Origin of the sequence: Bacillus sp. L_1B0_5, from assembly GCF_000836715.1 — a bacterium.
In the GTDB taxonomy this organism is placed as follows: Bacteria; Bacillota; Bacilli; order Bacillales; family Bacillaceae_G; genus Bacillus_A; species Bacillus_A thuringiensis_S.
The window spans coordinates 1-57,671 of record NZ_JXIS01000014.1 but is presented as its reverse complement, the minus strand read 5'-3'; the positions used below and the strand labels follow the sequence as shown (position 1 = coordinate 57,671).

Genomic DNA, 57,671 nt, shown 5'->3' with positions numbered 1-57,671 from the left:
AGGAGGATGCTATATGGATGATTCTGAACGCATTATTTTAGACGTGAACGGAAAAGAAATTGAAATGCTAGATACAATCCGCACTCATTTTAAAGAGAAACATGGCGTTGAACTAAGTAATGGTGCATTGCTTCGTGATTTGATGGATATTGAGTATATTCGAATTACAGAAGATCGACATAAGTATGATTAAAAGAAAAACGACTGCAGGCGAATGCCATCAGTCGTTTTCTTTCTTCATTTAAGCTCTTGATGTTTCCCGCCCATACCACCAGGCTCATTGCTATCTTGGTGTACAGTTAGTTTATTTGTTTTCGTATCTTTTAAAACTCTATATGTATATGATTCATTTGGTTCATCTTTAAACTGTACATTCATACCATATGAATCCATTTTGCTATAAAAGGCCGGTTTTATATATAAAATATCACTTTCTTTATATCCTTTATCTTGCAAATGCCACATCGTTGCGATAATCGCTTCCTCTCGCTTTTCTTTTTCACCAACATACATATATTTGTCCAAAAGAAACACTTTAGCATTTGCAATTAAGCTAATTAACAGTACAATGATAAACACTATTTTTTTCATAGACTTCCCCTAAATTGTTATTTTTTACTATGTTGTAACTTAAATGCTAGTAAAAAATAAAGTACGCCAGACTTTACTAGACTGGCGTACTTCCCAACTCAATTCTTAATAACTTCTTTCGTTAACCCCTTCGCCTTCTCCAAAGCGTTTTTGATTTGTTCAAACCCTGTCCCACCAGCACTATTACGACGCTTTACAGCCGCATATGGTGAAAGAACTTCATACAAATCTTCTTCAAATAAAGAGCTCATTTCTTGATATGTTTCAAGCGGGACATCTAATAAATAAATTCCTTTTTGTGTGCAATGTAGCACTAACTTCCCAACAATTTCATGAGCTTGACGGAATGGTAGTCCTTTGTTTGCTAAGTAGTCGGCAATTTCTGTTGCGTTGGAGAAATCTTGCGTCACAGCTTGCCCCATTTTTTCTTTGTTTACAGTCATCGTTTCAAGCATGCCCGCCATAATATGAAGGCATCCTTCTACTGTTTTCACTGTATCAAACATTCCTTCTTTATCTTCTTGTAAGTCTTTATTGTAAGCGAGTGGTAATCCTTTCATTACTGTAAGTAAACTGAATAAATTACCGTATACTCTGCCAGTTTTCCCACGGATTAGTTCCGCCATATCCGGATTTTTCTTTTGCGGCATAATGCTGCTTCCTGTCGCGTATTGATCGCTCATTTCAATAAATTGAAACTCTTGGCTACTCCATAAAATAAGTTCTTCACAAAAACGTGATAAGTGCATCATAAGCATAGATGAATTACTTAAAAACTCTAGTATGAAATCACGATCACTTACTGCATCTAAACTATTTTCATAGATTCCATTAAACCCAAGAAGTTCCGCACTATATTCTCGGTCGATCGGGAATGTCGTCCCAGCTAGCGCTCCTGCTCCTAATGGGGAGATATTAATACGCTTTAATGAATCTTCATAACGATTCACATCACGCTCTAACATCCAAAAGTAAGCAAGAATATGATGAGCAAATGAAATCGGCTGGGCACGCTGCAAGTGCGTATAGCCCGGCATAATGGTTTCAATATTATTTTCTGCTTGTTGAACAAGAACAGTTTGCAATTGTTTTGTAGCTTTTATAATATGTTCTACCTTTTCTTTTAAATACAAATGCATATCTGTCGCCACTTGATCGTTACGACTTCGGCCTGTATGAAGTTTCCCTCCTACTTCACCAATTTTTTCAATTAACATCTTTTCAATATTTAAATGAATATCTTCAGCTTCAACCGAAAAATGTAATTTATTTTGTTTCGCTTCTTCTAATAAATATTGAAGACCTATCTTTATTTTCTCTGCTTCTTCTTTCGTCACGATGCCTTGCTTTGCTAGCATCGTTACGTGTGCAATACTCCCGTTTATATCTTGATTTACTAATTGTTGATCGAAGGAGATGGATGCTCCAAACTCTTCAACCCATGCTTCCGCTTCTTCTGTAAAACGTCCGCCCCAAAGTTTGCTCACGCTTCCACCTTCTTTTGATTCACTTGGCTGTATACTTTCGTCGGTAAACCGAATAATGAAATGAATCCAACTGCTGCATCATGATTAAATTCATCTTGAGCAGTATATGTTGCTAATTTTTCATCGTATAAAGAGTATTCAGATTTACGTCCTTCTACAATCGCATGACCTTTAAATAATTTCACACGCACTGTACCTGTTACATTCTTTTGCGTTTCTTGTAAAAATGCATGAAGTGCTTGTTTTAAAGGCGAGAACCATAAACCATTATAAATAAGTTCTGTTATTTTCTGTTCAATCACTGGTTTAAAATGTGCTACTTCTTTTACGTGTGTTAAATCTTCCAACTCTTTATGCGCAGTGATTAACGTCATTGCTGCTGGACATTCGTATACTTCACGAGATTTAATACCGACAAGACGATTTTCTACGTGATCAATACGTCCAACGCCGTGTTTTCCAGCAAGCGCATTTAACGTTTTAATTAATTCTGCAAGTGAATATGCAGTGCCATTTAAAGTAGTCGGTACTCCTGCTTCAAATCCGATTTCTACAAACTCTGGTTTATTCGGTGTATCTTCTAATGCCAATGTCATCTCATATGCATCTTCTGGCGGCGCTGCCCATGGATCTTCTAAAATTCCACATTCGTTGCTGCGTCCCCATAAGTTTTGATCGATTGAAAACGGGCTATCTAAATTAATCGGAATTGGTACATCGTTTTCTTTTGCATATGCAATTTCTTCTTCACGTGACCATTTCCATTCACGTACAGGCGCAATCACTTCTAAGTAAGGATTTAATGCTTGGATAGAAACTTCAAAACGAACTTGGTCATTTCCTTTCCCTGTACATCCGTGTGCAACTGCAGTTGCGCCTTCTTGTTCTGCGATTTCCACTAATTTCTTCGCAATAAGCGGACGAGATAATGCAGAGACAAGAGGGTATTTCCCTTCGTATAATGTGTGTGCTTGCATCGCCATCAATGCATATTCGTTTGCAAATTCTTCTTGAACATCAATCATATATGATTTAATTGCACCTACTGAAAGTGCCTTTTCTTTTACAAATGCTAAGTCTTTACCTTCCCCTAAGTCTAAACAAAGCGCGATAATATCATAATTCTTCTCTTGTAACCATTTAATTGCAACGGAAGTATCAAGACCTCCGGAATATGCTAATACAACTTTTTTCTTCTCCATTTTGCATCCCCCTAAAGAATAAATATTCATTTTATCTTATAATAATTCACACTTTACCACCTTTCACAAAATGTATCAAGAGTCATTTTCAAATTTTTTCAAACAATTTCGTCGAACTTCTTTCTGTTTTTCTGTACAATATAAGCAGGAAAACGGGGGTGAACTTATGGAAAAGTATTTCTTATACGATGAACATCTAGGAATTGAAATTCCACATTTACAAGAAGACTGGGAAGAAATCCCCGAAAAAATGCAACATGCTATTTTACTAAAATGGGAACAAGTTCGCGGGAAAATTCCTGATCGTATAAAAGAACTTGAGCACTATATTAATACAAAACAACATTATTTAAATAATGAAGAAGACTTCGAAGTTTCTTGTAAACTAAATTCAGAAATTGCCGATCTTGCTTCTATCATTAATGACCTTTGGCTTTGGTATCGACTCACTCAAAATGTATCTGAGGGGAAAGCACACCAATGAAAAAAGCATGCCCCTCAATTACTTTGGGTCATGCTTTTTTGTCGTAACAAGATTTACAATATATCTCTTGTGCTGTTTTCGCCAAACAGACATCAAATGGACCAACTAATATACTTCTTTCTTTCGGCAACTTTACAAAAGCAACAAGCTCTTCTTCATATTGAATTTTTTTCTGACATGAAATGCATATTAATTCTTTTCTTTTGAACATGTCTTTTAGCATCTCTTCACTCTCCCCTTCATCTATCTATATTAATATACTCTCATAATAGTTAAGGATTGTAAAAAAATGACACATTCCGAATCGAATGCTTCATATACTATGTACAAAAGGAGGTCTCAAACCTATGCGCGCTTTCGTTATTATCGCTTTAACTTTTTTAAGTGTGATTAGTTGGGATGCGTTTTTTAAAGATAAAAATGATGAAAAGAATACAACTGAATAAAACCCTTTTTTCTTACTTATTGGACAAACCTTTACAAACTGTCCAATCCTCCAAAATAACTTAGGCTTTTCTACAAAAATATTTAAACATAACATTTTTTGTAGATTCCCTCCGTTTATTGTCGGTTTCCATCCGCATACATTTTTTAAAAGTATGATATAATAGTATAAATCTTGAAGGAAGGGATTTTGATATCATGATCGCTCGAAGGAGCATGTGGCATCGTATTGACGAATCATACACGTAGCGTATTTTTCAGCTCAGATACTTTAGTCTAGCGAAAAAAATACGAGAGTGGGGAAATTATGATTGCCCGAAGGATAATTTGGCAAAAAAAAGACTCTTCTTACACATAGCGTTTTGTTTAGGACTTAATTGTTACTAACTAAACAAAACAAAGAAGAGCAGGATTGCTAAATGACGAATCCTACTCCACGTTTTGTTTAGTCGTTTTAAGACTTAAACTAAAACGAAGGTAGGGAGAATTGATGGACGAGAGGATTATTCGTTATTTCTTCAGCGACATATAGCGTAGTTAGTTTTTTCGTAAACTAACTGAAAGCTACATGTGAGCTCGTAGTTAGTTTACAACACAAAAAGGACTACTAACTACGGAAAGAAGGAATAACGATGAGGAACATCCAAAGTCGGCAAATTATTAAAGAAATTTTTATGGTTTTAATCGGTTCATTTATTTTAGCAGCAGCGCTATATCATATTCACTTTCAAAACCACTTAACAGAAGGTGGATTTGTAGGAATTGCACTATTCATTCAAAACTTTTATGATATTTCACCATCTATTTCAACTGTATTAATGGATATCCCAATTATTTTACTGTGTGCTTCATTTTTAGGTAAAAAAATGGTTGGCTATTCATTCTTAGGTTCAATTTCATTCGGAGTATTTTATTCCTTTATGGAAAATTATTCTCCATTTACGGTAGATTTATCAAATAACTTATTTATAGCTGCAGTAGTTGGCGGTGCGTTAGCTGGTATTGGACTCGGTTTTATATTGCGATTTGGCGGTGCAACCGGTGGAGACGATATTTTAACAATTGTATTAAGTAAACGAACTCGTTTTACAATTGGGCAAATTTTCTTCGTCTTTGACGCGATTGTTCTTGCGCTTTCATTATATTATTTAAATTGGACTGAAATTGCTTTTACTATTCTTTCGATTGCCGTACAGGCAAAAACATTGGATTTAATTTATTATCCAAAAACAGAAAAAACAGCAGAAAAGCAGCCAGTATCTGTTCCAATGTCCAAAAAACATGCAACAAATTAAAAAAGCGAAAGGCTTCGGCCTCTCGCTTTTTTTACGCTCTTTTTTCTTTCTCGACTATATGGCGCACTTGATAAAATCTATTTGCAAATTCAGTAACATTTCTTGTTAAACGATAATTCACTGTAGATCCAATTGCCATTCCAATTACCGGAATACCTTGGAATAATTTACGACGAAGAGCATAAATCGAAAATGTCTTCAAAATTTGTTTTAACACAACTTCAGTAGAAGCTGTTTGTAACACTGCTTCGTCTCCTTCATAAAAGAACGAATCTTCTTGTTCCAACTCTTGCAATAAATTGTACCATGCGTATTGCTGAAGTCTTCCTGGTAGTAATGACGCGTGAAACACCTTTAACGCAAGCATCATTTCATAAGGCTTGTTCACATCATGCCCAAATGATGTTGCAATAAGTTGGACCGCCTTCACATTTAACGCGATCATAACCGGAAAATCCGCCGTTAATAATAATAAACCTCCAGCACCTGTCGCCCCGCCTTGCACAAATGAATATAGACGATGACGTGCTGTTTGCTGCTCTGCTATGTATGTTAACTGATCAATAGACAATGCTTTCAAATCTTCAAGCTGTTCAATCGATTCATCAAATAATCTCGATGTTCCTAAAATCCGATTACGTGCATCTAACTGTGCTTGTGAACTTTGAATAAATGCATGCAAATGAAAGAGCCATCCATCTGCTTTCGTGAAGAATTCTTTTCGCTTTTTCTCAGGTAATTTCGCAACTGTAGTATGTAACCATTTATCAAACACTTTTTGAAAATCGGTCGCTTCTTGCTCAACTAATTGCGCTTCCCATTCTTTTATATTGTCTAAAATGGCTTGTTCTCGCTTCGATCGCATCGTAACAACCACCTCGTTCGATTTTTTTCTATTGTAACATATTTCTGCTTATTCTTTACAAATATGCTTGTATATCTCTTTTCACATACCCTTTATGAGTGACATAAAATAATAGCAAAAAGGATGAGATGCTTCACATGAATCTATCCAATCTAAAACAAAATTATAACGCAGTATTCAGCTTAGGACAAAACTGTTGGCCTGCTTGGGCATTATATCAATTAGAATTATCACCATTTTTTGGCGTTATTGATTTTATGCTAAGTCCTTCATTAACGAAAGTAAATCTATTATTACAAAATCGATTTGACCGTTTTTTAAATTTCGAAAATCTATCCTTCATCTCATTTTGGGATGATGATGCCAAATTAAGATTAAGGGACAACCTTTATGAAATTGACTCCTGTCATGACTTTAAAACAGATGTAAACACACCAACTTCTTGGCCTTCTTATACAGAAATTAAGTTAAACTATGAACATCGAATTAATCGTTTTCTAACTACAATTGAAACGGCAGAATCCATATTGTTTATTCGAACTGGAGGAACATATGAAGAAGCATGTTCCCTAGAACAAATTTTATCTCAAATCGTTACACATACATTCTCTGTCCTATTACTAATTCCTGCCGATATACCAACTATCACCCAAGAAGATTGGGGATTACAACATACTTGCGTTATGAAATGTCCTATTATGGATGTATACCAATACAATGAAGCATTTTGGAAAGAGTTATTTGATGGAATTACAGTTAGACCGCACACTTAAATACACGATACTTTTATCACACCATACATTATAATCGTCCTTATACGAAACAAATAAGGAGTGATTCTATATGTATCCACGTGCAAAGGCTTTCGGTCTTGCTGTACATCAAGATCGCCTTCTCGTACAAGAATATCATACAGAAGGCGAAACATATTATCGTCCTCTTGGCGGTTCCATTGAACTTGGTGAAAAATCAGCACATACTGTTATTCGGGAGTTTAAAGAAGAGCTTCATACGGAGATAGAAATCATCAATTATTTAGGTTGTTTAGAAAATGTCTTTCATCTAGATGGGGGCATTGGTCATGAAATCATTCAACTATATTCTTTGCGTTTATTAGACACATCACTATATGAAATGAAAATATTAAATATACAAGATGAGCAAACAGTAGCGTATGCGAAATGGATTCCTATTACGGCATTCATTCAGAAAGAAAAAATACTATATCCGGATGGAGTTTTAAAATACATCCAAAAGAAAAAAGACGAAATCCTATAGGATCTCGTCTTTCTTTTCATATATTAACCAATATCTCCAAGACGTAATACGTCACGAGCAATCATAACTTCTTCGTCAGTTGGAATTACGATAATTTTTACTGGAGAGTGTGGGAAGCTGATGAATGCTTCTTCACCGAATACGTTATTACGTTTTACATCGAAGTATACGCCCATGTACTCAAGGCCTTCTAATACACGCTCACGAATAATCGCACTGTTCTCACCTACACCAGCTGTAAAGATGATTGCGTCTACACCTTTCATACGAGCTGTGTAAGAACCGATGTATTTGTGGATACGGCTTACGAATACATCAAGTGCCACTTTCGCACGGTGGTCGCCTTCTTCTTCTTTCGCAATGATGTCACGTAGGTCACTAGAGTAACCAGTAAGACCTAACATACCACTCTTCTTGTTTAATACGTTAACTACTTCTTCTACTGTTTGGCCTGTTTTTTCCATGATGTATGGAATTAACGCAGGGTCAAGGTTACCAGAACGTGTACCCATTGTTACACCAGCAAGTGGAGTGAAGCCCATAGAAGTATCGATAGATTTACCGCCTTCTACTGCTGCGATACTTGCACCGTTACCTAAGTGACAAGAAAGTAAGCTTAAGCTTTCAATTGGACGACCTAATAATTCAGCCGCACGCTCAGTTACATATTTATGAGAAGTTCCGTGGAAACCGTATTTACGGATGCCGAATTTTTCATAGTACTCATATGGTAAGCTGTATAGGAATGCAGATTCCGGCATTGTTTGGTGGAATGCTGTATCGAATACTGCTACTGCTGGTACGTTTGGTAATACTTCTTTGAATGCTTTAATACCAACAACGTTTGCTGGGTTATGAAGTGGTGCTAAATCGCTTAATTCTTCGATATCAGCTAATACTTCATCAGTAATTAAAACAGAGTCAGCAAATTTTTCGCCGCCGTGAACAACACGGTGACCGATACCGCCAATCTCATCTAGAGATTTAACGATTCCGTTTTCAGTTAATTTTTTAAGAAGCATATTAACTGCTACTGCGTGATCTGGAATGTTTGTAATTTCTTTTTGTTTTTCGCCATCTACAGTAATAGTGAAGATACTATCTTCTAAACCGATACGTTCTACTAAACCTTTTGTTAATACTGTTTCACTTGGCATTTCAAATAATTGGAATTTTAAGGAAGAGCTTCCTGCGTTAATCGCGATGATTTTTGACATCTAGTCTTTCGCCCCTTTTTCTCTTGGTAGTTGTGTGGATGTTTCCACAAACCGCTCGATTTTATCTAATCAAATTTACTAAATATGAAAACGTTTCATCATTAGCAAATTTTATACTCACGATTTTAATTTAAACATCGTCCGACATATATTTCAAGTGAAAAAATTGTAACACCAAGAAAAAATATATATTACAGATTTCAAAAAAATTCAGTTAAATCTAGTATATATTTAAAAATATGACATATTATATAAAACTGTACTACATAAATCACTAACTCTGTTACATATACCCAGCTTTATTTATGTGTTGCAAACCAAGTATTTAATTGATCCATAATATTCTCCATCGCCTTCATGTTAGAGAATTTAGGCAACTCCACTAATAACGCCTGTTTTGGCATTGTTACATTAGAGCCTTTCTTTTGGAGAACAAATATACTTTTTGCATTTTTCTCGTTTTTAAACATGGAAACAGGAAGCTGTAATAACCCTTGAATAAAGCATGTTTCTTTAATAAATGCATGTAATTTTGGTGCCTGGTCACTTTCAAAAATAAAGTTTGGTACTAAGAAGAATAAGTACCCGCCCTCTTTCGTATGTTTCACACTTTGTTCAATAAATAAGTGATGGGCATACGACATTCCTTCATCTGCTTTTAATTTATATTCACTTGCACCGATTTCGTTTGGATAGTAACCAATCGGTAAGTCTGAAACGACTGCATCAACTGGATCGATATAAAGTGGTGCTAGTCCATCTTGATGGAAGAATTCGATTGCATGCTTTTGTAAATTTGCATTTACTAAAGCAAGTTTAATTAGCACTTCATCCACTTCTACACCAAATCCACTCATTGTTAGTCCTTCTTTGGCGCTATTAAACACTGTAGTCATTAAATTTCCTGTTCCAATTGCAGGATCTAAAACTGTAATTTCGTTTTGACCTTGCATAAATTTATGGAATAAGTAACTCATGAACATCCCAACTGCATCAGGCGTCATTTCATGATTGGCTTGTACGCCTTCTTTCATTCCTTTTAAGATGGCTAACTGAAATGCTTTACGAATTTCTTCACCTTTATATGTTTCTTCATTAAACGTACTATATTCACGATTCAGCCTTTCAATTGCTGATTCGGATAATTCCTCTTGTAAAATCGCTCCCTCAAACAAGTTATCACCTGTTTCTACAAGCGCCTCTAAATATGTCACATCTAATTCTTTACGTAAAACTACCGCAGAAGAATCAAAAATAGAAAATAATGTTTCCACTGTCTGACTCACGTACATTCCTCCTTCTCTCTTTTACACATAACTTATATCATACCACAAAGTGATTTTTTCCAAAAAGAAAAAGCGACCTCCTGTAAAGAGCTCCCTCTCAAGTTATATATGATATAACGTTTTTTCTCATATATCGGCACCGTTACGCAGCGATATATGAGAAAAAACGACCTCTTTATAAGAGGTCATTTCCTTCACATTACTTTGCAGATTTAGCTGCTTCTAATGCTGCTTCATAGTTTGGATGGCTTGTACCTTCGCCTACGTATTCTACGTAAACTACTTTGTCATTGCTATCTACTACGAATACTGCACGAGCAAGTAAACGAAGTTCTTTCATTACTAAGCCGTAAGCTTCACCGAATGAAAGGTCACGGTGGTCAGAAAGTGTTACAACATTTTCTAAACCGTTTGCTGCACACCAGCGTTTTTGAGCGAATGGTAAATCAGCGCTAATTGTTAATACTTTCGCATTTTCAATACCTGCTGCATCTTGGTTAAAACGACGTGTTTGTGCATCACACACACCTGTGTCGATTGAAGGTACAACACTAATTAATTTTACTTCGCCTTTGTATGTTTCTAAACTTACTGGAGATAAGTCGTTTGCTAATACTTGGAAGTTTGGCGCTTGATCGCCAACTTTAACTTCTGTTCCAACTAAAGTCATTGGATTACCTTTAAAAGTTACGTTTGCCACTTGAAAATCCTCCCTTATTTAAACAAAATATGTACAATGTAAATGATAGTTTGTCCCTATCGATAATGCAAATAAAATCGCTTTATTTACAAAAAAATAAAAGAAGCTAACCTATTGATTAGCTTCTTTATTCGTTAAATTTGAAATTCAGGATCATCTTCTTTTCGTTTATCCATCATTTCTTTCACTTTATCAACAGCTTGTGGCGCTAATTCAATTATTTTATCGATGACATGTGTTTGTTTATCTAAGTGCAATACTTTCACACCATCTCCATTTATAACAAGAAAGGCAACAGGATTAATAGAAACTCCTCCTCCACTTCCTCCGCCAAATGGATGACGGCCTGAATGTTCTACTCTACCAAATTCACTTCCACCAGCAGCAAATCCGAAACTTACTTTCGAAACTGTAAGAATTACACTTCCATCTGCCGCTTTAATTGGGTCACCAACAATTGTATTTACATCAGTCATTTGTTTTAAATGCTGCATTGCGGTTGTCATTAAACCTTGAATTGGATGGTCCATTCTATATCCCCCCTATGCTTGAACAGAGTTTTTTTCCATGCCAGATCTTTGCTGCCTCATAAATATGAGTAATTTCACCGCTGTTTTTACAGTACGGAATATACGAAAAGATGCTGTTAACTCACATCTCGATGCAAATCCCTTCCCTTGAAAAACAGGTGTAATTTCAAATTCTGGTACGTCAACAATATGCATATATTGTCCGACAACTCCAGCAGCCATTCCTTTTGTCCCCCATGCATATCCAGTGACAATTCCAGTACTAGCTGCGTCGCCTGCTCCAATTTGTGTATGCCATCTCCAACCATTGATTTTCACTCGTTTGAGAAAATCTTTAACGATAGTATGAACGTCTTGAAGCTTTTTTATCAGTTCACCTATGCTGTCAAGTTGCGCCATAATTTTATTATCTAGTCCGCCGTCCTTTTCAGCTTTTTCGATTTTTTGTCCTGTCTTTTTCTGCTGTTTTTCAATTCTTTCCAACACGTCAAATGTATATCGAATCATCCATATTTTCACTTGAAATAAACATTGCTTTTCCATTTCTGAATATAAAAATGTCACCTTAAGCGATATTTTCGACAATAGTATAAGCAAAATAAAAAGGAGAAGAATTATTATTCCAATTACGAGCCACTTCATACGTATCATCCTTTCACTCCGTACCCATTATCGACAAGTTTATTCATCATTAAACAGAGTTCCATAAGATTGAATATAAAAATTTTTCTAAAAATAAAAAGGTATTTTGACAATTTGTATCGAAATATATTATTTGAACATATCATCAGGGAACGGACTCTAATGATATGTAGCACGAAAAACAGAAAATTTAACTGCAGTGGAGGGATACATAATGGCAGATCGTCGCAATTTATTTTTCTTTTATGGTGATGACAAAGCAACGCTCGTTGAAAAAATGAAACCAATCTATCGTATTTTAGAAGAGAATGGATTTACCATATTAGATCATCCAAAAAATGCAAACGCTATCGTCAGTGTTGGAGATGATGCAACCTTCTTACAAGCCGTTCGTAAAACTGGTTTTAGGGAAGATTGCTTATACGCAGGGATTTCTACGAAAGATGAAACTTCGTTCTACTGCGATTTCCACATTGATCACGTTGATACAGCCCTTCAAGAAATTACAAAAAATGAAATTGAAGTGCGAAAATATCCAACAATTCAGGTAGATGTAGATCATGGTACATCTTTCTATTGTTTAAATGAGTTCTCATTACGTTCTAGCATTATTAAAACATTCGTTGTAGATGTTCACGTTGATGATTTATACTTCGAAACATTTAGAGGGGACGGTTTAGTTGTTTCTACCCCAACAGGAAGTACAGCTTACAATAAATCATTGCATGGTGCAGTTGTTGACCCACTTATTCCATGTTTCCAAGTAAGCGAACTAGCATCTTTAAACAACAACACTTATCGTACGCTCGGTTCACCGTTCATTTTAAATCATAAGCGTACATTAACTTTAAAACTAAGACCAGACGGTAACGATTATCCTGTTATCGGCATGGATAACGAAGCGCTTAGCATTAAACAAGTTGAAAAAGCTGTTGTACGCTTAAGCGATAAACAAATTAAAACAGTTAAATTAAAAAACAATTCGTTCTGGGAAAAAGTACAGAGAACGTTTTTATAGGATTAAAATAACCGCAGAATTATGGGATCCCATAATTCTGCGGTTATTTATTTCTCTAACTATTAGTTGCTATTTTTGTCAGTAAGTCGATATATTTCAATAATTGCTCATATATTTTCACATACCTTTTCTATAGACAACTTGGCCATCTATTACGGTCATTTCTGCTTGTACTTCTTTTATTTCTTCTGCCTCAATTTCAAAAATATTGCGGTCTAATATTGTAAAGTCTGCTTCATATCCTTTTGTAATTTGCCCTCGCTTCTCTTCTTTTCCGATTGCATAGGCACTTCCTGTTGTAAATAAAGAAACAGCCTCATATACCGTTAATCTTTCCTCAGGTATATAGCATACACCGTCAATAAAACTTCTACGTGTAACAGCGCTATATATGCCTAAAAACGGATTTACTTGTTCAATAGGAGCATCTGAGCCACCATTACAATGTAGTCCTGCTTCCAGTAATGTCTTCCAAGCATACGCATAACGAAGACGGTGTTCTCCCAGTTTTTCAATGACTGACGGAAAATCTGATGAAAGAAAGACTGGCTGTATATCAATAATGGCTTGCAAGTTTTTCATTCTTTCAATCAACTCTTCACGAGCAAGCTGACAATGAATAATGCGGTCACGTAACCCTTCTGCTGGTGGATATAATTCGAGTGCATCAATGACATATTCAAGCGATAAGTCACCGATAGTATGAATCGCAACTGGCATATGTAAGTCTCGTGCTTTCTTCACTAATTCTGCAAGTTCTTCACGTGAGAAAATTGCAACCCCATTCGTTTCCTTCGCATCTTCATACGGTTCACTTAATAATGCTGTTCTTCCGCCAAAAGAGCCGTCAGAAAAGATTTTCATTGCCCCAAATTCAATATAATGTTCATTTTCATATTCTTTTCGTTCATGTGCTACTTCATGATGAACGAGCAAATGGGCTTTAAATGGCATTTCTTTTATAACATGAGAAAACGCATTATGCGTTTTTCTAAAACCACCATAGTAATTTAAATCTTCCGTATGCCCGCCAATGAGGCCGTATTGCCAACAATCTTTAATCGCTGTTTGCAAAGCTCTTTGTAAATACGCTTCATCAATTTCAGGCTGAACATGTTTAATTAATTCTTGTCCTTGTTCATATAAAAGTCCTGTTAACTTATTTGAGGAATCCCTGCCGATTTTCCCGCCTTTTGGATTTTGCATCGCTTCTGTTATGTTCGCTTCTTGCAGTATGTATGAATTCACCCATGTAACGTGACGACAAACTCGCTTTAATAAAATGGGATGTTCCTTCGAAATTTCATCTAAATCACGCGCATGAACATTTTTCGTATCTGTAAAGTTATTTTCATTCCATCCTTCTCCAATAATCCAAGATCCCTTTGGAGCTTCTTCCACTCGCTTCTGGACAAGAGTAAGCACTTCTTTGTAAGATGTACAATTTGATAAATCTAGACGGAGTAACCTCTCTCCATGACCAATAAGATGCATATGACTATCAACGAGACCTGGGATCATTGTTTTGCCTTCTAAATCATACAATTTCCCCACCGAATATTGGGCTTCTAGCTCTTCTTTACTCCCAATATCAACGATTATGCCGTTTTCAACGTAAATCGCATCCGCTGTTTCAGTTTCTTCCTTCATCGTGTAAATAGTGCCGCCGTACCAAATTTCTCCCATATATTTCATCTCCTCTACTTTATTGTATAGAAAAAAGCACCATTTCAAAACATGGTGCTTTTCCAAAAATTAATTTTGTTCAGTAGGGTTCGTTGTAATTTGCCATTCAATATTAAATTTATCTTTTACTTGTCCGTATGCTGGGCTCCAGAATGTTTCTTGGAGTGGCATGATAACCTCTCCACCTTCTTGTAACTTATCGAATACTTCTTTTGCTTTTTCTGCATTACTAATTTGAATTGCGATTGTTACTTGAGATCCGATTGCATGCCCTTGACCTGGGAATGTATCAGAAATCATAAGATCCGTATTACCAACTTTTAAAGTAGCGTGTAAAACGCGCTCTTTCGCTTCAGCTGGAATCGGGTATTCTGGATTTTCAGGCATGTCACCAAAAGTTTGCATGACTTCTACTTTTGCATCTAAAGCCTCTTTATAAAACTGTACAGCTTCTTGCCCACTACCATCTAAAACTAAGTACGGATTAATACCTAAAATCATACGGACACCTCTTTTTTAAGTTTATAAAATCGAACTTGTGTTCGTTTTTATATTATCATTGTTTTGCATTTCATTCAACTATTTACTTCACTGTTTTCAAAATTATTTTGACGGAATCTCCATCTCTTGTTTTCTAAGTTCAATACGGCGAATTTTTCCAGAAATCGTTTTTGGTAGTTCATCTACAAATTCAATTTTGCGAGGGTATTTATATGGTGCAGTGAGTTCTTTGACGTGTTGTTGGAGTGTTGGAATTAATGTTTCTTCGTTCTTTTCTATATTCTCTCTTAATACGATAAATGCCTTCACGACACTTCCGCGAATTTCATCAGGACTTGCGACAACCGCACATTCTCTTACATAAGGATGTTTTACAAGCGCATCCTCTACTTCAAACGGCCCGATTGTATAACCAGAGCTAATAATGATATCATCACCACGCCCTTCAAACCAGAAGTAGCCGTCTTCATCTTTCTTCGCTTTATCACCTGTAATGTAATAATCACCGCGGAATTGCATCGCTGTACGCTCATCGTCTTTATAATATTGTTTAAAGAGGGCCGGCGTTTCAATGTGAACTGCAATATCACCAACTTCGCCTACTTTAACTGGAATACCTTCCTCATTTACGATATCGACGTGGTTACCTGGCGTTGGTTTCCCCATTGATCCTGGTCTAATATCCATCCCTTTCATTACACCAACAAGTAGTGTATTTTCCGTTTGCCCATAGCCGTCTCTTACTGTAATATCAAAGTGCTTTTGGAATGTTCCAATGACTTCTCTATTTAACGGCTCACCTGCGGATACAGCGCTATGTAACGCCTCTAAATTGTACTCGCTTAAATCTTCTACCTTTGCCATTAATCTATACTCAGTCGGTGTACAACAAAGCACATTCACCTTATTATCGCCTAATAAATTTAAATACGTTTCCGGTTCAAACTTACCGTTGTATACAAATCCTGTTGCCCCTGAACCGAGAGTTGCTAAAAACGGGCTCCAAATCCACTTTTGCCACCCTGGACTAGCCGTTGCCCATACAACATCATTCTCTTCAATTCCGAGCCAATTTGGGGCGCTTGTACGTAAATGAGCGTATGCCCACGCGTGCGTATGAACGACACCTTTCGGGTTTCCTGTCGTCCCTGACGTGTAAGATAAAAAGACCATATCTTCTTTATCTGTTTTCGCCATTTCTAACATGTCACTTTCTGTTTCTAATGCTGTCTTTAAATTGATCCATCCGTCTACTGACTGCTCGCTCAGGACGAATTTTTGAAGAGATTCCATTGCTTCTATATCATCAAACTGTCCAATGTACGGCTCATAGCTTACTATCGCTTTTACTTCGCCATGTCCAATTCGATATTCGATATCTTTTTTACGCAACATTTCCGAACTTGGAATTACGACAAATCCCGCTTTAATCGCAGCGATATACGTCATGTACGCTTCAATTAAGCGCGGCATCATAATAAGGAGCTTGTCCCCTTTTTGTAAGCCACTTTTTATAAAAGCGTTTCCAATTTTATTTGCACCTTGCATTAATTCAAAATATGTAACTTCTCGTCTATTCCCTTTATCATCTTGCCAAATTAAAGCAAGCTTCTCTTTATCGTCTGTATATTTCTCTATTTCTGAAACTAAATTATAAGATGGTGGTGCCAACAATTCCTCTCTCTTCATAAACATCCTCCTTTTTCTTTATGCCTCCCTTATATAATAAAGAATTTTCAGTAAATTTTGAACCCTCTTCTTTTGACAATTTTTTTATGCTTTTGTCGAAATGAATTTATACTAATATGAACAACAAAAAGAAAGAGCGGGAAAACCCGCTCTTTCTAAGCCATCGTATATGGGATTATTTTTGGAAACCGCCTAATTGTTGCTCAGCTAGTGAAACTAGACGTTTTGTAATTTCGCCACCAACAGAACCGTTAGCGCGAGATGTTGCATCAGCTCCAAGTTGAACACCAAACTCTTGAGCGATTTCGTACTTCATTTGATCTAATGCTGCTTGAGCACCAGACACTGCTAATTTATTTGTGCTTGCCATGTTGTATCACCTCCTTGTGAGTATAGAGTGTGATAAACAACATGACTTCATACATGTTTTAGATATGGTAATTTATGGTTTTAGAAAAGTTCTTCGAATTTTTCTTCTTCCGCCACTACTTCAACCGTTTGTAATACCATTGTTTCTTTGTTCGCTACAGCTTCTTCGATTAATGGTGTGAAATCGTATTTCGCTTCAAATCGATTTGCTTTTTCACGCTTCGGCTTCGTCGCTGGACTAGCTGGTGTGAATACTGTACAGCAATCTTCGTATGGACGAATTGAAATATCATACGTGCCGATTTCTTCAGCAATTTTAATAATTTCTAATTTATCCATCGTAATAAGCGGACGAATAACTGGGTAGTTTGTTACTTCGTTAATCGTATGCATGCTATCTAATGTTTGGCTTGCTACTTGTCCAAGACTTTCACCAGTTGTGATTGCAAGTGCGTTACGCTCCTCAGCAATCTGCTCTGTAATACGCATCATCATACGGCGCATAACCGTCATTGAATAGCTAGATGGGATTTCTTTATTAATCGTTTTTTGCACTTCTGTAAACGGAACAAGATGAAGCGTTACACGTTTACAGTATTTCGTTAACTCTTGTGCTAAATCGATTACTTTTTGTTTTGCACGCTCACTTGTGAAAGGTGGGCTATGGAAGTGAACTGCTTCCACAGATACGCCGCGTTTCATCGTTAAGTACGCTGCTACTGGGCTATCTATACCACCAGAAAGAAGTACCATTACTTTTCCGCCAACACCAACTGGTAAACCGCCAGCTCCCATATGCTCACCACACATAATATAGCTGTAACCACTGCGAATTTCTACACGTACATTCACATCTGGATTATGGACGTCTACTGTGATATCCTCTGTATTTTCTAAAATGTGCCCACCGATTTCTGGAAGTAACTCCATCGTCTTCATTGGGAATCGCTTATCAGAACGGTGCACTGTAATTTTAAATGTTTTCACATCATCTTTTACTTGTAAGAAAGCTGCTAATGCACCTTTTTTAATATCTTCTAATTCTGATGGTACTTTCATCGCTAAGTTAAACTTATGAATACCAAATACGTCTTTCAATCTTTCAGAGATTGCTTCATGATCTTCACCATTTAACTGGATGTACATACGGTCATGCGTTGCATCAATTTTAATATTTGGAAACTTTTTCAGTTTGAACTTCACGTTATCTTTTAATGTGCTTACAAATTTAGAACGGTTTTTACCTTTTGTCGTCATTTCTCCGTAACGCACTAAAATATATTCATATGTCATCATATTTCTTTACCTCATCACTTCATATAATTTTGGCATCGTCTCTTTTACAATACCTTCAAATTGTTTTACTTCTTCCATCGTGTTGTCTGGTGCCAAACTAATACGAATAGCGCTTGCAGCTGCTGCATGCGGCACTCCCATTGACACTAACACTCTGCTCACTTCATTTGCTTTTGAAGAACAGGCAGACTTCGTCGATACATATACACCGTGCTCTTCTAAAGCATGAACGACTACTTCTGGTTTTAAACCAACAAATGATACATTTAAAATGTGCGGTGCTGCATATACAAGCGATGTATTAATCGTCACATCTTCCATCTCTTTAAAGAAGCTGACAAGCTCTGCTTGTAAACTTTGCAAATGAGCTACCTTTTCTTTCACTTGTTCCATTGTCATGCGAAGTGCTTTCACCATTGCTACAATGCCAGGTAAATTCTCTGTACCAGAGCGATACTTAAGCTCTTGTTGACCACCTGATAAAATCGGATCTAATCTTACGCCATCACGTATATAAAGAAGACCCGTTCCTTTTACACTGTGGAATTTATGTCCAGATATTGAGCAAAGATCAATATGAGAAGCATATAAATCAAGCGGTACTTTTCCTATCCCTTGTACATGATCTACATGGAATCTTATTTTCGGATGATTCGATAATAACGTTCCAATTTCAGCAACGGGCTGAATTGCTCCAGTTTCGTTGTTCACATGAATAATTGATACAAGAATCGTATCTTCACGAAGTGCTCGTTTTACATCCTCTACCGATACAACACCATGCTCGTTAACCGGTAAATATGTTACATCAAATCCGAGTTCTTCTAATTGCTTATATGCCTCAAACACAGACGCGTGTTCAATATTTGTTGTAATGATATGTTTGCCGCGCGAACGATTCCTCATTGCTATCCCTTTAATCGCAAGGTTGTTCCCTTCCGTTCCACCTGATGTGAAAATAATTTCAGAAGGTTTAACGTGAAGAAGCTGCGCTGCAATCGTTCTTGATTGTGTTAATAGACGCTCTGCCTCTCCTCCAAGCGAATGAATAGAAGAAGGATTACCAAAATATTTCCCAGCAACCGTCACGTACGATTGAAGAGCTTCTGGATATGGCTTCGTCGTCGCACTATTATCAAAATAGATCATCGTTCTTCCCCTTTCAGCGCTATCACATCATATAATCATATCATAAATACGTGTCATTACGCTAAGACTACGCAAAGGTTCCGTTTTATCCCGATTAGTGAAGAATAATAATTAGTGAGATCCCCACACTGATTACAGTTTCACTTTACCCCGCATTAACGGGCAGTAAGACTCTCACCTCAAAGTTCAACTAGAGCAAAGAAGTTAGGTGGGAGATCAACTGCCCGTAAATGCCCGATTGGTTCAACTAGTAATCAGTGGGGATGAATCCCCCCACTGATTACAGTTTCACTTTATTTTGAAACGAATAACCTTACTGTATTCCGCTATTCATTATAGCAACATCGCCTGCAAAATTACACAAAAAAACAAACCCTTTTATGAAAGGGTTTGTTCATTGTCTACATATTCAGCTATTTTTTGAACAACACCAGGTTCAAGTTGCTCTAGTACAGAAGCGGCTTGTTCTAAAGCTGCATCGTATTGATATTCACGGAATAATTTCTCCGCATAATTTAAGCTTTCTGCAAGGCTTTCATCATGACTGCGGTAACGGTTACCGTATTGAATTAATTTTTCAACTAAATACGCTTGTCCAATTAACTCTTCTGTCATTTCAGCTACACCGTTCACAGTTGTGTATGCTTCTTCTAAACTGCTATTTACAGCGTTCATGTTTAACGGCTTCACTTCTAATTGTTCATATACAGCTTGCATTGCCATTTGCCCTCTTTTTAAATCTTCCATAATACTCTCTGGAAGACCTGGCAAATTCGACTTTTGCATAAAGCGTTTCGTTTCGAAAATAGTATTTCGCATTTCTTGTAACTTCTCACGCGCTTCAAATTCTTCTTTACGCATCGTTTGCAGCATTTCTTTATATTCTGCATGAAGTACTTTTAACGTTTCACATTGCTCATAAACCTCTTCTAGTTCCTCACGAATAATAGAGAAGGCAATATCTTGTTCAGCAACGCGTAATTGTAGCATTTCAAAACGTTTCGTTAAAATGTGCATTTGCTTTTCAATTACTTTTTGAGATTCAATATCCTTATCTTGCAATTGATAGCTTTGTTTCACAAGTTGTGTTTCTGTTTTCGTTTCAATCGTTTCGATACGTATTTCTTCTAAGTCTTCATAAACAGAAAGTGTTTTTTGCTCCACATAATGTCTCGCATGCACCTCTTGCTCAAGTTGATCATAGAAACCATCTAAACGAGTTTTTAAGTCTTCCACTTTTTCAGCCGCTTCTGTTATATGAAGCTCCTGTATATCCATTAAACATGTGTTTAGTTGTGTCGTCATATCGCGAACTTCTTTAGGGATTTCCAAATACTCTAATACATAACCTTGTCTTACCATATCATTATGTCCGTGTAATAAATCTTCCAGTTGAACTGGTAGCGTCGCTTGACACTCTACTAATAAATCTGGAATTTGGTGAATAATGATTTCTAAACTTGCTAAACCTTCTTCTAAACTAATAACAATTTCTCTCGCTTTTAAGTAGTCACCATTATCTGTTGCTTCTTCAAAGCTTTTAAATTTATTAGATTCAGCATCTAGCATCTCTTCGATTTTCTGCTCTGCTGCTCCATACATATGTCTATGAGCAAGAACACTCTTTTTCATACTACGATATGTATCACGTAACCCTTCAATTTCCGAGCTATTTTTCTCATGGCTTTCTAACAATTGCTGTAATTCATTTAAAACACCTGTAATACGATTATCAGCGTCATCTAAACCACTTATGGATTCGTTCATCGCATGCTTTGCTTTTCGGAAGGAGAATTGCGAGGCGAATTTTCGCGCTTGCGCTAAATCTTTGTCAGCTTTCGGAAGGGTTGTTGATACAATTTCATCCCATTCTTCACGCCATTTACCAAACAGTTCTTCTGTTTGACCCGTCATGTTTAAATCTTTTACCCGTTTTAGTTCATCTGCCACAGGTTTATCTTTTATCTCTTGTTTCCACTGCTCCAGTGCTTCAATATCTTTATATGAACGATTTCTTATCACAAGCTCTATCATGAGCAGCACTAGAATAGAGCTTACTACAATGATAACGATCGTCAGGATAGAATCCATGCAAAAAAGCCTCCTAGTTATATCTCTTTTTTTGTCCGTTCCGTTTATGAAATGGAAGGCATTATGTATAAAAAGGGAATTCCCCTATATTTAACAACTAACAATGTACTAATCATACCATGTAATGGCTTGTTTTTGACCTAGTTTTTTTTAAAATTTCATGTTTCTTTCAATGAGATTGTAATCTTTCTCAATATTCCGCCTACCTCACTACCTATCCTCAAATGATTGTAATAACAAACAATCTTTCGTATGAGATACGAAATAAATTTTCCGCATGAGTGGTGGTTCAACAGAAATTACATATACATTCCCCTGCCTTACAGACTGCTCTACTGCCCTTTCTGGAAGTAACGTGATACCAAGGCCAGCTTTTACCATTGTAAGCATCGGTTCTGCGTAAGATGTTTCCACAGCTATAGTTGGTTTTACACCTATCTCATGAAACATGTTCATAATCATTTTCCTTACATCGCATATTTCTGGATATACAATTAATTTTTCATTTTGCAGCTCTTCTATTTGAATGACTTTCTTCTCTTTATACGGATGATTATTTGAAACGACACAAACAATTTTCTCTTGTTGCACTTCTTTTATATACGTAGCACCTTCTACTACTGAATCGATGAACATCGCTTCAATCTCCCGCGCTTTAAATAAATCTCTTAATACTTCCGTATGTCCGATTTGCCACTCTACTTCGAACTCATCACCTAACACATCTTTACATTCTAATATGTAATGCTCCGCTAAACTCGGTAGTATACCAATTGAAAACTTTCGGTTCTCTTGATACCCCCTCATTTCTGTTTTTGCTTCATTTATTTGTTCCAAAATCGGTACCATTCTTTTTATAAATAACTCTCCTGCCTCCGTTAACTTCACTCCTTGCGCAGAACGCTTAAGTAAAGTAACCTCTAAATCCGCTTCTAACTTTTGAATTTGTTTACTAAGCGCTGGTTGAGATATATGTAAAATCTTACTTGCCTTTGATAAACTTCGCGTATGCTTCACTTCGATAAACGATCGTACTGCCTCCAAATCCATCGTACACACCTCTAACAAAAAGTTATAACCGTTATAAGAAATCGATATTTCCTCCTATAAACAATTACTCTTTATACTTATTTCATCAACTTACTATAACGAAATGTAAAGGGGAAAGATACTCTTGAACAAAAAACAAATGCTAATCGGATCCTTTCTATGCTTACTCGCCGTCACTGCCTGGGGATTTATGTTTCCGGTAATGGCAAATGCCCTGCAATTTATCGATCCGTTCTTCTTCACAACGATTCGCTATGGATCAGCAGCTATTATTTTTCTTATTTTGCTATTAATTACTGAAGGGAAGACTTCACTCCGCTTAGAAAAAAGAACACTTTCTCTGTTCTTTTACGGGACAGTCGGTTTCGCAGGATATGGTTTTCTCGTTTTCTACGGACAACAGCTTGCTGGACCTTCCGGAGCAATCCATGCAGCTATGATTCAATCCCTTATGCCACTGATTGCCTTATCACTGCAATGGATAACGAAAAATTGTCGCCCTCAAAACTACACATTTCTTTGTATGTTCGTTGCATTACTAGGTGTTATGCTTGTCATTTCAAAAGGAAATATTCACTTATTATTTGGAGCTGCAAGCCACTTATCAACAAATATATTAATGCTATGCGGCGTTACTTGCTGGGTCATTTATACAAATGGGGGTGCTCGTTTTCAATCTTGGTCACCACTTCGATATACGACATTAACTTGTTTATTTGGCTCCATTTCACTCATCGTTATTGTTACTTTCTTAACGTATACAAATATAGTTACTATGCCGTCACTGCGTACAGTTGTGAGCGTTCGTTTTGAGCTCTTTTATATGTCGATTATCGCAGGAGTTATCGCTGTATTTTGCTGGAATATGGGAAATCGCTATATTTCATCTATTAACGGCATATTATTTATGAATTTAGTTCCTATTCTTGCACTGATTGGTTCTATCTTTCGAGGTTATACAGTCGATAAAATCGAAATTGCTGGAGCTGCATTAACAATTATCGCGCTATTATGTAACAATTTATGGCAAAGAAAAGTAAACATAAAAATCCCCACCTCAGTTCGTTAGGTGGGGATTCTTCACATATGAACAGCTCTTGGCCATTCATGGTACATATTTGCTTTACATAATGCTTGTTCCATCCATTGCTCAATCTCTTTCGTGTATATTTCTATGAAAAATGTCTCAGACGGGAAAGAATGCAGTACTTCTGATATATATTGTGGATATAAAAACGGCATATTTATCATGCCTTTTAATTGCGTCATAAACATTGTAAATGATACTTTCTGAAATTCTTGTTTCATTTGTCCTTGTCTAATAATTTGCTCTATATAATATCTTTCTTTAGAAAAATAAACGGTCATCACTTCACGAATTAATGTCGTATCAAGCGAAAGCTCTCGGTAGAAGAAGCGTGTTAGTTCTCTATTTTCAAATTGATATCGTAACATCCCACGCACCATTTGCACCATCACATCTTTAGCCGACAAATACTCTCTCTGTTCAAACGAAATTTCAATCACATGAATATACCCTTCTAAAAAATCGGTAATAAGCTGTTCTAATAAACCTTGCTTCCCAGCAAAATAATATGAAATATTCGCTACATTCACATCCGCTCGCTTTGCAATGTCTCGCACCGACGTTCCATCATAACCTTTCGTATTAAACAACGATATTGCCGCATCAATTACTTTTTGTTTCGTCTGCTTCATGCGCTCACTTCCTCTCAATGAACAGCTATAGTTTAAATTTCTTGACTTTTAAGACAAATTCCTTTAATTTTCTATCGACAAAGTCATGTGAAATACATCGTATTTTGCTAATATTTTACACATCTCGATAAAAAAGGAGCTGTTTCCATGTTTACTAAAGAAAGTTATGCAGGATCTCGCGTGCAGCAATATGAGACAGTAATTAAACAACTGGATGCGTTATTAACTGGCGAATCAAACGTAGTCGCAAACTTATCAAATGCATCCGCATTATTAAACCAATTTTTAGATCGCGTTAATTGGGTTGGCTTTTACGTAACAGAAGGAAATCAGCTTGTCCTTGGACCGTTCCAAGGAATGCCTGCTTGCGTACGCATTCCATTTGGACGAGGCGTTTGCGGCGTAGCAGCTGAAACGAAAACAACGCAGCTTGTAGCGGACGTTCACCAATTCCCAGGTCACATCGCTTGCGATAGTGCTTCTAATTCAGAAATCGTTGTACCGATTGTGAAAGAAGGAGCTGTCATTGGTGTACTTGACATTGATAGTCCTGAAAAGAATCGTTTTGATGAAGTAGATCAGCGCTATTTAGAAAAGTTTGTGGAAACACTCCTAAAACATATGTAAAAAGAAAAGAGCGAGTTATCGATTTAGTACGTCCTGTACAAAACCGATAGCTCACTCTTTTTTTATTGATTAACAGTAGATATTTTCTTTAATGCCTGCTCTAAATCAGAAACGATATCCTCCCACGATTCTAAACCAACTGATAAGCGTATTAAATTATCGAAAATGCCCATTTCTTTTCTTAGTTCAGCCGGAATCGCAGCGTGCGTCATCGTTGCTGGATGCTGAATTAACGTTTCTGTATCTCCTAAACTCACCGCAATTGTAATAAAGTGCAGATCATTAATAAATGCTTGCGTCTCTTCTTTTCCACCTTTTACTGAAAAAGAAATAACGCCGCCCCCGCGTTTCATTTGACGAGATGCTAACTCCCCTTCTGGATACCAAACACCTTCTACCGCATCATGTTTTCTTAAGAACGATACAATTTTTTCTGCATTATCACAATGACGATCCATTCTTACCGCTAACGTCTTTAATCCGCGTAATAATAACCACGCATCAAACGGCGCCATAATGCCGCCGATATCTTTTCGCATCGGGCGAATTTTTTCAGCTAACGCTTTCGTTTTACAAATCGTTACACCCGCCACAACGTCGCCATGACCACCAATATATTTTGTCGCACTATGCACAACAGCGTCACAGCCAAGCTCAAGCGGTCTTTGTAAATAAGGTGAACAAAACGTATTATCAACAATGACAAGTAAACCATTTTGCTTCGCAACCTGAATAACTTGTTTTAAATCGATTAATTTCATTGTTGGATTAATCGGTGTTTCAACGAAAATAAGCTTTGTATTTGGACGAATTTTATTTTCAATATCAACCTCTGTCTCCATCTCACAAAACGAATGCGTAATCATAAATTTTTCTTCTAACACTTCTAAAAAACCGTACGTACACCCATATAATCCATTTGAACAAATAATATGATCTCCAGCCTTTAAAAAACCGATTAAAGTTGCTGAAATAGCTGCCATACCAGATCCGAAGGCAAGTGCTTCTTCTCCTCCTTCTAACACCGCCATACGTTCTTCAAATAATTTCACAGTCGGATTTCCAAGCCTTGAGTAAATATAAGATGGATCCAATCCTGCAAAACTCGCCTCTCCTTGCTGCGCAGTCTCAAATGTAAACGTAGAGGTTTGAAATAAAGGTGGTGTTAAACTTCCTTTATGTTCCTCAGGTGTATAACCGTGATGAATTAACGCTGTCTCCATATGCTTCTTTTTCATAAAAACATCCCCTTTATGTTTTTATTACCGCATATTCACCAGTAAAAAACTGATGAACGTTTTTACTACATTTTATGTAAGCGTTTTATTTGTGTTTCTATCTCTTCTTTTATATTGTTTTAAATTCCTTCTTATATTAATTTCCAAAATTTATATGCATAAAACAAAAACGTACTCGCTTGACGAAACTCTGGGTAAAAGATATAATAGCGTTTGTGTAAAATAAAAAGGCAGCCTTGTAATGTGAGTTTATCGTTTGTATTTTGTTCCTCTACGGAGGTGTATCTCGTAACTCCCTGCTGCTGGAGCGAAGGTACATGAAAACAAAATGCCCGTAAATATCGATTACGTCTGTTTTTATTTTACGTAAATAAAAACATTTTTAAAGGAGGAGTCAACTATGGCTCGTTATACAGGTCCAGCTTGGAAACTGTCTCGTCGTCTTGGAATCTCTCTAAGCGGCACAGGAAAAGAATTAGAAAAACGCCCTTACGCACCAGGTCCTCACGGTCCTAACCAACGTAAGAAACTTTCAGAATACGGTTTACAATTACAAGAGAAACAAAAACTTCGTCACATGTACGGCATGACTGAGCGTCAATTCCGTCGCACATTTGACCAAGCAGGTAAAATGCCTGGTAAGCACGGCGAAAACTTCATGATCCTTCTTGAAGCTCGTCTTGACAACTTAGTTTACCGTATGGGCTTAGCTCGCACTCGTCGTGCAGCTCGCCAATTAGTAAACCACGGTCACATCATGGTTGATGGCGCTCGCGTAGATATCCCATCTTACCGTGTAAAACCTAACCAAACTATCAGCGTTCGCGAAAAATCTAACAGCCTTGTTGTTGTTAAAGAAGCGATCGAAGTTAACAACTTCGTACCAGAATACTTAACTTTCGATGCTGACAAATTAGAAGCTACTTACACTCGCCACGCTGAGCGTGCTGAGTTACCAGCTGAAATCAACGAAGCATTAATCGTAGAGTTCTACTCTCGTTAATGACAAAAAGCCAATCCTGTGGATTGGCTTTTTTCAATTCCCCATTATTTTTTATATCCTACATAACATAAAAATCCCAATACCCTATACTCCCATCTAAAACAAAAAGAATAACCTCCCTGTTTCCATAAAGAACTCTGTTATATTATGAATTTTCACGGAATAACAATAATATTAAAGATTTTTAAACTTTATAACGAGGAGACATTGATATGGAATTCAGAAATGACATAAACAAAATAGCTAACCAAATTTTAGAACGAACAGAGTACATAACTAATGAAGAAATGACCAAGCAATCATTAATTATTCCTTTTCTTCAAAAACTAGGTTATGACGTTTTTAATCCTTTAGAAGTTAGACCTGAGTATGTTGCAGACTTCGGAACTAAGAAGGGAGAAAAAGTCGATTATGCGGTTTTTAAAAATGGAGTTCCAATTATTTTAATCGAGGCAAAATCTGTAACAGAAAATCTCCTTAAACACGATGCGCAACTATCTAGATATTTCAATGCCTTACCTGATATCAAAGTAGGGGTACTAACTAATGGTATAGAATACAAGTTTTATACTGATTTAACAAATGACAATGTGATGGATGAAAAACCTTTCTTCACATTCAGTATGGATAATTTAACGAATTTAGATATTGAAACGATTGAAACTTTTACAAAAGAAAATTTTGAAGCTGAAGAAATCGTAAAATATGCTGAAGAGCTTATTTATATGACCAATTTAAACTCTACAATTAAAGAACTATTTAAAAATCCTTCAGATGACTTCCTTCGTTTTCTAATTAGAGACTTTAGCTCAACTAGAATTACAAATAACGTTTTAGAGCGATTCCGACCAATCGTTAAAAAAGCAATTAATCGAACACTATTAGAAATAATCAGTGATGGTTTAACACCAAAAGAAACAAAAACATCGGAGAAAATAGAAACAAGCCTAGTTGCAGCTGCTTCTACCGAAATAATTGAAGACATTAATAAAGACGACAAAGCAGATAGAGTTTTCACTACAGAAAATGAACTAACCGCATTTAACATTGTTAAAGAGATTTTAACTGAGAATCAAAGAGATATCAGTAACCTCAAATATAAAGATACTATTAGTTATTTTTGTATCATGAATCGTGTAATTACAAAATGGTTTATACGTCTCTTCCTTGATGGCGATGCAAAATCCTTAGTTGTAAGACTCGATTTAGAAGCTACTAAACAGCTATGCCCTAATTTTGTGGTTGAACAAGCCCCAAAATCACAGGGAGTGAGTAGAATTTTTATTGATAACGTTAATGACTTAAAAGATCTGGAAGCACTTATTACTTCGTGCTATGATCAAATTTTAGCTAATGTTTAAAAGAAAAAAATGTACGCTCTTTTTCCAACAACCTGACAAAAAGCCAATCCAATGGATTGGCTTTTGAAGTTTATATATAAAATAAAGTTATTTATTTTCCTCTTTTTGAACATATACATAAGCATCTTTCTGCTCTTTATGTATATCAACCTTCGAATTCTCTGCAAGTTGACCCGCATTTAGCAAAGAAAAAATAATCAACGCTTCTAGTGACATTTCGTTTTACCACTCCTTTCTAATTGTTATACGTTTATCATACCGCTTACATGTGATTTCCGTATGAACTCGAAAAGGAGATTAAAACAAAAAAGCTTTGAGGAAATTCCTCAAAGCTTTTTATTTATTAGTAACGAATTAAGAAATATTTCTTCTTACCGCGGCGAATGATTGTGAATTTACCTTCGATGCGGTCGTTTTCTGTTACAACGTAGTCTAATGCTTGTGTACGCTCACCGTTTACGTAGATTGCGCCGTTCGTTACATCTTCACGTGCTTGACGTTTTGATGGAGAGATTTTGCTTTCTACAAGTAAGTCGATTAATACTGTATCTTCTGCAGTACGTTCTACAGATGGTACGTCTTTGAATCCTTGTTCGATTTCGCTTGCAGTTAGTTCTGCTACAGAACCGCTAAATAATGCAGCTGAAATTTTAATCGCTTGCTCTAATGCTTCTTCGCCGTGAACAAGTTTTGTCATTTCAGAACCTAATGCTTTTTGTGCTGCACGTTTTTCTGGTGCTTCAGCTACTTGCTTTTCAAGCTCAAGAATTTCTTCATGAGATAAGAATGTGAAGTATTTTAAGTATTTAACAACGTCGCGGTCATCTGTGTTAATCCAGAATTGGTAGAACTCGTAAGGAGTTGTTTTCTCTGGGTCTAACCAAATTGCGCCGCCTTCTGTTTTACCAAACTTCGTACCGTCAGATTTCGTAACTAGTGGAATTGTTAAACCGAATGCTTTCGCATCTTCTTCTGATTTACGGATTAATTCCAGACCAGCTGTAATGTTACCCCATTGGTCACTACCACCGATTTGCAAGCGGCAATTATGGTTTTGGTATAAGTTTAAGAAGTCGTATGATTGTAAAATCATGTAACTAAACTCAGTGAATGAAATACCAGTATCTAAACGAGATGCTACTGTATCTTTTGCTAACATATAGTTTAAACCGAAGTTTTTACCGATATCACGTAAGAATGAAATAACATCTAAGTTACCAAGCCAATCATAGTTATTAGCCATCGTTGCTGGGTTGTCCACGTTTTCGAACTCTAAGAAGTTTGAAAGTTGGTTTTTAATGCTTTCTGTGTAGTAAGCAACTGTATCTTTCGTGTTTAATGTACGCTCTGCTTTTTTACCACTTGGGTCACCGATCATACCAGTACCACCGCCAACAAGTGCGATTGGTTGGTGACCAGCTAATTGGAAACGACGTAACATTAATACTGGTAACATATGACCGATGTGTAAGCTATCCGCTGTCGGGTCGAAACCACAGTATAATTTAACGCTTTCTTTTTCTAATAATTGCTCAAGGCCCTCAGCATCTGTTTGCTGATTAATTAGACCGCGAAATTCAAGATCTTGTAAAATACCCATATCCTACATACTCTCCTTTAAGTTCATTACTGGCGTGAAGGTTGAAAACATAAAAAAATCGCCCCTTCAAATAAGGGACGATTTTGATTATCGCGTTACCACCCTAGTTGCAGGCAAAAAAAGCCTACCACCTTATTTACATAACGGCTTAGCACCGTCTTTTCCCTTTTGAATACAATTCAATCGAAAAAAGATGCTCTAGGGGCGTAATTCGCGATCATCTATGTGCTGATTTGCACCGGCCATCAGCTCTCTAAAACAGGGAAATGATCACTACTTCTCCCTTTCCACGCTCAATTATTCATATACTTTTCTTTATACCATCATTTATATAGGCGTGTCAAATAAGGGCCGGATTTCTCTTCTTTCCAATCCTTTACAACGCCATAAAGAGTATCGTAATAAGAGAAAGAATTGGAACCCCAACTAATAACGACACATGAAATACAACCGATAAATCATTGCCAATCGTCGCCTCCACAGGATCTTTCGCCGGGGAACCAAGAAATCCGATTAATCGATCGAAGCGACTTACCGTTTTTGGAAAGTCTGGTATTTCTACATGATCACTATCTAAATGTTGCTGTAACTTATATTCACTCTTAAAGGGATTTTCGCTCAATTTCGTCCACCTCCAGCAATTGTTTCAATTTCTTTATTCCGTTATGAAGTCTCGACTTCACTGTTCCAATCGGAATGTTTAATATCTCTGCAATTTCTTTTTGCTGCATATCATGATAATAAGAAAGGATTAGGACCGCTCTTTGCTCTTCTGGAACTTTCAAAATTGCTTCTCTTACTGTGAGCCGATCTTCGTGAGAAAATTCTTTTTCCGGAATCGGCACTAAAAATGGCAAAAGCGTACGCCACTTTTTTCTCCTATTTAATTTATTAATCATAAGACGATAACCAATTTGAAATAAATACGTTTTTATTTTGCCCTTTTCAGGTTCATACATATGTTTCTTACGCTCTAGCGTCAAAAACGTATCTTGCACGAGGTCGATACTCAATTGTTCATCTCGGTTAAATCGATATAAAAATGTGTATAGCGCTGGTTTGATTAAAATATATAGTCTTTCTCCCGCTTGTTTATCTCCACTTTGATACGCAAGCATGAGCTCCTCCTCAATCCCAATCTGCGCCATGATTTTTGATCTCCTTTATTCCTTTTAACGTTAATGAAATACGGGAAATTAAATAGCAACTAGCAACAATAATCCATACTTGCGATTGATTCGTAAAAAATTGAACATACGGGTTTTGAATTGTCTGTCCGGTTGAAACTAAAATATTTAATACTTGCACACATATACATGCATACACTGCCAGACAAGCTGAAATCGTATCAAATACATTCCAGCGAAAGTACACTTTTGTTTTTGTAAAATCAATTTTATATCCTTTTTTCCGTACTATATGTTTTCTATCAAACGGAATAATGATTGAAAACATAACAATCATCATAACGCCAGCTGTAATCATTGAAACTTTAAATCCGATTGGCATCGGTAATAGCAAACCACAAGAAAATACGACTATAATTCCAAGTAAAGCAAAAGCAAGAAGTAATTTATTAGACATAAAAAAGCCTCCCTTATCTATTGTTTCATAAATGTATACAGACGAGGAAGGCACTTCGTTCAAATATTATTTTAGTTTTTTAATAATCTTTGCAGGATTTCCGCCAACTACTACATTATTAGGCACATCTTTCGTTACAACGGCGCCAGATGCGATAACCGCATTGTCTCCAATTGTGACACCTGGATTAATAATCGCTCTCCCGCCAATCCATACGTTATCGCCAATTGTGACTGGTTTTCCGTATTCTGATCCGCTTATGCGCTCTACTGGATCAAGCGGGTGTGTTGCTGTATAAATGTGAACACCTGGAGCTAACATACAATTCACTCCGATTGTCACCGGGCATACGTCTAAAATGGTACAGTCAAAGTTCGCGTAAAAATTTTCGCCAACGTGAATGTTATAACCGTAATCACATCTAAAAGAAGATTCAAGATGAATGTTATCTCCAGTCGTTCCAAATAATTCTTTTACGATTTCGCTACGCTCTTTTAATTGCTCTTCTGGCGTATCATTTAATTTTCTCGTTAATATACGTGCTTGCTCTCTTTCTTGTACTAAAACTGGATCAGCCGGTATGTACATTTCTCCTAGTATCATCTTTTCTTTTTCTGTTTTCATCATACTACCCCCATTAACTTATATATATAAGTTAATGATAACATAAAAAAAGGCCTGAACATTTTTCGTTCAGACCTTCCTCTCTTAATCTTCCATCGTTGATAAGTCACCTGTTGGTAAATTCAGCTCCCACGCTTTTAATACGCGGCGCATAATTTTACCACTTCTCGTTTTCGGTAATTTATCTCTAAATTCAATTTGTCGTGGCGCTGCATGAGCTGCTAGGCCTTTCTTTACAAATTGACGAATTTCTTCTTTTAATTCATCAGATGGTTCGTATCCTGCTCGAAGTGCGATAAATGCTTTAATAATTTCGCCACGCACTGGATCAGGAATACCAATTACACCTGCTTCTGCAACAGCAGCATGCTCGATTAATTTACTTTCTACTTCAAACGGACCAACGCGCTCACCTGACGTCATAATTACATCGTCAATACGTCCTTGGAACCAGAAGTATCCATCTTCATCCATATAGGCAGAGTCACCTGATACGTACCAATCTCCCGGCATGAAATAAGATTCATACTTTTGCTGGTTATTCCAGATTGCACGCATCATAGATGGCCAACCTTTCGCAATTGCTAAGTTACCCATTGTGTATGGAGGAACTTCATTTCCTTCATTATCAACAATCGCTGCTTTTACACCTGGAATTGGTTTACCCATTGAACCTGGACGGATTTCCATACAAGGGTAGTTACAAATAACTTGTCCACCTGTTTCTGTCATCCACCACGTATCATGAATACGAAGTCCAAATGCATTCATACCCCAGCGAATTACTTCTGGATTTAACGGCTCACCAACGCTTAATACGTGACGAACTTGTGATAAGTCATATTTTTTAATTGCATCTTGTCCAGCTCCCATTAACATACGGAACGCTGTCGGTGCACTATACCAAACTGTTACACCGTAATCTTGCAGTGCTTCATACCAAGCTTCCGGACTAAATCGCCCACCTAAAATAACATTTGACGCTCCAACTAACCACGGTGCGAAAATACCGTAAGCAGTTCCAGTTACCCAGCCCGGGTCAGCTGTGCACCAATATACGTCATCTTCTTTTAAATCTAATACCCATTTCGCCGTTTGATAGTGCTGAACCATTGCATTTTGCGCATGAAGCACACCTTTTGGCTTACCAGTAGAACCAGACGTATAGTGAAGAATTAAACCATCTTCACGGCCTAACCATTCAATATGTAATTCTTTTGAAGCTTGTTCAAATAAAGGATTGAACGCTACCGTTTTACCGCCTTCTTCTACATTATCTCCAACAAGAAAAACTGTTTTTAAAGCAGGTAAATCATTTAATGGTACACGCTCTAATAACTCAGGCGTTGTAATTAACACCTTCGCTTCACTATCTTCTAAACGATCGCGAACCGCACCTTCCATAAATGCTTCAAATAACGGTCCAACAATTGCTCCTAATTTCACCGCACCCAAAAGTGCGAAATATAATTCTGGAGAACGTGGCATAAAAATAAAAACGCGATCGCCTTTTTCTACATCGCCATAATTTTTCAGGACATTTCCTGCTTTATTAGAAAAATCCTTCATTTCCTTAAATGTATATTTCTCTTTTCGCGATCCATCTTGATAATAAAGAGCTACTTTATTCTTTCGATCGGATTTCGCATGCTTATCAATTGCCTCATACGCCATATTCACTCGGCCTGTTTCATTCCAAGTAAAGTTTTTATTAACCTCTTCCCAGTTAAAATTCGCGTATGCCTCATCATAATTCGGCAAATTATTTTCTCCTTTAATGACAGGAAGCGTTTCTACTTTCATACTTTACATCCCCCTCCTATGTATTCTATTATCTATTATAATGATATTATTTAAAATTTTCAGTATATTTGTTGATTTTTAGACAAATTTTTAATGACAAAATTCGATTCACATCGCATATATTATAAAGTACGATATTAATAGATTCACAAACCCTCAAGGTGGTGAGCAATACATTGATTCATAAAAAAATATACAATGCTAGAAACTTAAAAACAGCGAAAGGCACTTTAATTATTGAAGGTCCTGTCTCTACACATAATCTTGAAATGTATGAATTCCATCCAGACTTAATTGCGTTTCGTCCTGCCGAGCAACAATATAAAGCAATTGTCGAAATTTCTAAATTACCAGAAGCTCGTCTCATTATTGCTAGACATGACCAAACAATTGTTGGATATGTTACATACTTGTATCCTGATCCACTTGAACGATGGTCAGAAGGAAAAATGGAAAACTTAATTGAGCTTGGGGCAATTGAAGTAGTCCCAGCCTTCCGCGGGAGTTCTGTCGGAAAGAACTTACTAGAGGTTTCTATGATGGACGATTATATGGAAGATTACATTATATTGACGACTGAATATTATTGGCACTGGGATTTGAAACAAACAGGATTGAATGTGTGGGAATACCGAAAAGTAATGGAAAAGATGATGAATGCCGGCGGGTTACAATGGATGGCTACAGACGATCCTGAAATTTGTTCACATCCCGCCAACTGTTTAATGGTCCGCATCGGTAAACGCGTTGATACGGATTCTATTCAAGCTTTTGATCGTCTACGTTTTCACAATCGTTTTATGTATTAATAAAGGGGGCAACTGGAATGATTGTAGAAGAAATTATGAATCAAAATGTAGTTACACTACATCCAAACGATACAATCGAAACAGCAATCCGAACGATTCGCACGAAAGGCATTCGGCACATTCCAATTGTCGATCAAAATAATCACGTCGTAGGCATTATTTCTGATCGGGATGTAAGAGATGCAAGTCCGTCTATTCTAGATGAACAAGTTTCACTCGATATGCTACAGCAACCGCTTGAACTTATTATGAAACATCCTGTTATGACTTGCCATCCTCTCGATTTCGTTGAGGAAATTGCTACTTTATTTTTTGAAAATAAAATTGGCTGTCTTCCTGTTACAAAGGCTGGAAAGTTAGTTGGAATCATTTCTGAATCTACAGTACTGCACACGTTAGTGAAATTAACAGGGGCACATCAACCAAGTTCACAAATTGAAATTCAAGTAAAAAACGAACCTGGTATTCTTGGAAAAGTCGTTGCTATTTTTAGTGACTTACAAATAAATATCGTGAGCGTTCTCGTCTACCCAGCAAAAGATGAGAATGATAAAGTACTCGTTTTCCGCATTCAAACGATGAATCCTCTAAAAGTGATTGATGCACTTGAAGCAGAAGGCTACCGCGTATTATGGCCGAACATCATGGGGATGCAATCATGAGTAGCGCGTTTATTTATTCGGATGACTTTCGGGGCTATTCATTTAGCCCTGATCATCCTTTTAACCAACTGCGCGTCACACTTACGTATGATTTATTACAAAAGGGCGGTTTCATCTCTCCTTCCCAAATCATCTCACCACGGATGGCTACAGATGAAGAAATTGCCTACGTTCATACAGAGGAGTACATAAATGCGGTAAAACGTGCTGGAGAAGGAAAGTTAGAAAAATCAATTGCGATGACATATGGACTTGGAACAGAAGATACACCGATGTTCCCAAATATGCACGAAGCAAGCGCATTGCTCGTTGGTGGTACATTAACAGCTGTCGATGCTGTTCTTTCCGGAAAAGTAAAACACGCGCTTAACTTAGGAGGCGGCTTACATCATGGCTTCCGTGGTAAAGCATCTGGCTTTTGTATTTATAACGACAGTTCTATCGCAATGAAATATATTCAAAAGAAATACGGTTTACGCGTCTTATATATTGATACAGACGCTCATCACGGTGATGGTGTTCAGTGGTCTTTTTACGACGATCCTAACGTATGCACTATTTCATTACATGAAACTGGGCGTTATTTATTCCCTGGAACTGGCGCTGTAAATGAACGCGGACAAGGCAATGGCTATAGTTATTCTTTCAACGTTCCACTCGATGCTTTTACAGAAGATGAATCGTTCTTAGAGTCATATCGAACTGTTGTAAAAGAAGTTGCAGCATACTTTAAACCGGATATTATTTTAACGCAAAATGGTGCTGACGCACATTACTACGACCCACTTACACACCTTTGTGCGACCATGAATATTTACCGCGAAATACCGAAGCTCGCTCGTGAAATTGCTAATGAATATTGCGACGGTCGCTGGATCGCTGTCGGCGGTGGCGGCTATGACCATTGGCGTGTCGTACCAAGAGCTTGGGCGCTCATTTGGCTCGAAATGAACAACATCCAAAACATCTCAGGTTATCTCCCTCCAGAATGGATTGAAGCTTGGAAAGGACAAGCAGAAACAGAACTTCCCCTCACATGGGAAGATCCAGACAACATGTATAAACCTATCCCCCGTAAACCAGAAATTGAAGAAAAAAATGCATTAACTGTAGCGAAATCCCTTGAAATTATTCGGAATAATATGACAAAATCTTTGTACTAAACGAAAAGGAGGCTCGTTTTTGAATAGCCTCCTTTTATTTGTTGTCGGTTTCTGTCGGTAAGTCGATATATTCTAATAATCGCTGATATATTTTCATTTCATAACAGCCTGGCCCAACTTTTATGAGAAAAGGTAGTGATATTATGTGGAAACGACAAATGATCCACACGAAACGTGGTACATTTGAACTCTTTACAAAAGGAGATGGCGAATCGCTTTGTATTACACATCACTATTCACAATTTAATGAAACTGGTGATTACTTTGCAGATGTTTTTACTGCTACGCATCGTGTATTTCTCATTAATTTACGGGATACTGGTCGCTCTGTAACCGCCCAGTCAGAAAACGAATTAAGCATGATTGAAACAATCCACGACTTAGAAGCAATACGAGAAGCATTACAACTTCCAACATGGCATTTCGCTGGTCATTCAACAGGTGGTATGCTTGGACTTTTATATGCGATTACATATCCAAATCCCTTACAATCATTAGTCGTAGCAGGAGCTGCAGCAAGTAACTATACCGAAACACCATTTTGCATTTATCATCCCGAACATTCACAATTTCATTATATGCAAGAGCTCATCGAAAACTTAAAAAGCCTTCACCTTACAAGTGAAGAACGGAAAGAACTATCTACTAAGAGAACAAAATTATCATTGTATAAACCAGAAAACTACAACTCTTATTTTTTTAAATCAATTGTAAAAGCAATGTCCGCTAGCCGGATGAACGCTTTCGCCAATGAATATCCTTCATTTGATTTAAGAGAGTATTTACCTTCCATCCAAACAAAGACACTTATTATATGCGGAAGATATGATGTACAGTGCCCAATTCAGTATTCTATCGAGATGCATGATGGGATACGTAATTCTATCTTCATTCCATTTGAAAACAGCAACCATTATCCTTTTTTAGAAGAGGCTACTCAGTTTACTTCTACTATTCAAACATTTTATAAATCATTGCAACAAGGAACTCTAAAATAGTATGTTAAGGTCGCAAGCTAATTTTCCAACAAAAAGCTCACAGCCTCTATAAGACTATGAGCTTTTTCAAAAGAAATATTTCACACTAGTAACAACCAAAAAAAGAACAGAAAAAATCACTAAACCTAAATCAATAAATACTGACTTTTTATCTCCTTCTTTTAAACTTATCATAAAACTAGAAATTATTTTAATTGCAAAAAAGACCATCATAAATAACCAGCCGAAATGATCATTCGTAGAATCTTCATCATAAAACATTTGTATTGCACCAATAATTAATAAGATAAGTACGATATTAGTTACAATCTTTAAAACCTTGTTTGATTTATTATCTTTTAATGTATCCCCCAAAATGCAGCACGCCCTCTCACACTCTCCTATGTTTTATCTCTCTTTATATTTTAACATAAATTACCTATTATCCCCTTTTGATCACATACAAAAAAACCTACCAATAACTCGGCAGGTTTCCTACACATTAAAACGATAACCAGCTCCCCACACTGTTTCAATATATTGCGGGTGGGCAGGGTCTCTTTCAATTTTTTCACGTAGCTTTCTAATGTGGACGACAACAGTGGCTAAATCACCAGCGGAATCTAATCCCCAAATGCGTTCAAATAACTGTTCTTTATTTAATACTTGGTTTGGATGTGTGACAAAGAATGTTAATAAATCAAATTCCTTCGTTGTAAATGCCACTTCTTCATTGTTTATAAAAACTTTCCTCGCTCGTTGATCGATAGAAATTCCGTGAATATATAACGTATCACGTTGCTTACTTACATTTCCTGATAATCTTTCATAACGAGCAATATGCGCTTTTACTCTTGCGACTAATTCGCTTGGGCTAAACGGTTTCGTTATATAATCATCCGCTCCTAATCCGAGTCCGCGAATTTTATCTATATCTTCTTTTTTTGCTGAAACAAGTAAAATCGGAATATCTTTTACAGCACGTATTTGTTTACAAATTTCGAATCCGTTCATTTTCGGGAGCATAATATCTAAAATAATTAAATCATAGTCTTCTTGCAGGGCTATTTGTAAACCTGTTTCTCCTGAATGCTCTACATCAACTTGGAAATCATTAATTTCTAAATAATCTCGCTGTAATTCTGCAATACTTACTTCATCTTCTATTAGTAAAATTCTTTTCAATTTACTCACCACATTCCTCTACTTTTTCCAATGAGAAGAAAATGCTTGTGCCTTTACCAAGCTCGCTTTCCGCCCAAATTTCCCCGCCATGTTCTTCAACAATTTGCTTCGCTATTGCTAAACCAAGTCCACTTCCACCTGTGCTAGAATTCCGCGATTGTTCTGCACGATAAAAACGTTCAAAGATATACGGTAGCATATTAGATTCTATACCTGATCCATTGTCCATCACTTTCACAATAACTTTATTGTTATCACTCGATACTGTTACAGTAATTTTCTTCTCTTCTTTATCCATGTACTTCACACTATTATGAATTAAATTTGATATAACTCTATTTATCTTTTCGCAATCGGCCGTTACATATAATGGCGATGAATGTAATTGTAAGTTAACTTCTATACCTTCTTCACTTAAATCCATCTGCATCTCTTCTATTAATTCTTGCATAAACGTATTTAATTCAACTGTCTCAAATTGGAATGGAACTCGATTCAAATCGAGCTTCGAAAACAAAAAGAGCTCATCAATGAGTGTGTCCATATGTTTTGCCTTCGTATGAATTGTCGTTAAATACTTATCCATTTTTTCTGGCGTATTTGCTACCCCATCCTTTATTCCCTCTACATATCCGATAATAGATGTAATCGGTGTTTTTAAATCATGCGATATGTTTGAAATAAGTTCTTTTCGATTTTCTTCATACTGCGTTTGTACTTCAATCGATTCTTTTAACTTCTTCCTCATTTCCTCAAACCCTTGATTTAATTGACCTATTTCATCGTGCGATGTAACTGGCATTTGAAAATCTAAATTTCCTTCTTTAATTTTCTCTGTTGCGCCTTTCAATACAAAAATTGGTTTTATTACACTTCTTGAAACGAGATAACTTAATAACCCAATGAGTAAAATGGCTAGTAGTAAAAGCGATACGAATAAGATTGGAAATAATTTTTGTGTAAGATCTACAAATGAACTTTGCTTTTTTAGTACAAATATACTCCCTTCTTCTTTCTCTGGAAAATAAAAATCAAATTTTACATATCGATAAAATGTATCGCCTAGTTCCGTTGTACCACGACTATTAATATTTGCCGCTTCAAATTTCGGAAGGGCTTCTGTTAAAGTCGAACTTTCAAAACCCTTTGTAGCATAAGAAATGTTTTCTCCCTTTCTTACAATTATTTTCACGCCTTCTTTTTCAATCGATGAAACGAACGATTCATCTAATAATTGAGATTGATGTTGCTTTGCCACTAATTTTAATTCAAGATAGGCATTCTCTTCTTCTGGTGTAAGCGGCTTTTGAATGTAAGAACTTTTATAGAAATTTTTCACTGCTTCCAAGTCACCTGTTATCGAAAAAACAATTAAAAATCCCGCGACTAATATGAGCGTAATAGAAACGAGAATTACAGCAATATAAGAAAATAAAAATCTTGTTTTAATAGACATAATTTACATCCTCACTTTACCCATCCTTCATATTCATAAGCATAAAAATATATGTTCAAATACTCAAGCGATTTTATAGTAATTTTAGCGTCAGTTTATAAAAATTTAATGTTCCTATTTTACAGTTGAAATTAGGAGGTTGAAATTCCATGTTCAAAAAAACATTCAGTATGATATGTTGCGTAATTTTTTTACAAGGATGCTCGCAAGAACAAGAAGTAAAAAAGGAGATGACAAACATGGAGACTGCACTACTAGCAGCTACTGAAAAAAATGAAACGAATACTATTATATCTTTACTAAAACAAGGCGCAAATATAAATGCGACGGATAATCAAGGACGCACTCCACTTATGATTGCAACATACAAAAATAATGTAAAAACCGCACAAGCGCTTATCGAAGCTGGTGCTGAAGTAAACATCCAAGATGACATGAAAAACAACCCCTTTCTATACGCCGGTGCGGAAGGTTACTTAGACATTTTAAAGCTAACAATTGATGCTGGTGCAGATCCTACGATTACAAATCGTTACGGTGGAACAGCTCTTATCCCAGCCTCAGAACATGGCTATATTGACGTTATAAAAGAACTCCTCACTCGAACAAATATTGATGTAAATCATGTAAATAACCTCGGATGGACAGCTTTAATGGAAGCCATCGTACTAAGTAACGGAAACGAAACACAGCAACAAGTCATTCGCCTTCTTATTGAGCACGGTGCAGATGTAAATATTCCAGACAATGATGGTGTTACCCCGTTAGAGCATGCTCGCGCTCATCACTTTGAAGAGATAGAGAAGATTTTGTTAGAAGGACGTAAGTAAAAAGTTATTTTTTGCCTTCCTCCCCCACCCTATGCTACATTTAAGCCGTTACATTACTATTAATAGGGTGGGAATAAAAATGAACAAACCTAAAATTGGGATGATTGGACTTGGAAGTATTGCGCAAAAGGCCTATCTTCCAACACTTACAAAAGAAACAGATTGGAATTTTGTAGGGGCGTTTACACCTAACGCGGAGAAAAGAAAACAAGTTTGCCAGCAATACCGGATTCAAGACTTTCATTCTATTGAAATGTTAGCTTCAGAATGCGATGCAATCTTCGTTCATAGTTCAACTGCATCGCATTATGAAATCGTTTCTGAACTTCTGAAAAAAGGAATCGACGTTTATGTTGATAAACCGCTAGCAGCTACAGTGGAACAAGCTGAGCAACTAGTCGAGTTGAGCGAGAAGTATAACCGAAAATTAATGGTCGGATTTAATCGCAGATTCGTTCCTATGTATGTCACTGCCAAAGAACAGGCTAATGATATTTCATGGATTCGAATTGAAAAGCATCGCACAAATAAAGTCGGGCCATATACGTACGACTTCACTATGTTAGATGATTATTTACACATTGTAGATACCGCTCGCTGGTTAGCTAATGATGACCTTAACGTCGTTCACAACATGATGCAAATCAATGAAAAGAATGAACTTCTTTACGGACATCATACATATACAACTCCAAGTGGACTGTTACTTTCTACTGCAATGCATCGCCATGCCGGTACAAATTTAGAACAAATTGAACTTGTAACGCCAGGGAAAATCATTCGCGTAAAAAATATGAATACATTTGAAATTGAACAGGAAAACTCAGTTTCACAAAGTGGTTCCCCATCATGGGATACAACGTTAAAACAACGTGGTTTTGAAGATGCTGTTCATCATTTTATTGAGTGTGTACACGGAGATACAAAGCCTGTTGTAGATGGATTAGAAGGATTAAAAACGCAGCAAATGCTACAATCTTTACTAGATGATGTAAACAAAAATTAAAACGGATACATTTTTCAGAATTTACTTTCATTCCCATTTCCTCTTTATTTCTCTCGTAAATTTCTATAGAATATGTTGATAGGAATTATAAATTTCATAATGAATCGTGGAAAGGATGGGATTAACACATGTGGAACGAGTTTAAAAAGTTTGCTTTCAAAGGGAATGTCGTTGATTTAGCTGTCGGGGTTGTAATCGGTGCTGCATTCGGTAAAATCGTTAGTTCTTTAGTAAAAGACATTATTACACCATTACTTGGTATGGTATTAGGTGGCGTTAACTTTACAGACTTACACTTTGGATATGGTAAATCAGCTGTTATGTATGGTAACTTCATCCAAACAATTTTTGATTTCTTGATTATCGCAGCTTCTATCTTTATGTTTATTAAAGTTTTCAACAAACTAACATCTAAAAAAGAAGACGAAAAAGAGGAAGAAATTCCAGAACCAACAAAAGAAGAAGTTCTTCTTGGCGAAATTCGCGACTTATTAAAGCAACAAAATTCTTCTAAAGATAGAGCATAATTGAACGGATAAAAAGGCATGTCCCAAGGGACATGCCTTTTCTATATGTTATAACGTTTCCGAATTCATATGAATAAATAAAATAATACCAGCAACCATAAGTACCATAATGCTACCTGCAAATAGTGTAATACCAATAAACATTAAACTTGTGCTCATATCTACTGATACACTTTCAATAAAAATAGAAATTACATACGTGATAAGGGCAATTCCTGCAAGAATACTTCCTGGAACAAACCGCTTTAAGCCATTTTGTTTTAACGTCATATATGCAAAAATAGCAGTCATACAAAGCGTAATTATCCAAAGAACGATCATCTCTTCTCCCCCCTCACAAGCCTTTTCTTCTATTATACATGACATTGCCCTATAATAGTTAAATTTGCACTTATGTGACATATAACAAGGAATCATACAATCTATAGAGAAATCTTCCAAATAAGCGATATACTAGGGAGGATTTCAATTGGAAGATAATATTGTAGGATACTTTAAACAAGTAGAGCGATATGATTATATTACAATTGACTTAGACAAAAAGTTTTTTTACATGGAAGTTGTACAAATAGAAACAAATTTAACTTTGCTAAAAGTATCACTTAACTTAGACAAAGATGAAACTATTATTACTGGCAATGTGAAACAATATGATCCTTCTAGGTTAGAACAATTAATACAAAGCTTTAAACGCACTGCCCAAACATGCCTTGAACATAATTTACGAAGTCCTGAAGAACTTTTTGCATTTTGGAAAGGAAATTGACCACTAGGAAAATATGGATATTTTTCATATAAATTGATATAATTACCATATACAAATATTCTTTGTAAGGGAGTGTTCATAATGATTTGGATTTCACTAATCGTATTAGCTTATTTCATCATTCTCGTCCCAATACAGTACAACTACATTAAAATGCTCAAAGAAAAACAGAAAAAAATGAGTGTCTCACAAAACGAACTATATGACAACATGTCTTATGAAGAATCCCAAGTACATTACCATTATCAAAGTAACGTATTTACAATACCTGCTTCGCTTGTCGCAAGTATGATTTATAAAGTGAAACATGCAGCATAATATGTACGCTGTAAAATTATTGTTTGAGTCTGTTCATTCTGGTCAACCTGATCCTACGAAAATTGATGAGCATTATGAAGAGAATCACGATACACTTTTTGAAGAAAGTATTATTCTTGTTAAAGCAAACAGTTTAGAAGAAGCTCATGAACTAAGTGAAAAGATAGCTATACAATCGGAGCACACATACGATAATATGTATGATGAGCAAATCACATGGACGTTCCGAAAAGTGTTACATGTGTTTGAATTAGACGATACGCCATTTGAAACTGGAAAAGAATTGTACGCAAGATTTTTACACGTTAAGAAAAATGAAACTGTAGATACAGTAATTGAAAAATATTATCCTGAATATGAATAAAAGCTCACAGCAATCGCTGTGAGCTTTTTTATACTTACTTCGTTGAATCTCTAAATTGGATACGGTGAGGTAAGATAACAGTGTGATCTTCCACTTTTTCTTTGTTCATATACTTTGTTAATAGACGCATTGCTACTGCACCGATATCATACATCGGTTGTACAACTGTTGAAAGTTGCGGACGAACCATTAATGCAAGGCGTGTATTATCGAAACCAAGTACTTCTACATCAGTTGGTACGTTTAATCCAGCGTCTTGTGCTGCATGGATTACACCTAGTGCCATTTCATCAGAAGATACGAAGATTGCTGTTGGCTTTTCATCATTGCTCCAAAGCTTTTCGAATGCTTCGATACCTGAGTCATATGTGTAATCTCCATCGATTACAAGATTTTCATCATATGAAATACCTTCTTCTTCTAAAGCTTTTTTATAACCTTGTAACTTCTTCGCGCTTCCCGCTTTATCAATGAATGGACCAGAGACGAAACCGATACGCTTATGTCCTTGCTCAATAAAGTGCTTCATTGCATCGTAAGCTGCTTGTGTATAATCAATATTTACTGATGGCGTTTCATTTTGCTCATCGAATGACGCTGCTAATACAATTGGTACTGGAGATTTTTTAAATTCTTCAATGTGAATGTCTGTAATATCTTCACCCATGAAAACAATTCCGTCCACTTGTTTTCCAAGCATCGTATTTAATAAATGGAACTCTTTCTCTTTGTTTTGGTCAGAGTTACTTAAAATGATGTTATATTTGTACATTGTTGCGATATCTTCAATTCCACGTGCAAGTTCTGCATAAAACGTATTTGAGATATCAGGAATAATAACACCTACTGTAGTTGTCTTCTTACTTGCTAGTCCACGTGCTACCGCATTTGGGCGGTATCCTAAACGATCAATTGCTTCTAATACTTTCTTTCTTGTTGTAGGCTTTACATTTGGGTTACCGTTCACAACGCGTGATACGGTAGCCATTGAAACGTTCGCTTCGCGCGCTACATCATAGATTGTTACGTTCATCTCATCGCACACTCCTTCTATTTTTGTTATCTATTTTTATGTATCGGTTACTTGAATGAAAAAAAGACATCAACTCTATTTGCAGATGCCACCAATCGTCCCGAGTTCTTCCTTTTACTAATGATACGATAAAAACGCAGGCTCATACAATATTTTCCCGCAAAAGTTTCGAAAAAATTCGCTTCTTTTCTCGTATTTTCGTATTTTTTATGAAAAAAGAGCATTTTTTGTAAAAAAATAGATGTTTCCTAAGTAGAAATCTTATTTTAAGCAGTACGATAGTAAATGAAATTTATATCGGCGATTTTTCGAATATATGAACCGTAACTCGGAATATATCAGCGATTTTCCAAATATATCGACCACAACTCTAATTATATCAGCGATTTTTTAAATATATCAACTTACCAACAAAAACCGACAATGACAGTCTCTATACAATAAGAGAAAGCTGTTCCAAAATGCCTTTTTGGAACAGCTCATTAAAAGTTTTTATAATTTGCTTCCAAATAATTTTAATTCATTCATAAAATCATTGAACTGCGGAATATTCATTTGCTGCGCCGCATCTGATAAAGCTACAGCGGGATTTGGATGTACTTCAGCCATAATTGCGTCTGCACCAATTGCCATCGCTGCTTTTGCAGTTGATAAGAGAAGGTCACGTCGCCCTGTAGAATGCGTTACATCGACAACAACAGGTAAATGTGTTTCTTTCTTTAAAATCGGTACAGCGGAAATATCAAGCGTCTTACGCGTCACTCTTTCATACGTGCGAATACCTCGTTCACATAAAATAATGTTCCCATTTCCCTTTGCCATAATATATTCTGCCGCATTAATGAATTCTTCAATCGTTGCTGATAGACCACGTTTTAATAATACTCGTTTATTTACAGCACCGGCTGCCCTTAGCAAATCAAAGTTTTGCATATTGCGAGCGCCAATTTGAATAACATCAACGTAATCTAATGACATCTCAATATCATTTGGATTTAAAATTTCACTAATAACAGCCAAATCATATTCATCTGCTACTTGGCGTAAAATTTGTAATCCTGCTAATCCAAGACCTTGAAAATCATACGGTGAAGTATGTGGCTTGAACGCACCACCACGCATTAATTTCAACAATCGTATCTTCTATTTTTTTCTTACAAGACACAAGTAGTGCTTTACGATGATCTTCTTCTTGTAACTCTAAACCAGCTTAAAAAATTTGTTTGAAAATATGTTGTAAAGTCGAAGTTTCAAATGGACCATTATTATTCTCTACAATTAAATCCAGCATATTTCTTTCACGTACAGGATCAAAACGTTTCACACCTTATACTTCTTTTAAAGTACCAACTTCTTGTACGAGACGACCTCTTTCGTTTAGTAACTCCAATATTTGTAAATTAAGTTGATCAATTTCAGAACGTAAACGACCTAGTTGTTGTGATGTCATAAGAAAGCCACCTCTTTCAAATTCCTATATATTACTTTTTTAAGATAACTTATCATAGCTGATACATATACGATTATCACACGATATACAGCAATGAATTACCATCAAAAAACGTTGTATATTTTCATTTAAAATAAAAAAAAGACAGTTTACATACTGTCTTTTTTACAAGAAGGAAACAAACGGTTTATCACTGTTTTTCTCTTTTATAATAACGGCCTCAATTTTACTCTCGGACTTAATCTGTAATTGTACTTTCGCATCTTTAGGCAATTTGTCCAACATACCTTGAGCAGCCAATTGGGTAAGAGCCATTAATTCTGTTTTACCGTTATATTTAATAACAATATTCATATTTAATGTATCCATTTGATCTTTCTTATAAGAAACTTTTGCGTTGACTGGAATAAAATCTCCAGTAGAAAAACCTTTTATTTCCTTAGCAAAGTTAGTTATTTTTGTATTATCTTCTCCATGTGCTTGTGTAAATTCATCAGAAGGATATGAATACGACTTTTCATCAATTGTACTCCAATTTCCAAGGTTCGTATCATTCTTTTGAACAGTAGCACTAGCGATATACGTACCATTTTTTAAAGAACTTGTACTTTCTTGCTTAAAGATAGCAAACGTAATTGGAGATTTGTTATATTTATCATTTTTGTTAATAGCTTCAATAAGTTGTTTAGCAACTTCAGATCCTTTAGACATAGCTTCTTCATTAGATACACTTGAAGACATAGCTAAGCCAATCATAACACCAGATAAACTTAATTCATTTGAATTCTGTTTTCCGAAATAGTCTTGTTCTATAATATTCGTCAAAACTGGCGCTTCTACTTTCGCAACTAGTTCATCAATTAGTTTCTCTGGAATATACTGATTTAATTGCAGTACGTGACTCTCTGTATCAAATTGCTGCGTTGCAATATTTATTAAACCATTTTCATACTCTGCTAAATCTAATTTAGAATTTGTTTTTATATTAGCTGTATTTATAACCTTTTGTTCTTTTAAAGGAATAACAGTTCTATAATAATCTTTAGAAACAGCAGTTCTCGGAATCATACTTTTTTCTTTTGTATCTTTTTGTATAACTTCATCCTTCTTACTAATCGTATTACTATTGTTACTACAAGCTCCCAGTAATAAACTTACGACTGCGAAGGATAATGCCATTTTCTTCATTACTTAAAACCTACTTTCAACAATCTAGTTATTTAGTTTGAACTATTAATAGTGTACCACTAAATATATTTCAACAAAAACAAAAAAAAGAAGCAAGCACCTTTAGCTTGCTTCTTTTTACTTTATATTCTCTTCTAAAGCATCTTTTTTAATATTCCAATGAGACGTATTCCATACTACCATCCCATCTTTTATGTATAACACTTGCGGTGATTCATGTCTAATACTGTATTGTTCTGCAACACGATTTGACACATCTCTCGCATCTTGTACGTATAAGTAATACGCTGGCACTTCTCTTTCTTCACTGCAATACGCTTGAAATTCTGTGTATGCACCGTGACTAATCGGGCATGTCGTACTATGTTTAAAAAGAACATACGGCTCATTCTTTTCTACTAAGACTTCAAGCTCTTCAATTGTTTCAAGCTTTGTCATATTCATCACGATTCACCTCTCATACGAAATCTAGAGCGCTTCTCTTTCTTTTCAGCGTTTTTCTCAATTCTTTCTAATTTACGCTCTTCTTTTTCAACCTTCTTCTCTTGTCTCGACGCACGGTAATGATTGTATACTTCAATCGCCGCACTGCTCCACTGTACAACTTGCGCTACTTTATCAGCGTTATTTTCAATTTCGTCCGTTACAGAGTCTGATACATTACGAAGCTTCGTATTTAAAGATTGGATTGTCGTTCCAATCCCATCTACACCCGCTACCACTTTATTTAATGACTGTGACTTCTGTTGAATATCATCAGCTAACGCATTCGTTTTATGTAATAATTGCTCTGTCTCTACGCTAATTCCTTGCATTTGTTTTTCTAAACCTTCTAACGTGCTTGCAACGTTTTCTAACGTCTTCTGAACCGATAACAACGTTCTGCATACATACACTACTAATACTGCGAAAGCAACCGCGATAATAGCCGCACTTACATATAAAAGAACTTGCATTTCATCACTTCCTTTATCTTTTTCATACTTTCCCCTATTATACAATCATTTTCCGTTTCATTCTAATCCCTATCTCATCATTAGAATTTTCATACTTATTCGTTAACTGTAACATAAATCATTCAACAAATTCCACTAAGTAGGTTACAATAGGAGAGGATACATAATTAGTAGGGAGGCTTTACATATGAAAGATCCACGTATTGAAAAGTTAGCATACAATTTAATTAACTACTCTATCCGCTTACAAAAAGGTGAAAAAGTATTAATTGAAAACTTTGGCTTACAAAAAGAACTTGTAACTGCACTTGTAAAAGAAGCATATGCAGCTGGTGGTTTCCCATTCGTCTCTTTAAAAGATCATCAAGTAGATCGCTCTTTATTAATGGGTGCTACTGAAGAACATTTCGAACAAATCGCTGCGTATGAAGCAAGCGTAATGAAAGACATGGACGCTTATATCGGTCTTCGCTCTGGCGATAATATTAATGAACAAGCTGACGTTCCAAGTGAGCGTATGAAAGTTCATGGCCAAACAGTTGGTAAAAAAGTTCATAGAGACATTCGCGTTCCAAAAACACGCTGGGTTGTTCTTCGCTACCCAAATGCTTCTATGGCACAGCTTGCTAAAATGAGTACAGAAGCTTTCGAAGACTTCTACTTTGAAGTATGTAACTTAGACTACGGTAAAATGGATAAGGCGATGGATAGCCTTGTTACATTAATGAATAAAACAGATAAAGTTCGTTTAACTGGCCCTGGAACTGACTTAACATTCTCTATTAAAGACATTCCAGCAATTAAATGCTCAGGTCATTTAAACATTCCAGATGGTGAAGTATACTCTGCACCAGTTCGTGACTCTGTTAACGGTACAGTTTCTTACAACACACCATCTCCTTACAACGGTTATACATTTGAAAATGTACAACTTAAGTTCGAGAACGGTCAAATCGTTGAAGCAACTGCAAACGATTCAGAACGCATTAACAAAATCTTCGATACAGACGAAGGCGCACGCTACGTTGGTGAGTTCGCAATCGGCGTAAACCCATACATCTTACATCCAATGGGAGATATCCTATTCGATGAAAAAATCGATGGCAGCTTCCACTTCACTCCTGGACAAGCTTACGACGATGCATGGAATGGTAACAACTCGAACATCCATTGGGACTTAGTATGCATCCAACGCCCTGAATACGGCGGCGGCGAAATTTACTTCGACGACGTACTAATCCGTAAAGACGGATGCTTCGTTGTACCTGAACTAGAAGCTTTAAACCCAGAGAACTTAAAATAATAAAAAACGCTCGGAATTATATCCGAGCGTTTTTTTATTATCCTCACTCTATGTCGAGCCACTTTTCTTACTTTTTGTTTGCTGAAAATGAAAATAATATAAAAGTGCCACTGCGATAGTACCTATTAATATTGGTACATATAAAGGCAGGTTCCATTTCATATTTACCCTAGTGCAGATAGCAAACACCAGCAAAATTTCCAAGCAAAACAAAGGTTTTATATATTTCATTTCTTACCTGCCATTTCTATTTTAACATGTGAATTTTCTTTCTCGATAAGCGCTAAAAATTCATTCATATCTTGTGGCATCGCAATTATATGTACTTTATATGCATTCGTCGTAATTTCAAGTGATTTCCCAACTTGACGAATTATTCTTATCTCTTTCAATACAATATCGTCATTTAAAACACCGTACTTTAATACACCATTTTCTACTTTATGTTTTTTAATAAATACTTCCCAAACGAGCGGGACATTTACAATGAAGCATAAACCCATCCCAATCAACGCCGATATCCAATGCGCTTTATTAGTAAAAAGCATGACAATTGGATATATAAACATAAAAGCTAACGTAAGACAAACAAAAATGACTACTGACTTACTTCTTTGAATTGGAAAGTTCATACCTACACCCCCTAATCCAAATTATACCACTATTTCCATTTTAGTTCATAGAAAAAGGCCATTTCTAAATGACCTTTTACACAATGTACCTATAAAATTTCTTATCTACCTGTAACACTGGAAAATTTTTCGGCAACTGATCTATACTCACACTTTGAAAACCATTCTTTTCATAAAAACGATGTGCCGCTAAAAATTTTACTGTTGTTCCTAAGTAAATATCTTTCAATTTTTTACCCTCAGCCCATGAAATTGCTGTTTGAAGCAACATATGTGACGCGCCCCATTCTTTTCCGCGAAACTCTTTCTTCACGAACATTTTTCTTAGCGCTACTTGAAGATTCTCAATATCTAATAAAGCTACTGTTCCAACTACTTTCCCATCATAAATTGCTACCCAAAAGTTTCCGTGATCCTTTTGATAGAATGTTTCTATTTCAAGTAAATCAGGTTGCTCTTCTTTCGTAATGGGAACATTATACTCTTTTTGCTGAATATGAACGATAAGATCTACTACTTCCTCTTGAAACGTACTTTCATACGGAACAATACGAATTTTCTCGTTCATCGAATTTCTTTCCACTCTGAAGCTAATAAACTATATACAGCGATATCATGGAAATGATCATATAACCATTCTTCATCTCGTAAAATACCATCTAACTTAAATCCTAAACGTTCTGGAATTGCGCGGCTTTTCGCATTTCCAACACCGCAACGAATTTCAATTTTATTCAGCTTTAAATTTTCAAATGCATAGTGAAGTACAGCCTTTACGCTACGCGTCATAATACCTTTCCCGCCAGCATCTTCTGCAAGATAATACCCAAGACTCGTCGCTTTCTTCCCCCAGCTCACTGGATGAATGCCTACCATCCCAACGAGCTTTCCTTTGTAACGTATACCACTTTCAAAACCGTCTCCCTCTGCAAACTTTTTTAACCACATCGGAAAAATCTCATCATAAGCATCAGCAGATTTTGTCCCATCTACCCAAGGGAGCCATTTTCGTAAATGATTACGGTTTTGATCTAATAATTGATATAATTCCTCTTTATGATGTTTTTCTAGTAATTGTAGTTCGATTTCGTCATCTACTCGGAGTGTGAACATGCTTTTTAGTCCCCTTTTTAGTTTTCTTATTATTCTAACATTTACGGATAAAAAATGTTAAATGTTCACACTTTTTTCAGTTTGATATCAGAACAACAACTATATATGATTGATATCTAGATACGAATCATATATAGTTAAAGTATGGAAAAAAATGATAATTTTATAATTCAATTACGTAAAGGTGTTTTTGATCTCGCTATTTTGTCTTTAATAAGCAAACAACCTATGTATGGATACGAAATTACAAGTGCCTTACAAGATATCCCTGTGTTTCATATCCCGAACGGTTCGATTTACCCTATATTAAATCGAATCACGAAAAACAATTGGGCTATTTCCTATTGGGAAGAGTCCGGTGATGGTCCAAAAAGAAAATACTATCGAATTACAGATGAAGGGAGAGAAATTTTAAATAGTCGCTTACATGATTATGATGCAGTGTATCATGCTCTAATGTTACTAGCTAAAGGAGAGGATAAAAAATGAACAAGGAACAATTCTTTTCAAACGAACTCATTGCTTCTTTCTTAGATGACCTTCACAAAGGTTTAATGAACTTACCTACATCAGCGAGAGAACAACATATGCTAGAAATTAAATCCGATTTATATGAAAATGCATTAAGTAAAGAAAGTGAAGAGATACCATTAGAAATCATCCCTTCACAAGTCATTGAAGAATTTCTTCCTCCAAAAGAATTAGCACAGGAAATTGCAGGTGAATATACAGATGTTATTCAAAATGCACAGCAATCTACAAATACATTTATTAAATATTTTACAGGTCTATCAATCGCTCCACTTGGGGCTTTATCAGTACCTATCGCACTTGGTTTTATAAACATTTCAGCTAATTTACCATTTGTACTAGCCTTTATCGCAAGTAACATTTGGTTCATCTGTAGAGAAACCCATTGGAATACGCATTTATTAAAATTTTTTAAAACAGTGATTTCCTTTAGTACTAGCTTTTTAATCGCTCTTCCATTTGCATTTTTCGCGATTCGCATCATCATAACAAAACAATTCGATATGTTTTCATTCTATTATTTAATTGGATATGTACTTTTTAGTTCACTATATATCGTTTTATTAAAACAGCTCTACAAAAAGAATAAACAATACCAACATATCAACGCTTTTTAAAATATATCGAACACAACAAAAAAAGACGCACAGCCACCGCTATGCGTCTTTTTTCTTACTTCTCTGCAACTTGAACTTCTTTTACGTAAGCTGCTTCGAATTTTTGGATGTCGCCTGCGCCCATGAAAATTAGAACGCCGTTTTTATGTTTCTTTAATACATCCGTTGTTGTATCTGTAATTAGTTCTGCACCGTCAATACGCTTTTGCAGATCTTCAATTGTTAATTCACCTTTGTTTTCGCGTGCTGATCCGAAAATATCACATAAGTATACTTGGTCAGCTTTGCTTAAGCTTTCAGCGAACTCATCTAAGAACTTTTCTGTACGTGAGAATGTGTGCGGCTGGAATACAGCGACAACTTCACGCTCTGGATGCTTTTGACGAGCTGCTTCAATCGTTGCATTAATTTCTGTCGGATGGTGTGCGTAGTCATCGATAATAACTTGCTCTCCCATTGGCTTTTCATTAAAGCGACGTTTTACGCCTTCAAAAGTTGTTAGCTGATGCTTAACTGCTTCTACATCAACGTTTTCATAATGGCAAAGCGCGATTACTGCTAATGCATTTAATACGCTGTGGTTGCCGTATCCTGTAATTTTGAACGTGTCATAGTACGTATTACGAACGAATACATCGAAAATAGTACCATCTGTTCTCTTTTGGATATTACGTGCTTGGAAATCATTATCTTCTCCAAATCCATAGAAAATAACAGGTACTTTCGCTTGAATTTTTTGAAGTTCTTCATCATCTCCACATGCAATAATGCCTTTTTTCACTTGCAATGCCATCTCTTGGAATGCATTGAATACATCATTGATGTCTGTAAAATAATCTGGATGATCAAAATCAATATTCGTCATAATTGCATAGTCTGGATTGTAAGACAAGAAATGACGACGATACTCACAAGCTTCAAATACAAAATACTTACTATTTTCTACCCCATGCCCTGTTCCATCTCCAATAAGGTAAGATGTCGGATGTGCGCCTTGCATTACATGGGCTAACAAACCTGTTGTTGATGTTTTTCCATGTGCACCAGTTACAGCAACACTTGTGTATTGGCTCATCAGGTCACCTAAGAAGTGATGGTAGCGATGTACTGGGATGTTTAATTCTTTTGCTGCTACGATTTCTTCATGCGTATCAGGAAATGCATTTCCTGCAATAATCACTTGTCCTTCTTCTACATTATTCTTATCAAAAGGAAGGATCGAGATACTACGCTTTTCCAACGCTGTTTGTGTAAAGAAACGCTTTTCATAATCAGACCCTTGAACAGTATGCTTCATATCATGAAGAATTTGCGCTAATGAACTCATTCCTGTTCCTTTAATTCCTACAAAATGGTAAACTGTCATCTTAAAGAACCTCCAACATTTCGAACTAATACAACGGCCTATCTATAAGACAGTATATGAATCTTTTCTTATTTTGGTAATCATCATACATTTTTGATGTAGTGAAGTTATTCTTTCCCTTCACTTATCAGGATAAACTCGTACGTACTTCTTTATATGTCCATAACAAGTCCATTATAGCAAAAAAGAAGCCGCTATACTATGATAACAGAAAAACTGATAGGGTCAATCACCTATCAGCTTTTCTCTCTTTTACATATCTTCTCTTTTTTCTAATTGAACACGCTCTAAACGTGGGTTTGGACGATATTTACGACCAGCTTTTGCTTCTGGTTTCCCATTTAACTCTACATTATCACCAGTAAAGCCAATATTCATTTTTAACAAGCTACTTCCTACCCCGTATATGTCAACAGGTACCTTTTGAGCTTCAAATTCACGAATACGCTTTTCATCAAATCCACCAGTTACAACGATGTCTACATGCTGGAATCCTTCTTCATCAAGCGCCTTGCGAAGTGCAAATACGAGCGATGGGTTTACACCACGTGGATCAAATGTTCCAAGTACTTCTGGGTGGCGAATAAAGTATTGATCAATCATTGTGCGAGACGTATCTACACGCACACCTTTTAATGTTGATCCAAATTCACGCGCTACACGAAGTGCATCTGTAATAACATCATTATTGTAATCAATGAGTACAACTAATTCATCTTCTGGGAATTTCTTATGATATGCTTTTGCCGCTTCTACAACATCACCATTAAACATTTGAATTAATGCGTGAGGCATTGTTCCCATACCACTTCTGCCCCACCATTCATTCATCGCATGCGTCGCTTGTGCGCTCATACCTCCGATGTATGCTGCATAACCATCACCAGCTTGTTGTGTATAATGATCGTCACGATCTCCCATGAAAATAACTGGTTTTTCTTTATCTACACTACGTGCAGCTTGGACAACATTATATACGTTTGTTGCAACCGATGTACGACGAGCTAAAATCCCATCAATTACACCTTCTAAAAATCCGAAATTCTCATAAGGACCATGAATTGTTAACACTGTTTCAAATGGACTAATTTTATCGCCATCTTTTAAAGAGTGAATCTCAAGTTCCTCAGGATTTTTAGCGAATGTTTGCAGCAATGCAATCACTTCATCTGTTCCGCAAAGGACTGCATTTTCTTTTTGGAAAAATTGCATCGTTACAACACTTTTCGGGCGAAATTCTTCAATAATTTCTCTAGTTTTTAAAAAGTAAACGGCGGAGAACCAACCTTCCCCAACGCGTTCGTCAAATTTAAATGTTTTATTTGTTAGTCGATTTATTTCACCTTTTAATTTTAATTCAATTTCTTTCATGTCGCTTTACTCCCTACTTTACTATCCAACATTTTCTATTAGTATACAGCAAAACCGTGGACTATACATTCGTTTCCTGCATAGCAGCAAATTCATCCTCAGAAATAAGGACATCTCTCGGCTTAGTTCCTCTCGCTTCAGAAATAATCCCTTGCGATTCCATCTCTTCAATGAGACGTGCTGCGCGATTATAACCAATACGGAATTTTCGCTGTACAGAAGATGTGGACGCTCCCCCTTGTTCTACAACAAATTGACATGCATCAAAGAACAGCTCATCTTCCGACTCAGCCTGTTCTGTTTTCGCTAATAAATCCTCTTGCTTAAATAAGTAATTCGGCTTCATTTGCTTTCTCACATGATCAACTGTTTTTTCAATCTCATCATCCGATACATATACACCTTGTACACGAACTGGCTTAGATGTGCCGTTCCCTAAAAATAACATATCACCACGGCCAAGTAATTTTTCCGCGCCCCCAATATCGATAATCGTACGTGAATCAACTTGAGATGATACAGTAAACGCAATACGCGTTGGAATATTTGATTTAATTAAACCTGTAATAACATCTACAGATGGACGCTGCGTCGCAACTAATAAATGAATGCCACAAGCACGTGCTTTTTGCGCAATACGACAAATCGCTTCCTCAACATCACCCGGTGCTACCATCATTAAATCGGCTAACTCATCAATAACGATAACGATATAAGGTAATGTCTCACCTGGAATATCTCGCTCGCTTACAATTGTATTATAGCGAGTTAAATCACGAGCACCAGCATGAGCAAACAATTCATAACGACGCTCCATTTCATCAACTGCCCACTTTAACGCAGCTGTCGCTGCTTTTACATCCGTAATAACAGGTGCTACAAGATGCGGAACAGAATTGTATGGCGCAAGCTCAACCATCTTCGGATCAATTAACATTAACTTTACTTCATGTGGTTTCGCTTTATATAAAATACTCGTTAAAATCGCGTTAATACACACACTTTTACCTGAACCCGTTGCACCCGCAATAAGTCCGTGCGGCATTTTCCGAATATCCGTTACAATTGGATCACCTGAAATATCAAGTCCAAGCGCAACAGTAAGTGGCGATTCACTCTTTGTGAATACAGGACTTCTTAAAATCTCACGAAGAAATACCGGCTTACTTTCTTTATTTGGAACTTCAATTCCAATCGCACTCTTTCCTGGAATCGGCGCTTCAATACGAATATCTTTCGCAGCTAAACTTAACTTAATATCATCACTTAAATTTGTAATTTTATTTACTTTCACGCCTGGGTCTGGTTGTACTTCAAAACGAGTTACTGCTGGCCCTTGCGATACATTAATAACATGTGCTCCAACATGAAAATTATTAAACGTTGTATCTAATAATTCTTTTTGCTCATCTAACCACTCTGTATTATCTAGTGTTGATTGCTGTGGAATTGACAACAACGCTAATGGCGGAACAGTATATGTCGGTGGTGTGTGCAATACATTTCGCATATCGTTCTCTCTTTGATTGACAACATATGCTTTCTCTTTTGGTTCTGTACTTGAAATTGGCTTTTGTACTTGCTCTACCACTACTTGCTGCATTGGTTGCTCTTCCACT

Annotated in this window: 65 protein-coding genes, 1 pseudogene and 1 other annotated feature; of the genes and pseudogenes, 23 read left to right on the top strand and 43 right to left on the bottom strand. The window is 36.3% G+C overall.

From position 1 onward, the window contains the following. Positions 1-13 precede the first annotated feature (13 nt). Complete coding sequence (locus tag RT27_RS04490; RefSeq protein ID WP_000342760.1) at positions 14-193, top strand: hypothetical protein; 180 nt, start codon at positions 14-16, stop codon at positions 191-193. 44 nt (positions 194-237) lie between these two features. Here the strand turns inward: RT27_RS04490 and RT27_RS04485 are convergent, their stop codons facing one another. The 3 genes from RT27_RS04485 to RT27_RS04475 form a co-directional block, all read right to left on the bottom strand. Then, positions 238-591, bottom strand: a complete 354-nt coding sequence (locus RT27_RS04485; protein WP_016080084.1) for a DUF3139 domain-containing protein — start codon at positions 589-591, stop codon at positions 238-240. Between the two features lie 98 nt (positions 592-689). Beyond that, the gene (gene argH, locus RT27_RS04480) at positions 690-2,078 is read right to left on the bottom strand and encodes an argininosuccinate lyase (RefSeq protein ID WP_029443406.1); all 1,389 of its coding nucleotides are present in this window, start codon (positions 2,076-2,078) and stop codon (positions 690-692) included. After that, positions 2,075-3,280 (bottom strand): argininosuccinate synthase, encoded by a 1,206-nt coding sequence (locus RT27_RS04475; protein ID WP_000412315.1) that lies wholly within the window; start codon positions 3,278-3,280, stop codon positions 2,075-2,077. The genes argH and RT27_RS04475 overlap by 4 nt, the downstream gene beginning before the upstream one ends. A gap of 166 nt (positions 3,281-3,446) precedes the next feature. On the opposite strand from RT27_RS04475, the gene RT27_RS04470 reads away from it, so the two are divergent. Next, positions 3,447-3,764, top strand: coding sequence for a hypothetical protein (locus RT27_RS04470; RefSeq protein WP_000417218.1), 318 nt, complete (start codon positions 3,447-3,449; stop codon positions 3,762-3,764). A gap of 28 nt (positions 3,765-3,792) precedes the next feature. On the opposite strand, the gene RT27_RS04465 is transcribed toward RT27_RS04470, so the two are convergent. After that, positions 3,793-3,987: a hypothetical protein gene (locus RT27_RS04465; protein ID WP_000910273.1), complete on the bottom strand. Its 195-nt coding sequence runs from the start codon at positions 3,985-3,987 to the stop codon at positions 3,793-3,795. An 853-nt stretch (positions 3,988-4,840) separates the two neighbouring features. Between RT27_RS04465 and RT27_RS04460 the strand changes: the two genes are divergently transcribed. After that, a complete protein-coding gene (locus tag RT27_RS04460) occupies positions 4,841-5,503 on the top strand; it encodes a YitT family protein (RefSeq protein WP_043935401.1) in 663 nt (220 codons plus the stop codon). Between the two features lie 31 nt (positions 5,504-5,534). Here the strand turns inward: RT27_RS04460 and RT27_RS04455 are convergent, their stop codons facing one another. Next, a complete protein-coding gene (locus tag RT27_RS04455; protein ID WP_001256853.1) occupies positions 5,535-6,368 on the bottom strand; it encodes an EcsC family protein in 834 nt (277 codons plus the stop codon). Positions 6,369-6,505: 137 nt separating this feature from the next. Between RT27_RS04455 and RT27_RS04450 the strand changes: the two genes are divergently transcribed. Together RT27_RS04450 and RT27_RS04445 are read left to right on the top strand one after the other, a co-directional pair. Then, the gene (locus RT27_RS04450; protein WP_029443408.1) at positions 6,506-7,141 is read left to right on the top strand and encodes a DUF1796 family putative cysteine peptidase; all 636 of its coding nucleotides are present in this window, start codon (positions 6,506-6,508) and stop codon (positions 7,139-7,141) included. A gap of 70 nt (positions 7,142-7,211) precedes the next feature. After that, positions 7,212-7,646, top strand: coding sequence for an NUDIX hydrolase (locus RT27_RS04445; protein WP_043935400.1), 435 nt, complete (start codon positions 7,212-7,214; stop codon positions 7,644-7,646). 23 nt (positions 7,647-7,669) lie between these two features. Here RT27_RS04445 and ackA read toward each other — a convergent pair whose 3' ends face one another. The 5 genes from ackA to RT27_RS04420 form a co-directional block, all read right to left on the bottom strand. Beyond that, complete coding sequence (gene ackA, locus RT27_RS04440; protein WP_016080076.1) at positions 7,670-8,863, bottom strand: acetate kinase; 1,194 nt, start codon at positions 8,861-8,863, stop codon at positions 7,670-7,672. 299 nt (positions 8,864-9,162) lie between these two features. Next, positions 9,163-10,149 (bottom strand): class I SAM-dependent methyltransferase, encoded by a 987-nt coding sequence (locus RT27_RS04435; protein ID WP_000084365.1) that lies wholly within the window; start codon positions 10,147-10,149, stop codon positions 9,163-9,165. A 199-nt stretch (positions 10,150-10,348) separates the two neighbouring features. Continuing rightward, the gene (gene tpx, locus RT27_RS04430; RefSeq protein WP_000024527.1) at positions 10,349-10,849 is read right to left on the bottom strand and encodes a thiol peroxidase; all 501 of its coding nucleotides are present in this window, start codon (positions 10,847-10,849) and stop codon (positions 10,349-10,351) included. Between the two features lie 134 nt (positions 10,850-10,983). Beyond that, positions 10,984-11,379, bottom strand: a complete 396-nt coding sequence (gene ytfJ, locus RT27_RS04425; protein WP_000350007.1) for a GerW family sporulation protein — start codon at positions 11,377-11,379, stop codon at positions 10,984-10,986. 12 nt (positions 11,380-11,391) lie between these two features. Further along, positions 11,392-12,030, bottom strand: coding sequence for a DUF2953 domain-containing protein (locus RT27_RS04420; RefSeq protein WP_029443410.1), 639 nt, complete (start codon positions 12,028-12,030; stop codon positions 11,392-11,394). 205 nt (positions 12,031-12,235) lie between these two features. Between RT27_RS04420 and RT27_RS04415 the strand changes: the two genes are divergently transcribed. Beyond that, positions 12,236-13,039: an NAD kinase gene (locus RT27_RS04415; protein WP_029443411.1), complete on the top strand. Its 804-nt coding sequence runs from the start codon at positions 12,236-12,238 to the stop codon at positions 13,037-13,039. 117 nt (positions 13,040-13,156) lie between these two features. On the opposite strand, the gene RT27_RS04410 is transcribed toward RT27_RS04415, so the two are convergent. The 8 genes from RT27_RS04410 to RT27_RS04375 form a co-directional block, all read right to left on the bottom strand. Next, the gene (locus RT27_RS04410) at positions 13,157-14,725 is read right to left on the bottom strand and encodes an amidohydrolase (RefSeq protein WP_043935399.1); all 1,569 of its coding nucleotides are present in this window, start codon (positions 14,723-14,725) and stop codon (positions 13,157-13,159) included. Positions 14,726-14,794: 69 nt separating this feature from the next. Next, positions 14,795-15,226, bottom strand: a complete 432-nt coding sequence (locus RT27_RS04405; protein ID WP_016080070.1) for a VOC family protein — start codon at positions 15,224-15,226, stop codon at positions 14,795-14,797. 102 nt (positions 15,227-15,328) lie between these two features. Continuing rightward, complete coding sequence (locus RT27_RS04400; RefSeq protein ID WP_043935398.1) at positions 15,329-16,915, bottom strand: acyl--CoA ligase; 1,587 nt, start codon at positions 16,913-16,915, stop codon at positions 15,329-15,331. A gap of 175 nt (positions 16,916-17,090) precedes the next feature. Further along, positions 17,091-17,285 carry an alpha/beta-type small acid-soluble spore protein gene (locus RT27_RS04395; protein WP_000168890.1) on the bottom strand — a complete coding sequence of 65 codons (195 nt, stop codon included), beginning with the start codon at positions 17,283-17,285 and terminating at the stop codon, positions 17,091-17,093. Between the two features lie 80 nt (positions 17,286-17,365). Continuing rightward, positions 17,366-18,580 carry a tRNA uracil 4-sulfurtransferase ThiI gene (thiI, locus tag RT27_RS04390; protein ID WP_016080068.1) on the bottom strand — a complete coding sequence of 405 codons (1,215 nt, stop codon included), beginning with the start codon at positions 18,578-18,580 and terminating at the stop codon, positions 17,366-17,368. Between the two features lie 6 nt (positions 18,581-18,586). Next, positions 18,587-19,729 (bottom strand): cysteine desulfurase family protein, encoded by a 1,143-nt coding sequence (locus RT27_RS04385; RefSeq protein WP_043935397.1) that lies wholly within the window; start codon positions 19,727-19,729, stop codon positions 18,587-18,589. A 378-nt stretch (positions 19,730-20,107) separates the two neighbouring features. Continuing rightward, positions 20,108-21,820: a septation ring formation regulator EzrA gene (gene ezrA, locus RT27_RS04380; protein ID WP_016080067.1), complete on the bottom strand. Its 1,713-nt coding sequence runs from the start codon at positions 21,818-21,820 to the stop codon at positions 20,108-20,110. 210 nt (positions 21,821-22,030) lie between these two features. Further along, on the bottom strand, positions 22,031-22,870 hold the full coding sequence (locus RT27_RS04375) for a LysR family transcriptional regulator (RefSeq protein WP_043935395.1): 840 nt from the start codon (positions 22,868-22,870) through the stop codon (positions 22,031-22,033). Positions 22,871-22,994: 124 nt separating this feature from the next. Between RT27_RS04375 and RT27_RS04370 the strand changes: the two genes are divergently transcribed. Beyond that, complete coding sequence (locus tag RT27_RS04370; RefSeq protein WP_016080065.1) at positions 22,995-23,939, top strand: DMT family transporter; 945 nt, start codon at positions 22,995-22,997, stop codon at positions 23,937-23,939. A gap of 11 nt (positions 23,940-23,950) precedes the next feature. Here RT27_RS04370 and refZ read toward each other — a convergent pair whose 3' ends face one another. Then, the gene (refZ, locus tag RT27_RS04365) at positions 23,951-24,589 is read right to left on the bottom strand and encodes a forespore capture DNA-binding protein RefZ (protein ID WP_016080064.1); all 639 of its coding nucleotides are present in this window, start codon (positions 24,587-24,589) and stop codon (positions 23,951-23,953) included. 147 nt (positions 24,590-24,736) lie between these two features. On the opposite strand from refZ, the gene RT27_RS04360 reads away from it, so the two are divergent. Beyond that, the gene (locus RT27_RS04360; RefSeq protein WP_000494340.1) at positions 24,737-25,216 is read left to right on the top strand and encodes a GAF domain-containing protein; all 480 of its coding nucleotides are present in this window, start codon (positions 24,737-24,739) and stop codon (positions 25,214-25,216) included. A gap of 62 nt (positions 25,217-25,278) precedes the next feature. Here the strand turns inward: RT27_RS04360 and megL are convergent, their stop codons facing one another. Beyond that, a complete protein-coding gene (gene megL, locus RT27_RS04355) occupies positions 25,279-26,454 on the bottom strand; it encodes a methionine gamma-lyase (protein WP_029443417.1) in 1,176 nt (391 codons plus the stop codon). 400 nt (positions 26,455-26,854) lie between these two features. On the opposite strand from megL, the gene rpsD reads away from it, so the two are divergent. Together rpsD and RT27_RS04345 are read left to right on the top strand one after the other, a co-directional pair. Beyond that, positions 26,855-27,457, top strand: a complete 603-nt coding sequence (rpsD, locus tag RT27_RS04350; protein ID WP_000135320.1) for a 30S ribosomal protein S4 — start codon at positions 26,855-26,857, stop codon at positions 27,455-27,457. A 212-nt stretch (positions 27,458-27,669) separates the two neighbouring features. Beyond that, on the top strand, positions 27,670-28,818 hold the full coding sequence (locus tag RT27_RS04345; RefSeq protein WP_043935394.1) for a type I restriction endonuclease: 1,149 nt from the start codon (positions 27,670-27,672) through the stop codon (positions 28,816-28,818). An 87-nt stretch (positions 28,819-28,905) separates the two neighbouring features. On the opposite strand, the gene RT27_RS04340 is transcribed toward RT27_RS04345, so the two are convergent. From RT27_RS04340 to acsA, 7 genes are all read right to left on the bottom strand, one after another. Then, positions 28,906-29,034: a hypothetical protein gene (locus RT27_RS04340; RefSeq protein ID WP_000050940.1), complete on the bottom strand. Its 129-nt coding sequence runs from the start codon at positions 29,032-29,034 to the stop codon at positions 28,906-28,908. 127 nt (positions 29,035-29,161) lie between these two features. Then, positions 29,162-30,418 carry a tyrosine--tRNA ligase gene (gene tyrS, locus RT27_RS04335; protein ID WP_000512075.1) on the bottom strand — a complete coding sequence of 419 codons (1,257 nt, stop codon included), beginning with the start codon at positions 30,416-30,418 and terminating at the stop codon, positions 29,162-29,164. 70 nt (positions 30,419-30,488) lie between these two features. Continuing rightward, positions 30,489-30,717: a binding site (T-box leader), on the bottom strand. Between the two features lie 77 nt (positions 30,718-30,794). After that, positions 30,795-31,040, bottom strand: coding sequence for a hypothetical protein (locus tag RT27_RS04330; protein WP_029443419.1), 246 nt, complete (start codon positions 31,038-31,040; stop codon positions 30,795-30,797). After that, entirely contained in the window at positions 31,021-31,566 is a 546-nt protein-coding gene (locus RT27_RS04325) for an RNA polymerase sigma factor (RefSeq protein WP_043935393.1), read from the bottom strand. The genes RT27_RS04330 and RT27_RS04325 overlap by 20 nt, the downstream gene beginning before the upstream one ends. After that, complete coding sequence (locus RT27_RS04320) at positions 31,547-32,002, bottom strand: hypothetical protein (RefSeq protein ID WP_029443421.1); 456 nt, start codon at positions 32,000-32,002, stop codon at positions 31,547-31,549. Before RT27_RS04320 ends, RT27_RS04325 begins: the two co-directional genes overlap by 20 nt. A gap of 66 nt (positions 32,003-32,068) precedes the next feature. Further along, positions 32,069-32,629: a maltose acetyltransferase domain-containing protein gene (locus tag RT27_RS04315; protein WP_002026426.1), complete on the bottom strand. Its 561-nt coding sequence runs from the start codon at positions 32,627-32,629 to the stop codon at positions 32,069-32,071. A gap of 81 nt (positions 32,630-32,710) precedes the next feature. Then, on the bottom strand, positions 32,711-34,429 hold the full coding sequence (acsA, locus tag RT27_RS04310) for an acetate--CoA ligase (RefSeq protein WP_000862047.1): 1,719 nt from the start codon (positions 34,427-34,429) through the stop codon (positions 32,711-32,713). A 176-nt stretch (positions 34,430-34,605) separates the two neighbouring features. Between acsA and acuA the strand changes: the two genes are divergently transcribed. From acuA to RT27_RS04290, 4 genes are all read left to right on the top strand, one after another. Next, positions 34,606-35,238, top strand: a complete 633-nt coding sequence (gene acuA, locus RT27_RS04305; protein ID WP_000581388.1) for an acetoin utilization protein acetyltransferase AcuA — start codon at positions 34,606-34,608, stop codon at positions 35,236-35,238. A 17-nt stretch (positions 35,239-35,255) separates the two neighbouring features. After that, positions 35,256-35,900 carry an acetoin utilization AcuB family protein gene (locus RT27_RS04300; protein ID WP_016080058.1) on the top strand — a complete coding sequence of 215 codons (645 nt, stop codon included), beginning with the start codon at positions 35,256-35,258 and terminating at the stop codon, positions 35,898-35,900. Further along, on the top strand, positions 35,897-37,063 hold the full coding sequence (acuC, locus tag RT27_RS04295; protein WP_000092823.1) for an acetoin utilization protein AcuC: 1,167 nt from the start codon (positions 35,897-35,899) through the stop codon (positions 37,061-37,063). Before RT27_RS04300 ends, acuC begins: the two co-directional genes overlap by 4 nt. Before the next feature lie 122 nt (positions 37,064-37,185). Then, positions 37,186-38,061, top strand: coding sequence for an alpha/beta hydrolase (locus RT27_RS04290; RefSeq protein WP_156137697.1), 876 nt, complete (start codon positions 37,186-37,188; stop codon positions 38,059-38,061). 66 nt (positions 38,062-38,127) lie between these two features. On the opposite strand, the gene RT27_RS04285 is transcribed toward RT27_RS04290, so the two are convergent. From RT27_RS04285 to RT27_RS04275, 3 genes are all read right to left on the bottom strand, one after another. Further along, entirely contained in the window at positions 38,128-38,415 is a 288-nt protein-coding gene (locus RT27_RS04285; protein WP_000502928.1) for a hypothetical protein, read from the bottom strand. A gap of 120 nt (positions 38,416-38,535) precedes the next feature. After that, positions 38,536-39,225 (bottom strand): response regulator transcription factor, encoded by a 690-nt coding sequence (locus RT27_RS04280; protein ID WP_003280338.1) that lies wholly within the window; start codon positions 39,223-39,225, stop codon positions 38,536-38,538. Position 39,226: 1 nt separating this feature from the next. After that, positions 39,227-40,681: a HAMP domain-containing sensor histidine kinase gene (locus RT27_RS04275; protein ID WP_043935389.1), complete on the bottom strand. Its 1,455-nt coding sequence runs from the start codon at positions 40,679-40,681 to the stop codon at positions 39,227-39,229. A 149-nt stretch (positions 40,682-40,830) separates the two neighbouring features. Here RT27_RS04275 and RT27_RS04270 point away from each other — a divergent pair, with 149 nt between their 5' ends. From RT27_RS04270 to mscL, 3 genes are all read left to right on the top strand, one after another. Continuing rightward, positions 40,831-41,511 (top strand): ankyrin repeat domain-containing protein, encoded by a 681-nt coding sequence (locus tag RT27_RS04270; protein ID WP_043935387.1) that lies wholly within the window; start codon positions 40,831-40,833, stop codon positions 41,509-41,511. Between the two features lie 79 nt (positions 41,512-41,590). Further along, positions 41,591-42,517, top strand: a complete 927-nt coding sequence (locus tag RT27_RS04265; protein ID WP_043935386.1) for a Gfo/Idh/MocA family oxidoreductase — start codon at positions 41,591-41,593, stop codon at positions 42,515-42,517. A gap of 128 nt (positions 42,518-42,645) precedes the next feature. Beyond that, the gene (gene mscL, locus RT27_RS04260; protein WP_000267015.1) at positions 42,646-43,044 is read left to right on the top strand and encodes a large conductance mechanosensitive channel protein MscL; all 399 of its coding nucleotides are present in this window, start codon (positions 42,646-42,648) and stop codon (positions 43,042-43,044) included. Between the two features lie 48 nt (positions 43,045-43,092). On the opposite strand, the gene RT27_RS04255 is transcribed toward mscL, so the two are convergent. Further along, the gene (locus tag RT27_RS04255) at positions 43,093-43,365 is read right to left on the bottom strand and encodes a DUF3917 domain-containing protein (RefSeq protein WP_000636589.1); all 273 of its coding nucleotides are present in this window, start codon (positions 43,363-43,365) and stop codon (positions 43,093-43,095) included. Between the two features lie 148 nt (positions 43,366-43,513). Between RT27_RS04255 and RT27_RS04250 the strand changes: the two genes are divergently transcribed. The 3 genes from RT27_RS04250 (at position 43,514) to RT27_RS04240 (ending at position 44,492) form a co-directional block, all read left to right on the top strand. After that, complete coding sequence (locus RT27_RS04250) at positions 43,514-43,810, top strand: hypothetical protein (RefSeq protein WP_043935384.1); 297 nt, start codon at positions 43,514-43,516, stop codon at positions 43,808-43,810. Between the two features lie 81 nt (positions 43,811-43,891). Next, positions 43,892-44,128: a DUF3949 domain-containing protein gene (locus tag RT27_RS04245; RefSeq protein WP_043935383.1), complete on the top strand. Its 237-nt coding sequence runs from the start codon at positions 43,892-43,894 to the stop codon at positions 44,126-44,128. A gap of 1 nt (position 44,129) precedes the next feature. Then, positions 44,130-44,492 carry a DUF4288 domain-containing protein gene (locus RT27_RS04240; RefSeq protein ID WP_043935423.1) on the top strand — a complete coding sequence of 121 codons (363 nt, stop codon included), beginning with the start codon at positions 44,130-44,132 and terminating at the stop codon, positions 44,490-44,492. 34 nt (positions 44,493-44,526) lie between these two features. On the opposite strand, the gene ccpA is transcribed toward RT27_RS04240, so the two are convergent. The 5 genes and pseudogenes from ccpA to RT27_RS04205 form a co-directional block, all read right to left on the bottom strand. Then, the gene (gene ccpA, locus RT27_RS04235; protein ID WP_001103303.1) at positions 44,527-45,525 is read right to left on the bottom strand and encodes a catabolite control protein A; all 999 of its coding nucleotides are present in this window, start codon (positions 45,523-45,525) and stop codon (positions 44,527-44,529) included. 492 nt (positions 45,526-46,017) lie between these two features. Then, positions 46,018-46,975, bottom strand: a pseudogene (locus RT27_RS04230) (bifunctional 3-deoxy-7-phosphoheptulonate synthase/chorismate mutase). A gap of 165 nt (positions 46,976-47,140) precedes the next feature. Then, positions 47,141-48,163, bottom strand: coding sequence for a CamS family sex pheromone protein (locus RT27_RS04215; protein WP_016080048.1), 1,023 nt, complete (start codon positions 48,161-48,163; stop codon positions 47,141-47,143). 117 nt (positions 48,164-48,280) lie between these two features. After that, the gene (gene ytxJ / locus RT27_RS04210; RefSeq protein ID WP_001057469.1) at positions 48,281-48,607 is read right to left on the bottom strand and encodes a bacillithiol system redox-active protein YtxJ; all 327 of its coding nucleotides are present in this window, start codon (positions 48,605-48,607) and stop codon (positions 48,281-48,283) included. Next, a complete protein-coding gene (locus RT27_RS04205) occupies positions 48,607-49,119 on the bottom strand; it encodes a DUF948 domain-containing protein (RefSeq protein ID WP_001197721.1) in 513 nt (170 codons plus the stop codon). The genes ytxJ and RT27_RS04205 overlap by 1 nt, the downstream gene beginning before the upstream one ends. Before the next feature lie 187 nt (positions 49,120-49,306). On the opposite strand from RT27_RS04205, the gene RT27_RS04200 reads away from it, so the two are divergent. Further along, positions 49,307-50,422, top strand: a complete 1,116-nt coding sequence (locus tag RT27_RS04200; RefSeq protein ID WP_043935382.1) for an aminopeptidase — start codon at positions 49,307-49,309, stop codon at positions 50,420-50,422. A 48-nt stretch (positions 50,423-50,470) separates the two neighbouring features. Here RT27_RS04200 and RT27_RS35690 read toward each other — a convergent pair whose 3' ends face one another. The 4 genes from RT27_RS35690 to RT27_RS04185 all read right to left on the bottom strand — a co-directional run bounded on the left by RT27_RS35690 (position 50,471) and on the right by RT27_RS04185 (position 52,167). Further along, the gene (locus RT27_RS35690) at positions 50,471-50,653 is read right to left on the bottom strand and encodes a hypothetical protein (protein WP_048563696.1); all 183 of its coding nucleotides are present in this window, start codon (positions 50,651-50,653) and stop codon (positions 50,471-50,473) included. Beyond that, positions 50,650-51,054 carry a PH domain-containing protein gene (locus RT27_RS04195; RefSeq protein ID WP_016080047.1) on the bottom strand — a complete coding sequence of 135 codons (405 nt, stop codon included), beginning with the start codon at positions 51,052-51,054 and terminating at the stop codon, positions 50,650-50,652. The genes RT27_RS35690 and RT27_RS04195 overlap by 4 nt, the downstream gene beginning before the upstream one ends. 76 nt (positions 51,055-51,130) lie before the next feature. Then, positions 51,131-51,622, bottom strand: a complete 492-nt coding sequence (locus RT27_RS04190; RefSeq protein WP_043935381.1) for a GNAT family N-acetyltransferase — start codon at positions 51,620-51,622, stop codon at positions 51,131-51,133. Continuing rightward, complete coding sequence (locus tag RT27_RS04185) at positions 51,619-52,167, bottom strand: GNAT family protein (RefSeq protein ID WP_000494681.1); 549 nt, start codon at positions 52,165-52,167, stop codon at positions 51,619-51,621. The genes RT27_RS04190 and RT27_RS04185 overlap by 4 nt, the downstream gene beginning before the upstream one ends. Before the next feature lie 144 nt (positions 52,168-52,311). Between RT27_RS04185 and RT27_RS04180 the strand changes: the two genes are divergently transcribed. Further along, complete coding sequence (locus RT27_RS04180; RefSeq protein ID WP_043935380.1) at positions 52,312-52,656, top strand: PadR family transcriptional regulator; 345 nt, start codon at positions 52,312-52,314, stop codon at positions 52,654-52,656. Further along, positions 52,653-53,315 carry a hypothetical protein gene (locus RT27_RS04175; protein WP_043935379.1) on the top strand — a complete coding sequence of 221 codons (663 nt, stop codon included), beginning with the start codon at positions 52,653-52,655 and terminating at the stop codon, positions 53,313-53,315. The genes RT27_RS04180 and RT27_RS04175 overlap by 4 nt, the downstream gene beginning before the upstream one ends. A 55-nt stretch (positions 53,316-53,370) precedes the next feature. On the opposite strand, the gene murC is transcribed toward RT27_RS04175, so the two are convergent. From murC to RT27_RS04160, 3 genes are all read right to left on the bottom strand, one after another. Next, positions 53,371-54,681, bottom strand: a complete 1,311-nt coding sequence (murC, locus tag RT27_RS04170) for a UDP-N-acetylmuramate--L-alanine ligase (RefSeq protein WP_029443433.1) — start codon at positions 54,679-54,681, stop codon at positions 53,371-53,373. A gap of 252 nt (positions 54,682-54,933) precedes the next feature. Next, positions 54,934-56,052: a nicotinate phosphoribosyltransferase gene (locus RT27_RS04165; RefSeq protein WP_016080041.1), complete on the bottom strand. Its 1,119-nt coding sequence runs from the start codon at positions 56,050-56,052 to the stop codon at positions 54,934-54,936. Positions 56,053-56,113: 61 nt separating this feature from the next. Further along, on the bottom strand, positions 56,114-57,671 hold a 1,558-nt coding region (locus RT27_RS04160; RefSeq protein WP_043935377.1), incomplete at its 5' end, for a DNA translocase FtsK.

Coding starts and splice junctions, on each gene's coding strand:
- RT27_RS04490 (WP_000342760.1), top strand. CDS start 14: ATGGATGATTCTGAACGCATTATTTTAGACGTGAACGGAAAAGAAATT.
- RT27_RS04485 (WP_016080084.1), bottom strand. CDS start 591: ATGAAAAAAATAGTGTTTATCATTGTACTGTTAATTAGCTTAATTGCA.
- RT27_RS04475 (WP_000412315.1), bottom strand. CDS start 3,280: ATGGAGAAGAAAAAAGTTGTATTAGCATATTCCGGAGGTCTTGATACT.
- RT27_RS04470 (WP_000417218.1), top strand. CDS start 3,447: ATGGAAAAGTATTTCTTATACGATGAACATCTAGGAATTGAAATTCCA.
- RT27_RS04465 (WP_000910273.1), bottom strand. CDS start 3,987: ATGCTAAAAGACATGTTCAAAAGAAAAGAATTAATATGCATTTCATGT.
- RT27_RS04460 (WP_043935401.1), top strand. CDS start 4,841: ATGAGGAACATCCAAAGTCGGCAAATTATTAAAGAAATTTTTATGGTT.
- RT27_RS04455 (WP_001256853.1), bottom strand. CDS start 6,368: ATGCGATCGAAGCGAGAACAAGCCATTTTAGACAATATAAAAGAATGG.
- RT27_RS04450 (WP_029443408.1), top strand. CDS start 6,506: ATGAATCTATCCAATCTAAAACAAAATTATAACGCAGTATTCAGCTTA.
- RT27_RS04445 (WP_043935400.1), top strand. CDS start 7,212: ATGTATCCACGTGCAAAGGCTTTCGGTCTTGCTGTACATCAAGATCGC.
- ackA (WP_016080076.1), bottom strand. CDS start 8,863: ATGTCAAAAATCATCGCGATTAACGCAGGAAGCTCTTCCTTAAAATTC.
- ytfJ (WP_000350007.1), bottom strand. CDS start 11,379: ATGGACCATCCAATTCAAGGTTTAATGACAACCGCAATGCAGCATTTA.
- RT27_RS04420 (WP_029443410.1), bottom strand. CDS start 12,030: ATGATACGTATGAAGTGGCTCGTAATTGGAATAATAATTCTTCTCCTT.
- RT27_RS04415 (WP_029443411.1), top strand. CDS start 12,236: ATGGCAGATCGTCGCAATTTATTTTTCTTTTATGGTGATGACAAAGCA.
- RT27_RS04410 (WP_043935399.1), bottom strand. CDS start 14,725: ATGGGAGAAATTTGGTACGGCGGCACTATTTACACGATGAAGGAAGAA.
- RT27_RS04405 (WP_016080070.1), bottom strand. CDS start 15,226: ATGATTTTAGGTATTAATCCGTACTTAGTTTTAGATGGTAGTGGGCAA.
- RT27_RS04400 (WP_043935398.1), bottom strand. CDS start 16,915: ATGAAGAGAGAGGAATTGTTGGCACCACCATCTTATAATTTAGTTTCA.
- RT27_RS04395 (WP_000168890.1), bottom strand. CDS start 17,285: ATGGCAAGCACAAATAAATTAGCAGTGTCTGGTGCTCAAGCAGCATTA.
- thiI (WP_016080068.1), bottom strand. CDS start 18,580: ATGATGACATATGAATATATTTTAGTGCGTTACGGAGAAATGACGACA.
- RT27_RS04385 (WP_043935397.1), bottom strand. CDS start 19,729: ATGATCTATTTTGATAATAGTGCGACGACGAAGCCATATCCAGAAGCT.
- ezrA (WP_016080067.1), bottom strand. CDS start 21,820: ATGGATTCTATCCTGACGATCGTTATCATTGTAGTAAGCTCTATTCTA.
- RT27_RS04375 (WP_043935395.1), bottom strand. CDS start 22,870: ATGGATTTGGAGGCAGTACGATCGTTTATCGAAGTGAAGCATACGCGA.
- refZ (WP_016080064.1), bottom strand. CDS start 24,589: ATGAAGCAGACGAAACAAAAAGTAATTGATGCGGCAATATCGTTGTTT.
- RT27_RS04360 (WP_000494340.1), top strand. CDS start 24,737: ATGTTTACTAAAGAAAGTTATGCAGGATCTCGCGTGCAGCAATATGAG.
- megL (WP_029443417.1), bottom strand. CDS start 26,454: ATGAAAAAGAAGCATATGGAGACAGCGTTAATTCATCACGGTTATACA.
- rpsD (WP_000135320.1), top strand. CDS start 26,855: ATGGCTCGTTATACAGGTCCAGCTTGGAAACTGTCTCGTCGTCTTGGA.
- RT27_RS04345 (WP_043935394.1), top strand. CDS start 27,670: ATGGAATTCAGAAATGACATAAACAAAATAGCTAACCAAATTTTAGAA.
- RT27_RS04340 (WP_000050940.1), bottom strand. CDS start 29,034: ATGTCACTAGAAGCGTTGATTATTTTTTCTTTGCTAAATGCGGGTCAA.
- tyrS (WP_000512075.1), bottom strand. CDS start 30,418: ATGGGTATTTTACAAGATCTTGAATTTCGCGGTCTAATTAATCAGCAA.
- RT27_RS04325 (WP_043935393.1), bottom strand. CDS start 31,566: ATGGCGCAGATTGGGATTGAGGAGGAGCTCATGCTTGCGTATCAAAGT.
- RT27_RS04320 (WP_029443421.1), bottom strand. CDS start 32,002: ATGTCTAATAAATTACTTCTTGCTTTTGCTTTACTTGGAATTATAGTC.
- RT27_RS04315 (WP_002026426.1), bottom strand. CDS start 32,629: ATGATGAAAACAGAAAAAGAAAAGATGATACTAGGAGAAATGTACATA.
- acsA (WP_000862047.1), bottom strand. CDS start 34,429: ATGAAAGTAGAAACGCTTCCTGTCATTAAAGGAGAAAATAATTTGCCG.
- RT27_RS04300 (WP_016080058.1), top strand. CDS start 35,256: ATGATTGTAGAAGAAATTATGAATCAAAATGTAGTTACACTACATCCA.
- acuC (WP_000092823.1), top strand. CDS start 35,897: ATGAGTAGCGCGTTTATTTATTCGGATGACTTTCGGGGCTATTCATTT.
- RT27_RS04290 (WP_156137697.1), top strand. CDS start 37,186: ATGAGAAAAGGTAGTGATATTATGTGGAAACGACAAATGATCCACACG.
- RT27_RS04275 (WP_043935389.1), bottom strand. CDS start 40,681: ATGTCTATTAAAACAAGATTTTTATTTTCTTATATTGCTGTAATTCTC.
- RT27_RS04270 (WP_043935387.1), top strand. CDS start 40,831: ATGTTCAAAAAAACATTCAGTATGATATGTTGCGTAATTTTTTTACAA.
- RT27_RS04265 (WP_043935386.1), top strand. CDS start 41,591: ATGAACAAACCTAAAATTGGGATGATTGGACTTGGAAGTATTGCGCAA.
- mscL (WP_000267015.1), top strand. CDS start 42,646: ATGTGGAACGAGTTTAAAAAGTTTGCTTTCAAAGGGAATGTCGTTGAT.
- RT27_RS04255 (WP_000636589.1), bottom strand. CDS start 43,365: ATGATCGTTCTTTGGATAATTACGCTTTGTATGACTGCTATTTTTGCA.
- RT27_RS04245 (WP_043935383.1), top strand. CDS start 43,892: ATGATTTGGATTTCACTAATCGTATTAGCTTATTTCATCATTCTCGTC.
- RT27_RS04240 (WP_043935423.1), top strand. CDS start 44,130: ATGTACGCTGTAAAATTATTGTTTGAGTCTGTTCATTCTGGTCAACCT.
- ccpA (WP_001103303.1), bottom strand. CDS start 45,525: ATGAACGTAACAATCTATGATGTAGCGCGCGAAGCGAACGTTTCAATG.
- RT27_RS04215 (WP_016080048.1), bottom strand. CDS start 48,163: ATGAAGAAAATGGCATTATCCTTCGCAGTCGTAAGTTTATTACTGGGA.
- ytxJ (WP_001057469.1), bottom strand. CDS start 48,607: ATGAATATGACAAAGCTTGAAACAATTGAAGAGCTTGAAGTCTTAGTA.
- RT27_RS04205 (WP_001197721.1), bottom strand. CDS start 49,119: ATGCAAGTTCTTTTATATGTAAGTGCGGCTATTATCGCGGTTGCTTTC.
- RT27_RS04200 (WP_043935382.1), top strand. CDS start 49,307: ATGAAAGATCCACGTATTGAAAAGTTAGCATACAATTTAATTAACTAC.
- RT27_RS35690 (WP_048563696.1), bottom strand. CDS start 50,653: ATGAAATATATAAAACCTTTGTTTTGCTTGGAAATTTTGCTGGTGTTT.
- RT27_RS04195 (WP_016080047.1), bottom strand. CDS start 51,054: ATGAACTTTCCAATTCAAAGAAGTAAGTCAGTAGTCATTTTTGTTTGT.
- RT27_RS04190 (WP_043935381.1), bottom strand. CDS start 51,622: ATGAACGAGAAAATTCGTATTGTTCCGTATGAAAGTACGTTTCAAGAG.
- RT27_RS04185 (WP_000494681.1), bottom strand. CDS start 52,167: ATGTTCACACTCCGAGTAGATGACGAAATCGAACTACAATTACTAGAA.
- RT27_RS04180 (WP_043935380.1), top strand. CDS start 52,312: ATGGAAAAAAATGATAATTTTATAATTCAATTACGTAAAGGTGTTTTT.
- RT27_RS04175 (WP_043935379.1), top strand. CDS start 52,653: ATGAACAAGGAACAATTCTTTTCAAACGAACTCATTGCTTCTTTCTTA.
- murC (WP_029443433.1), bottom strand. CDS start 54,681: ATGACAGTTTACCATTTTGTAGGAATTAAAGGAACAGGAATGAGTTCA.
- RT27_RS04165 (WP_016080041.1), bottom strand. CDS start 56,052: ATGAAAGAAATTGAATTAAAATTAAAAGGTGAAATAAATCGACTAACA.